At 65.5% G+C, this 53036-nt stretch carries 65 protein-coding genes and 5 pseudogenes (2 of these 70 running past the window's edge); 37 read left to right on the top strand and 33 right to left on the bottom strand.

The genetic code is table 11. The features are described 5' to 3' along the window. The 10 genes from PARN5_RS0103950 to PARN5_RS0103905 all read right to left on the bottom strand — a co-directional run. A protein-coding gene (locus PARN5_RS0103950) for a DUF3825 domain-containing protein (protein WP_081614926.1) crosses the window boundary here: on the bottom strand, window positions 1-80 show its 5' end (the start). The gene continues 1300 nt to the left of window position 1, outside the view; 80 of the gene's 1380 nt are visible here — the first part of the coding sequence; it begins with the start codon at window positions 78-80; its stop codon lies off the left edge, out of view. A 213-nt stretch (window positions 81-293) separates the two neighbouring features. Continuing rightward, complete coding sequence (locus PARN5_RS0103945; protein WP_017998478.1) at window positions 294-914, bottom strand: DUF6441 family protein; 621 nt, start codon at window positions 912-914, stop codon at window positions 294-296. A gap of 4 nt (window positions 915-918) precedes the next feature. Beyond that, the gene (locus PARN5_RS0103940; RefSeq protein ID WP_017998477.1) at window positions 919-1233 is read right to left on the bottom strand and encodes a hypothetical protein; all 315 of its coding nucleotides are present in this window, start codon (window positions 1231-1233) and stop codon (window positions 919-921) included. Window positions 1234-1244: 11 nt separating this feature from the next. Further along, on the bottom strand, window positions 1245-2270 hold the full coding sequence (locus tag PARN5_RS0103935) for a major capsid protein (RefSeq protein WP_017998476.1): 1026 nt from the start codon (window positions 2268-2270) through the stop codon (window positions 1245-1247). Between the two features lie 48 nt (window positions 2271-2318). Beyond that, complete coding sequence (locus tag PARN5_RS0103930; protein WP_017998475.1) at window positions 2319-2699, bottom strand: head decoration protein; 381 nt, start codon at window positions 2697-2699, stop codon at window positions 2319-2321. A 53-nt stretch (window positions 2700-2752) separates the two neighbouring features. Further along, on the bottom strand, window positions 2753-4060 hold the full coding sequence (locus tag PARN5_RS0103925) for a S49 family peptidase (RefSeq protein ID WP_017998474.1): 1308 nt from the start codon (window positions 4058-4060) through the stop codon (window positions 2753-2755). Beyond that, window positions 4060-5571, bottom strand: a complete 1512-nt coding sequence (locus tag PARN5_RS0103920; protein ID WP_017998473.1) for a phage portal protein — start codon at window positions 5569-5571, stop codon at window positions 4060-4062. Before PARN5_RS0103920 ends, PARN5_RS0103925 begins: the two co-directional genes overlap by 1 nt. Before the next feature lie 2 nt (window positions 5572-5573). Next, window positions 5574-5789 carry a hypothetical protein gene (locus tag PARN5_RS0103915; RefSeq protein ID WP_017998472.1) on the bottom strand — a complete coding sequence of 72 codons (216 nt, stop codon included), beginning with the start codon at window positions 5787-5789 and terminating at the stop codon, window positions 5574-5576. Beyond that, window positions 5789-7840, bottom strand: a complete 2052-nt coding sequence (locus tag PARN5_RS0103910) for a phage terminase large subunit family protein (protein ID WP_026155158.1) — start codon at window positions 7838-7840, stop codon at window positions 5789-5791. Before PARN5_RS0103910 ends, PARN5_RS0103915 begins: the two co-directional genes overlap by 1 nt. Then, complete coding sequence (locus PARN5_RS0103905; protein ID WP_026155157.1) at window positions 7788-8324, bottom strand: hypothetical protein; 537 nt, start codon at window positions 8322-8324, stop codon at window positions 7788-7790. Before PARN5_RS0103905 ends, PARN5_RS0103910 begins: the two co-directional genes overlap by 53 nt. Before the next feature lie 134 nt (window positions 8325-8458). Between PARN5_RS0103905 and PARN5_RS0103900 the strand changes: the two genes are divergently transcribed. The 3 genes from PARN5_RS0103900 (at window position 8459) to PARN5_RS0103890 (ending at window position 9663) form a co-directional block, all read left to right on the top strand. Then, the gene (locus tag PARN5_RS0103900; protein WP_017998469.1) at window positions 8459-8674 is read left to right on the top strand and encodes a hypothetical protein; all 216 of its coding nucleotides are present in this window, start codon (window positions 8459-8461) and stop codon (window positions 8672-8674) included. 112 nt (window positions 8675-8786) lie between these two features. Further along, window positions 8787-9014, top strand: a complete 228-nt coding sequence (locus PARN5_RS0103895) for a hypothetical protein (RefSeq protein ID WP_017998468.1) — start codon at window positions 8787-8789, stop codon at window positions 9012-9014. A gap of 94 nt (window positions 9015-9108) precedes the next feature. Then, window positions 9109-9663, top strand: coding sequence for a DUF3489 domain-containing protein (locus PARN5_RS0103890; protein WP_017998467.1), 555 nt, complete (start codon window positions 9109-9111; stop codon window positions 9661-9663). Between the two features lie 622 nt (window positions 9664-10285). Here PARN5_RS0103890 and PARN5_RS0103885 read toward each other — a convergent pair. From PARN5_RS0103885 to PARN5_RS0103855, 7 genes and pseudogenes are all read right to left on the bottom strand, one after another. Next, complete coding sequence (locus tag PARN5_RS0103885) at window positions 10286-10495, bottom strand: hypothetical protein (protein ID WP_017998466.1); 210 nt, start codon at window positions 10493-10495, stop codon at window positions 10286-10288. Next, window positions 10492-11865, bottom strand: a complete 1374-nt coding sequence (locus PARN5_RS0103880) for a site-specific DNA-methyltransferase (protein WP_017998465.1) — start codon at window positions 11863-11865, stop codon at window positions 10492-10494. Before PARN5_RS0103880 ends, PARN5_RS0103885 begins: the two co-directional genes overlap by 4 nt. Next, window positions 11862-13124 (bottom strand): DNA methyltransferase, encoded by a 1263-nt coding sequence (locus PARN5_RS0103875; protein WP_017998464.1) that lies wholly within the window; start codon window positions 13122-13124, stop codon window positions 11862-11864. The genes PARN5_RS0103880 and PARN5_RS0103875 overlap by 4 nt, the downstream gene beginning before the upstream one ends. A gap of 396 nt (window positions 13125-13520) precedes the next feature. Further along, a complete protein-coding gene (locus PARN5_RS0103870; RefSeq protein ID WP_026155156.1) occupies window positions 13521-14528 on the bottom strand; it encodes an exonuclease domain-containing protein in 1008 nt (335 codons plus the stop codon). A gap of 92 nt (window positions 14529-14620) precedes the next feature. Then, window positions 14621-15013, bottom strand: coding sequence for a hypothetical protein (locus PARN5_RS23275; RefSeq protein WP_232419302.1), 393 nt, complete (start codon window positions 15011-15013; stop codon window positions 14621-14623). 99 nt (window positions 15014-15112) lie between these two features. Then, window positions 15113-16257 (bottom strand): annotated as a pseudogene (locus PARN5_RS0103865) (IS3 family transposase). A 78-nt stretch (window positions 16258-16335) separates the two neighbouring features. Further along, entirely contained in the window at window positions 16336-17511 is a 1176-nt protein-coding gene (locus tag PARN5_RS0103855) for a type I restriction enzyme endonuclease domain-containing protein (RefSeq protein WP_017998461.1), read from the bottom strand. Window positions 17512-17583: 72 nt separating this feature from the next. On the opposite strand from PARN5_RS0103855, the pseudogene PARN5_RS24780 reads away from it, so the two are divergent. Then, window positions 17584-17871, top strand: a pseudogene (locus tag PARN5_RS24780) (transposase); the annotation flags it as partial. Beyond that, complete coding sequence (locus PARN5_RS23270) at window positions 17769-18371, top strand: IS5 family transposase (RefSeq protein ID WP_232419300.1); 603 nt, start codon at window positions 17769-17771, stop codon at window positions 18369-18371. The pseudogene PARN5_RS24780 and the gene PARN5_RS23270, both read left to right, overlap by 103 nt. Here the strand turns inward: PARN5_RS23270 and PARN5_RS0103840 are convergent. The 8 genes and pseudogenes from PARN5_RS0103840 to PARN5_RS0103800 form a co-directional block, all read right to left on the bottom strand. Further along, window positions 18290-20023, bottom strand: a complete 1734-nt coding sequence (locus PARN5_RS0103840; RefSeq protein WP_198289565.1) for an ATP-binding protein — start codon at window positions 20021-20023, stop codon at window positions 18290-18292. The two genes, PARN5_RS23270 and PARN5_RS0103840, sit on opposite strands and share 82 nt — an antisense overlap. 785 nt (window positions 20024-20808) lie before the next feature. Then, on the bottom strand, window positions 20809-22173 hold the full coding sequence (gene chrA, locus PARN5_RS0103830; protein WP_017998458.1) for a chromate efflux transporter: 1365 nt from the start codon (window positions 22171-22173) through the stop codon (window positions 20809-20811). Beyond that, the gene (locus PARN5_RS0103825) at window positions 22170-23015 is read right to left on the bottom strand and encodes a sulfurtransferase/chromate resistance protein (protein WP_026155155.1); all 846 of its coding nucleotides are present in this window, start codon (window positions 23013-23015) and stop codon (window positions 22170-22172) included. Before PARN5_RS0103825 ends, chrA begins: the two co-directional genes overlap by 4 nt. A gap of 210 nt (window positions 23016-23225) precedes the next feature. After that, entirely contained in the window at window positions 23226-23933 is a 708-nt protein-coding gene (gene arsH, locus PARN5_RS0103820) for an arsenical resistance protein ArsH (protein ID WP_017998456.1), read from the bottom strand. Beyond that, on the bottom strand, window positions 23930-25003 hold the full coding sequence (arsB, locus tag PARN5_RS0103815; RefSeq protein WP_026155154.1) for an ACR3 family arsenite efflux transporter: 1074 nt from the start codon (window positions 25001-25003) through the stop codon (window positions 23930-23932). Before arsB ends, arsH begins: the two co-directional genes overlap by 4 nt. A gap of 12 nt (window positions 25004-25015) precedes the next feature. Next, entirely contained in the window at window positions 25016-25441 is a 426-nt protein-coding gene (gene arsC, locus PARN5_RS24775) for an arsenate reductase (glutaredoxin) (RefSeq protein WP_026155446.1), read from the bottom strand. Window positions 25442-25474: 33 nt separating this feature from the next. Continuing rightward, window positions 25475-25969, bottom strand: a pseudogene (locus PARN5_RS24770) (arsenate reductase ArsC); the annotation flags it as partial. Continuing rightward, the gene (locus PARN5_RS0103800) at window positions 25962-26324 is read right to left on the bottom strand and encodes a metalloregulator ArsR/SmtB family transcription factor (RefSeq protein WP_010400452.1); all 363 of its coding nucleotides are present in this window, start codon (window positions 26322-26324) and stop codon (window positions 25962-25964) included. The pseudogene PARN5_RS24770 and the gene PARN5_RS0103800, both read right to left, overlap by 8 nt. 714 nt (window positions 26325-27038) lie before the next feature. Here PARN5_RS0103800 and PARN5_RS0103790 point away from each other — a divergent pair. Both PARN5_RS0103790 and PARN5_RS0103785 read left to right on the top strand, forming a co-directional pair. Continuing rightward, window positions 27039-27236 carry a hypothetical protein gene (locus PARN5_RS0103790; protein WP_010400443.1) on the top strand — a complete coding sequence of 66 codons (198 nt, stop codon included), beginning with the start codon at window positions 27039-27041 and terminating at the stop codon, window positions 27234-27236. A 121-nt stretch (window positions 27237-27357) separates the two neighbouring features. Beyond that, a complete protein-coding gene (locus tag PARN5_RS0103785; RefSeq protein ID WP_017998452.1) occupies window positions 27358-27606 on the top strand; it encodes a hypothetical protein in 249 nt (82 codons plus the stop codon). 561 nt (window positions 27607-28167) lie between these two features. On the opposite strand, the gene PARN5_RS0103775 is transcribed toward PARN5_RS0103785, so the two are convergent. Continuing rightward, window positions 28168-29367: an IS256 family transposase gene (locus tag PARN5_RS0103775; protein WP_017998081.1), complete on the bottom strand. Its 1200-nt coding sequence runs from the start codon at window positions 29365-29367 to the stop codon at window positions 28168-28170. Window positions 29368-29426: 59 nt separating this feature from the next. On the opposite strand from PARN5_RS0103775, the gene PARN5_RS0103770 reads away from it, so the two are divergent. From PARN5_RS0103770 to PARN5_RS0103730, 9 genes are all read left to right on the top strand, one after another. Beyond that, window positions 29427-29780: a hypothetical protein gene (locus PARN5_RS0103770; RefSeq protein WP_017998451.1), complete on the top strand. Its 354-nt coding sequence runs from the start codon at window positions 29427-29429 to the stop codon at window positions 29778-29780. Window positions 29781-30036: 256 nt separating this feature from the next. Continuing rightward, window positions 30037-30243 carry a cold-shock protein gene (locus tag PARN5_RS0103765; protein WP_017998450.1) on the top strand — a complete coding sequence of 69 codons (207 nt, stop codon included), beginning with the start codon at window positions 30037-30039 and terminating at the stop codon, window positions 30241-30243. A gap of 117 nt (window positions 30244-30360) precedes the next feature. After that, entirely contained in the window at window positions 30361-30651 is a 291-nt protein-coding gene (locus PARN5_RS0103760) for a DUF982 domain-containing protein (protein WP_010400435.1), read from the top strand. A gap of 557 nt (window positions 30652-31208) precedes the next feature. Beyond that, window positions 31209-31415, top strand: a complete 207-nt coding sequence (locus tag PARN5_RS0103755; RefSeq protein WP_011749411.1) for a cold-shock protein — start codon at window positions 31209-31211, stop codon at window positions 31413-31415. A gap of 54 nt (window positions 31416-31469) precedes the next feature. After that, complete coding sequence (locus PARN5_RS0103750; RefSeq protein WP_011749412.1) at window positions 31470-31670, top strand: hypothetical protein; 201 nt, start codon at window positions 31470-31472, stop codon at window positions 31668-31670. Window positions 31671-32057: 387 nt separating this feature from the next. Beyond that, a complete protein-coding gene (locus tag PARN5_RS0103745; RefSeq protein WP_017998449.1) occupies window positions 32058-32534 on the top strand; it encodes an Hsp20 family protein in 477 nt (158 codons plus the stop codon). A gap of 83 nt (window positions 32535-32617) precedes the next feature. Next, entirely contained in the window at window positions 32618-33121 is a 504-nt protein-coding gene (locus tag PARN5_RS0103740; protein ID WP_017998448.1) for an Hsp20/alpha crystallin family protein, read from the top strand. Between the two features lie 102 nt (window positions 33122-33223). Beyond that, window positions 33224-33589, top strand: a complete 366-nt coding sequence (locus PARN5_RS0103735) for an SPW repeat protein (RefSeq protein WP_017998447.1) — start codon at window positions 33224-33226, stop codon at window positions 33587-33589. A 98-nt stretch (window positions 33590-33687) separates the two neighbouring features. Next, a complete protein-coding gene (locus PARN5_RS0103730) occupies window positions 33688-35064 on the top strand; it encodes a DegQ family serine endoprotease (RefSeq protein WP_017998446.1) in 1377 nt (458 codons plus the stop codon). 97 nt (window positions 35065-35161) lie between these two features. Here the strand turns inward: PARN5_RS0103730 and PARN5_RS0103725 are convergent, their stop codons facing one another. The 3 genes from PARN5_RS0103725 to PARN5_RS0103715 form a co-directional block, all read right to left on the bottom strand. After that, on the bottom strand, window positions 35162-35950 hold the full coding sequence (locus PARN5_RS0103725; RefSeq protein WP_017998445.1) for a phytanoyl-CoA dioxygenase family protein: 789 nt from the start codon (window positions 35948-35950) through the stop codon (window positions 35162-35164). A 313-nt stretch (window positions 35951-36263) separates the two neighbouring features. Continuing rightward, complete coding sequence (locus PARN5_RS0103720; RefSeq protein ID WP_017998444.1) at window positions 36264-36950, bottom strand: thioredoxin family protein; 687 nt, start codon at window positions 36948-36950, stop codon at window positions 36264-36266. Beyond that, the gene (locus PARN5_RS0103715) at window positions 36947-37186 is read right to left on the bottom strand and encodes a hypothetical protein (protein ID WP_017998443.1); all 240 of its coding nucleotides are present in this window, start codon (window positions 37184-37186) and stop codon (window positions 36947-36949) included. Before PARN5_RS0103715 ends, PARN5_RS0103720 begins: the two co-directional genes overlap by 4 nt. Before the next feature lie 64 nt (window positions 37187-37250). Between PARN5_RS0103715 and PARN5_RS0103710 the strand changes: the two genes are divergently transcribed. The 13 genes and pseudogenes from PARN5_RS0103710 to PARN5_RS0103650 all read left to right on the top strand — a co-directional run bounded on the left by PARN5_RS0103710 (window position 37251) and on the right by PARN5_RS0103650 (window position 46059). Continuing rightward, window positions 37251-38477: a hypothetical protein gene (locus PARN5_RS0103710; protein ID WP_017998442.1), complete on the top strand. Its 1227-nt coding sequence runs from the start codon at window positions 37251-37253 to the stop codon at window positions 38475-38477. A gap of 9 nt (window positions 38478-38486) precedes the next feature. Next, window positions 38487-39128, top strand: coding sequence for a PQQ-binding-like beta-propeller repeat protein (locus tag PARN5_RS0103705; RefSeq protein WP_017998441.1), 642 nt, complete (start codon window positions 38487-38489; stop codon window positions 39126-39128). 109 nt (window positions 39129-39237) lie between these two features. Then, window positions 39238-39645 (top strand): cupin domain-containing protein, encoded by a 408-nt coding sequence (locus PARN5_RS0103700; protein WP_017998440.1) that lies wholly within the window; start codon window positions 39238-39240, stop codon window positions 39643-39645. A 4-nt stretch (window positions 39646-39649) separates the two neighbouring features. Further along, a pseudogene (gene aac(3) / locus PARN5_RS21620) lies at window positions 39650-40489 on the top strand (aminoglycoside 3-N-acetyltransferase). Between the two features lie 5 nt (window positions 40490-40494). Continuing rightward, window positions 40495-40929, top strand: coding sequence for a class I SAM-dependent methyltransferase (locus PARN5_RS0103690; RefSeq protein ID WP_017998437.1), 435 nt, complete (start codon window positions 40495-40497; stop codon window positions 40927-40929). A 95-nt stretch (window positions 40930-41024) separates the two neighbouring features. Further along, window positions 41025-41342 (top strand): H-NS histone family protein, encoded by a 318-nt coding sequence (locus PARN5_RS0103685; protein WP_017998436.1) that lies wholly within the window; start codon window positions 41025-41027, stop codon window positions 41340-41342. A gap of 15 nt (window positions 41343-41357) precedes the next feature. Further along, entirely contained in the window at window positions 41358-41975 is a 618-nt protein-coding gene (locus PARN5_RS0103680) for a plasmid pRiA4b ORF-3 family protein (protein ID WP_017998435.1), read from the top strand. A gap of 75 nt (window positions 41976-42050) precedes the next feature. Next, window positions 42051-42407 (top strand): hypothetical protein, encoded by a 357-nt coding sequence (locus tag PARN5_RS0103675; RefSeq protein ID WP_017998434.1) that lies wholly within the window; start codon window positions 42051-42053, stop codon window positions 42405-42407. Between the two features lie 35 nt (window positions 42408-42442). After that, window positions 42443-42796, top strand: a complete 354-nt coding sequence (locus tag PARN5_RS0103670) for a DUF2200 domain-containing protein (protein WP_017998433.1) — start codon at window positions 42443-42445, stop codon at window positions 42794-42796. A 241-nt stretch (window positions 42797-43037) separates the two neighbouring features. Next, entirely contained in the window at window positions 43038-43454 is a 417-nt protein-coding gene (locus tag PARN5_RS0103665) for a hypothetical protein (protein ID WP_017998432.1), read from the top strand. 482 nt (window positions 43455-43936) lie between these two features. Further along, window positions 43937-44614, top strand: coding sequence for a DNA methyltransferase (locus tag PARN5_RS0103660; protein WP_017998431.1), 678 nt, complete (start codon window positions 43937-43939; stop codon window positions 44612-44614). Window positions 44615-44686: 72 nt separating this feature from the next. Further along, window positions 44687-44977: a hypothetical protein gene (locus PARN5_RS0103655; protein WP_017998430.1), complete on the top strand. Its 291-nt coding sequence runs from the start codon at window positions 44687-44689 to the stop codon at window positions 44975-44977. A 338-nt stretch (window positions 44978-45315) separates the two neighbouring features. Then, window positions 45316-46059 carry a sulfite exporter TauE/SafE family protein gene (locus PARN5_RS0103650; protein ID WP_026155153.1) on the top strand — a complete coding sequence of 248 codons (744 nt, stop codon included), beginning with the start codon at window positions 45316-45318 and terminating at the stop codon, window positions 46057-46059. A gap of 330 nt (window positions 46060-46389) precedes the next feature. Here the strand turns inward: PARN5_RS0103650 and PARN5_RS23260 are convergent. Next, a pseudogene (locus tag PARN5_RS23260) lies at window positions 46390-47150 on the bottom strand (IS5 family transposase). Window positions 47151-47692: 542 nt separating this feature from the next. Between PARN5_RS23260 and PARN5_RS0103635 the strand changes: the two are divergent. From PARN5_RS0103635 to PARN5_RS0103620, 4 genes are all read left to right on the top strand, one after another. Beyond that, on the top strand, window positions 47693-48103 hold the full coding sequence (locus PARN5_RS0103635; protein ID WP_017998428.1) for a single-stranded DNA-binding protein: 411 nt from the start codon (window positions 47693-47695) through the stop codon (window positions 48101-48103). Window positions 48104-48653: 550 nt separating this feature from the next. Next, window positions 48654-48857, top strand: coding sequence for a hypothetical protein (locus PARN5_RS0103630; RefSeq protein WP_017998427.1), 204 nt, complete (start codon window positions 48654-48656; stop codon window positions 48855-48857). 99 nt (window positions 48858-48956) lie between these two features. Further along, on the top strand, window positions 48957-49169 hold the full coding sequence (locus tag PARN5_RS0103625; RefSeq protein WP_017998426.1) for a hypothetical protein: 213 nt from the start codon (window positions 48957-48959) through the stop codon (window positions 49167-49169). Between the two features lie 79 nt (window positions 49170-49248). Beyond that, a complete protein-coding gene (locus tag PARN5_RS0103620) occupies window positions 49249-49515 on the top strand; it encodes a hypothetical protein (protein WP_017998425.1) in 267 nt (88 codons plus the stop codon). Between the two features lie 110 nt (window positions 49516-49625). Here the strand turns inward: PARN5_RS0103620 and PARN5_RS0103615 are convergent, their stop codons facing one another. Next, window positions 49626-49883: a helix-turn-helix transcriptional regulator gene (locus tag PARN5_RS0103615; protein WP_017998424.1), complete on the bottom strand. Its 258-nt coding sequence runs from the start codon at window positions 49881-49883 to the stop codon at window positions 49626-49628. A 318-nt stretch (window positions 49884-50201) separates the two neighbouring features. On the opposite strand from PARN5_RS0103615, the gene PARN5_RS0103610 reads away from it, so the two are divergent. The 4 genes from PARN5_RS0103610 (at window position 50202) to PARN5_RS0103600 (ending at window position 52289) form a co-directional block, all read left to right on the top strand. After that, the gene (locus PARN5_RS0103610; RefSeq protein WP_232419368.1) at window positions 50202-50381 is read left to right on the top strand and encodes a hypothetical protein; all 180 of its coding nucleotides are present in this window, start codon (window positions 50202-50204) and stop codon (window positions 50379-50381) included. A 124-nt stretch (window positions 50382-50505) separates the two neighbouring features. After that, entirely contained in the window at window positions 50506-50814 is a 309-nt protein-coding gene (locus PARN5_RS25050; RefSeq protein ID WP_346420406.1) for a DUF6499 domain-containing protein, read from the top strand. After that, window positions 50732-51286: a DUF2285 domain-containing protein gene (locus tag PARN5_RS0103605; protein WP_232419298.1), complete on the top strand. Its 555-nt coding sequence runs from the start codon at window positions 50732-50734 to the stop codon at window positions 51284-51286. The genes PARN5_RS25050 and PARN5_RS0103605 overlap by 83 nt, the downstream gene beginning before the upstream one ends. 103 nt (window positions 51287-51389) lie before the next feature. Continuing rightward, window positions 51390-52289, top strand: coding sequence for a DMT family transporter (locus PARN5_RS0103600; protein WP_017998421.1), 900 nt, complete (start codon window positions 51390-51392; stop codon window positions 52287-52289). Between the two features lie 179 nt (window positions 52290-52468). Here the strand turns inward: PARN5_RS0103600 and PARN5_RS0103595 are convergent, their stop codons facing one another. Both PARN5_RS0103595 and PARN5_RS0103590 read right to left on the bottom strand, forming a co-directional pair. Further along, window positions 52469-52867 (bottom strand): PIN domain-containing protein, encoded by a 399-nt coding sequence (locus PARN5_RS0103595; protein WP_017998420.1) that lies wholly within the window; start codon window positions 52865-52867, stop codon window positions 52469-52471. Continuing rightward, on the bottom strand, window positions 52864-53036 hold the 3' portion of the coding sequence (locus PARN5_RS0103590) for an AbrB/MazE/SpoVT family DNA-binding domain-containing protein (RefSeq protein ID WP_017998419.1). Its footprint extends 67 nt past the window's final position; the window shows 173 of its 240 coding nt (coding positions 68-240); its start codon lies off the right edge, out of view; the stop codon is at window positions 52864-52866. Before PARN5_RS0103590 ends, PARN5_RS0103595 begins: the two co-directional genes overlap by 4 nt.

Here is a 53036-nt window from a genome sequence, read left to right as displayed (position 1 = left end):
CTCGTACTTGCTTCCGCTGCTCTTGGAGGAGTTTCCGCCGCTTTTCCCAAAGATGCCCATTTGGTCCATTTTCCCAACATCTAACTTCCCTCGTGCATCCCGACCCAGGCGGAACTGCCTGCATACGGACACAGTTTCTCTCTGTCGTATGGCCGTTGCACTCTGTCGTCAGCGGCTAGGAGAAGAGGGTAGTAAGTGCTTTGGGAGTACGGAAGCAGTTCTTGCCTCGTAGCAGTTTGATCCCGAGGTGTCGAGAACCTTTATCGGGGGATGCGACCCGGATTGCCGCCGTATCAAGTGACCCACCCCGCGACGATCCGCCCCGGCACGCCGTCGATGGCCCGCTCGGCATCCCGCGCCAGATCGAGCCGCTTGCGCAGCTTGACCTGCGGCACAAGGAGGAAGATCGGCACAGTGGTCAGCCCGCGGCCGGTCTTCGATCTTGACGCCACCGCGCGGCCCTTGCTGTTCAACCGCCCCTCGGCCACCAGCAGGCTCGGGCCCCGGCGCCGGTAGATGAACCGCAGCCGCAGTCCCGTGCGGCGTTCCCATGCGCCCGGGGTGATGCGGCCTCCGCGGGTGGATTTGCCCGCGGCCGCGGTGGGGATGGCCAGCCAGAACCCGTTGCGCGACCGGATCAGTGGTCCGGCATCGTGCGCCCCGACGATCACCGGGGCATTCGACCAGACCAGCGCCGCGGCGTTCAGGCTCTCGCCACCCTTGGGATAGGTGGCCAGCCGGATCGAATTGCCCAGCCGGGTGCCGAGGCCAGCGCCGGTGATCTGGCCGCGCCAGGCGGATTTGAGGCCCGCGCCCGCCTCGCGCATGGCGGTGGTGACGGCCTTCTCGCCGGCGGCGATTTCCGCCTGCATCATCGCGACGATGTCAGGATCGATGGTGAGCTTCAGTTTCATCGGATCACGCCGGGCGCAGATCGAGGGTCCAGATCAGCCGTTCCCGGTCGCGCAGCGGTTCCCCCTGGATCACATGGCTGTCGGCACCGATGACGATCAGATCGCCCGGACGCGGGGCGGGCAGGTCAGCCACGCGCACGTCCACAACGGTCGTGTCGCTGACGAAGCGGCCTGCGCCGAAGTCGGTCACGCGATCCGGGGCGCGGCGGATGATGCGGATCGGGCGTTCCTCGGAGGTGGTGGCCGAGATCCAGAGGGCGGGTGCCGCCATGGAGGCATGGGTGAAGATGCGGTCCATGGCGGCGGCAAAGACGAACATGGGTGCGTCCGTCAGTTCGACGTGTGCAGGCGGATCGCCAGCCGCGGCCGCTTGTTCACCGGCAAGATCGAGGCCTCGGTCATCACGTCGATCCAGCGGCCCTTCTCGTCGAGATGCTGGCGGGCATAGAGCGGCAGCCCGATGGTGTTGGCGGTTTCCAGCAGGTTCGCCGGGCCGCCATAGGTGGTGAAGGTGTCCATCGTGCCCAAGGGGAAAGCGATGCCCTCGCTCGCCGGGACCAGCCGTTCGGTGGCCTTCGTCGAGAGGGTGACGGTGCCCGAGTATTCCTCGAAGAGGATTCCGCCGAAGGGGAAGTTGCGCCGCACGTCCTCGCGCAGGGGCTGGGCGCCGGTCGAGGCGTAGAACTTGTAGGCTTCCTCGGTCTTGGGATGCGCGATCAGCTTGTCGAAGAACTCGCGGCTGACCAGCGCATGGACAGAGGTCATGGCCTCGCCGAGGAGGTTGTCCTCGATGGCCCGCAGCACCTCTCGGACCTTGCCCTGGACGTTCGTTCCGGCCGTGCCCAGCACGAAGTCGACCGAGATTTGCGCCAGGCCGAATTCGGTGAAGTAGTTGTAGAGGGTGGTCCCGGCCCCGTCCTTCACGATGCCGCGCAGCGCGTTCATCTCCATGTACTCGCGGGTCTGGGCATGCTTGCGCCGCATCAGCAGCAGCTTGCGGTTCATCACTTCGACGAGGGGATCGGCAGCGTCGAACGCGCCGCCCAGCGCGGGTTGCCCCTGGATGTCGGCAGGCAAGACCACATCATCATGCGGGATCCACGGCAGGGCGAAGGACCGCATGGACCGGCCCTCGCGGGTGCCGACGGTAGCCGGGCCACCGAGGGGGACGGAGGGCAGGAGGCTCAGGACGCCTTCGTATTGCTCGATGATGACCGAGCGCTGGCTGACCCCCTCGAAGCGGAAGAGGCCGATCTGGGCGAGGCGGGTGTAGAGGTTGGGCAGGATGTTGATGGCCTGCGTCATCTCGGCCAGCGAATAGCCGCCAGCGTCGAAGGGATTGCGGACGAGGGTCATGGTGGGGCTCCGGGGGATGAGAGGATTGGTGCGGCCGGGAGGGCTGCGTCAGACGCCGTCGCGGGCGATGATGCCGACCGCGGCCAGCTGGGTGATCTTGGCGGCGATCTTGGCCGCGTCGTTGACGGTGGCCTCGTAGGCAAGGGCGGCGCGCGAGACGATGGCGGGACCACGGGTGACCACGATGCCCACCGCGTCGGCGAGCGTGGCGTTCACTGGATAGAGGAGCACGGCGACTGCGGTCTGTGAACCGTCGGCCCCGGTTGCGGGCGAGAGGGTGTACTTGCCGCTGGCCGTGATGCGCCCCAGGACCGACCCTGCCGGATAGGACAGGCCAAGCTGCAGGGTGATCACCTCGCGGGTGAAGTTCGGGTTGACCTCATACTTGAGGACATCGCCCATGCTGGGCGGTTCCGTCAGGACGGGCATGGTTCAGTCTCCAGGATGTTGGGGGATGGGGGCGCCCAGCGTGGGCGGAACTGTCAGCGCGAGGCGGCCGATTTCTTGGCGGCCGCGACGATGGGGCTTTCCTTGGCCCCGGGTGCGGGGGCCGTGGCGATGATGCCCGCGGCATCGCTGCGCGCCGCAAGGTCCGCCAGCACCTTGGCGCGCAGGGCTTCAGGCTTTACGCCCTTGGCGACCGCATCCGCGGCGTCGATGTGGATGCCGAGGCGCGTGGCCTGCGAGCAGACCTGTGCGACCTCGGCCGCCTCGGCGCGGATCGCCTCGGGCGACATGGCGGCCGCCGTGGTTTGCGGCGGTGCGACTGCCGCGGGCGGGGCCGGTTCCGGCGTGGCGCTGGCAGCAGGCGTGGGCGCAGGCTGCGCATGATCTTCGGGGGCAGTGGTCATCATCGGGCCCTTTCCTCTGGGGGTGGATGTGCCGCGAGGTGCGGCGGCGAAAGCGCGGAAGGCGGTGACGGGATCGGCCACCTCGTCGGCGAGACCGGCGAAGACGGCCGCCTCTCCGCGGAAGACGGCGGCCTCGGTGCCCAGCGCCCGTAGGGTGTCGAGGCGACGGCCACGCCCCTCGGCGACGGTTTCGGCGAAGAGCTGGCGCAGGTCTTCCAGCTCGCCCGCGATCCGGGCGCGGACGGCCTCGGGCAGCGCCTGATACGGGTTCGCATCGACCTTGCGCGCGCCTGCATGGATCAGCGTGACGGCGATGCCCTTCTGGTCCAGCGCCCCGCTCATGTCGCTGTGCATGGCGACGACACCGATGCTGCCGACGGCCCCGGTCCGGGGCAGGATGATGCGGTCGGCCTGGGAGGCCAGCGCATAGGCGGCCGAGAGGGCGTGGTCGGCGACGAAGGCATGGACCGGTTTCTGTTCCCTTGCCGCCCGGATGCGGTCGGCCAGATCGAACGCGCCCGCGACCTCGCCACCGAAGCTGTCGATGTCGAGGGCGATGCCACGGATGGCGGGATCGGTGACGGCCGCCTGCAGCTGGGCGGCGATACCCTCGTAGGAGGTCAGGCCGGAAGATTGACCGATCCACGCCCCGCGATGCACCAACGTGCCAGCAATTTCGATGACCGCGATCCCGTCCACGACGGCGAAGGGCTGGCTTCCGTCCCGCGCCCGGCGCTTGGTCAGGTCGTCACCGAAGAGCGACGCCCGGGCGGGCAGGGTGGCGGCCTCCTGCGCTTCGGCGGCGATTTCGACCCCCTCGACGCTGATCTCTCGCCCGGTGATCAGCGGCCCAAGCCCGGTGAGGATTGCCAGCGCCTTGGCGGGATCGACCATCAGGGCCGTGTTGAAGACGCGCTGGGCGATCTGGGTGTGGTGCATCATGCGTCCTCCGCGGGCCGGGGTTCCCGGTCCTCGCCGTCGTCTTCCTGATCGTTGGTGTCCTGCTGATCCCGCCGCTCGTCCTCTGCATCGCCCGGCCCAGCGCCGCCACCGGCCGCCTGCGCGGGGGACCCCGGCCGCCGGAAGTCGAGACCAAGCGCGGCCTCGCGCTTGCGTTCCGCAGCGATTTCGCGGTCCACCTGCTCTGCGTCGTATCCCCGTTCGGCGATGGCCTGCGTGCGGGATTTGAGGCCTGCCTCGATCTGCAGGATCTCGGCCGCAGCATCCTTGGCCGGGTCGATCCAGTCCCATTTCGTGGGAAGCCAGTCGCAGGCGAGGTATTGCCGCCGCTCTGTCGCATAGCCCGGCAGATCGATGGCGCCCGCCAGCACCGCCATGTCCATCCAGCGGGTCCAGACCGCCCGGCAGAGCTGGTAAACCATGACCGAATGCTGGAAGGCCGAGATGCGGCGGCGGAAATCGACGAGCGCGATCCGCGTATTCGAGAAGTTCCCCTTCGCGGTGTCGCCCGTCAGGTAGCCATAGGGCACGCCCAGCGCCGCGCCGATCTGCAGGAGCGTGCGGTACTGGAAGGGTTCATAGGTGGACCCGGAATCAGGCGTCGAGGGTGTGGTGACATCCTCGCCCGGATCAAGGCGCACCACCTGGCCCGGTTCCACCTCGAGGTCGTCCTCGGCCGGATCGAGGGCGGTTTCCGGGGCGGGGGAGGTGATGAACATGGCGAACATCGCTGCGGTCTTCTTCCGCTCGAGTTCCGCATCGTCGTAGAGATCGAGGGTGAAGAGCTTCACCACCGCCGCGGCGAAGCGCGACACCCCGCGCAGCTGGCCCGCCTCGACCGGGTCCAGAATGTGGATCACCTCGGAGGCGGGCACGCGAACCGTCTCACCCACCAGCCCCGGGTCGGTCATGTCCCCCGGATGGCGGCGCAGGAAGTGATAGGCCACGCGGCGGCCGATGCCGTCGAACTCGATACCCTGACGGATCGACCCTGCGCCGGGCAGGACGCGGGTCATGTCCTGGGGCAGCATTTCCGAGGGCAGCATCTGCAGCTGCATCGGTACGGTCAGGCCGTCCTCCGGCCGCCTTGTGCGGATACGCAGGAAGACCTCGCCTGCCAGAAACACCTCGCGCGCGGCCCGCCGCTGCAACCCGAAAAAGTCGGTCAGCCCCTCGGCATCGGCCTCGTCGGTCCAGGCCAGCCACAGCTTCTGCAACTCCTCCTTCTTCGCGGCGTCCGCGATCTTTGACGAGGGTTTGATCCCGTCGCCGACGACATGGTTTGCGAAGGCGTCGACCGCATTCGCGGCATAGCCGTTATTCCGGACCAACCAGCGCGCCCGGGCGGTGATCGTCTCGCCCGAGGCTGCGATCAGCGTGTTCACATGCGCCCGGGTGGCGCGGAAGCCGCGCATGCGACGGTGGGACTGCGCGGCGTCAAAACCGCCGATGATGCTTCCGAGGCGCGCGCGGAAGGCGTCGAGGACCATGGTCACAGACCCTTCGTGGCGACGGTGCCCCAGCGGCGGCGACGGGCAGATGTGCCGCTGGCCGCTGCGATCCGCCCCTCAAGATCCCTGATCGCCGCCGCCAGTTCGGCATCCGAGCCGTAGGTCACGGTCTTGCCGTCGTAGCTGACGCTGCGCAGCCCGGCGAAGCGGGCTTCCTGCAGCGCGGTCAGCAGGGCCTGCATGCGTTCCAGGTCCATCAGTCCCTCATGAAGTTCGGGGTGTAGGCCCGCCGTTTCCGGCGCGGCGTGGTCAGGGTTCCGGCCTTGGGCTGGGCCGTATCGGTTGGTGTGGCGTCCATCGCGACGGCCGCTGGCATGCGCGTTTCGACGCCCGCCTGAGCTTCCAGCCGCCGCCATGTCGCTTCGTCCCAGCGGTCGGCGCCAAGGATCCACGCCGCCGCGCGGGCGTAGACCCGGCAGTCTAGCGCCTCGTTCCGCTCGCGCATCTTCTGCCATTCCTGATGGGCATAGCCGCGCTTGTTCCGGATGGTGACCAGCTGCTCGGCCACCAGCTGCTTCAGCCATTCGGTGTCGGCCCAGCTTGGGATGTGCACGGTCCCCGGCGCATCGAGGGCGCCCAGCGCCCGGTCTTCGTCCGAGGGTCGTTCGATCCGCAGGAACCGGTAGTTCTCTGCCTTGAACGTCGCCGTTGCCACCGACCAGAGCCGCGCGCCGCGGCGCAGGCGTTTGCCGCCGATGGTCGCATCGACGAAGGTCGGGCCCGAGACCGGTGCCGACCGGTTGAAGCCCTCTAGGCCCTTCAGGGGTGCCACTTGCTCGAACCCAACCTTGCGTGACCAGGCATAGACCGCCGCGGCCTCGTAACCGGTGTCGATGCCGAGTCGTGCCACCGTCATGAAGGCACCGTTGGCATGCTGCCACGACCGGCTGAGAAGGGCGGTCAGCTTGTCCCAGGCGGCGGGATCGTCTGGGCCGCCCGGAATGACGATGTGATCGACCAGCCAGGACTCGAGACCCCGGCCCCAGGCCCAGATATCGACCTCGATCCGGTCCCTCTGCACGTCTGCCCCGGCCGTCAGGAACAGCCCGGCCATGGGGACCGTGCCCGGCTTCCACGCCTCGCGCCGATCCGCCAGCCGCTGCCATTCCGGCGCGTCGCCGCTTTCGATCCACGTTTCCCCCAGAAGCGTGTTCCGCGCGACGCGCAGCGTCTCGTCCGACCCCTGGGCCGCCAGCCATTCCCGCGCGATGTCGGACCAGCTTTTCCAGCCCAAGGGCGAGTAGAGCGCCGACAGGTGGAAGCCGATGGCCTTCGGATCCCTGGAGACCGCTGTCGCCCGCCATTCGCCGCGGGCCAGCATCTCGGTCTTGTGGTGCTCGGCAATCGGACGCTCGCAGCCCTCGCAGTGATAGGCGGCGGTTTCGGGCTTCCCTTTCGCCCAGCGCAGTCGGTCGAACTGCAGCCACTGCATCGCCCCGCAATGGGGACAGGGCACGAAGTAGCGCCGCTGGTCGGACGCCTCGAATTCCCGCTCGATCCGGGACAGCCCCCGGATCGTCGGAGTCGAGACCATGAACACCTTGCGCCGGTGCGAGAAGGTGGTGGTGCGGGCTTCGGCCAGCGTGACAGGATCGCCCTCCTCGTCGGCTGAGGCGGGATAGGCGTCGACCTCGTCGAGGAACACATAGCGCGCGGGCATCGAACGCAGGCCGGTGGCGGAATTCGCCCCGGTCAGCACCAGAATGCCGCCGGGGAATTCCTTCGACAGCATCGAATTGCCCGCATCCCGCGACCGGGCCGGATTCACCCGCTCGCGGAGCGCCGGGCTGTCCGCGATCAGCGGGTCCAAACGCCCCCGTGAGGTGCGCTTCGCCAATTCCAGGCTCGGCAGCACCGCCAGCATCGGCCCAGGGGCGTGATGGATGACAAAGCCGATCCAGTTGTTGCCCGCCTCGGTCGCGCCCACCTGCGCGGCCTTCATGAAGGTGATGCGCTGGGCGGGATGGCCGGGCGAGAGCGCATCCATGATCTCGCGCAGGTAAGGCGCCCGGGCGGTGCGATACCGCCCCGGTTCGGCCGCGCCGCGCGATGACAGCCAGCGATGCTGGTCCGCCCATTCCGACACCGTCAGGTTCGGATCAGGCCGCAGGCCCTGCCGCCAGACCCGCAGCAGATCCTCGGCGCCGTCGAAGCCGAGGTCGAGACCCGCGGTCAGGTCGTCGTCATCGTCCTCATCATGCAAGCGAGACCCTGAGGTCGGCGAGGGTGTCGAGCTGTTCGCGGACATGGGCTTCCAGCACCCTCTGCATGATCGCGGTCTCGATCGTCACCGATGCCCCGGATTGCCGTTCCACCTCCGCCATGATCTGCGCCGCCATCAGCGCGGCCACCCGTCCGGGCCAGGTGACCCAGACATCCCGTTCCTGCCGCGCCAGGCGAAACACCAGCGTTTCCGCCCGCGCTCGGTCGACCAGCGTGCCCTTCTTCTTCTGGACGGCCAGCTGACGTTCCTGCGCTGCGTAAACCGTGAGCGCCGTGCGCGCCTTGATATACGATGTCGTGTCGCCGGGGCCGCTGGCCAGCCCATCCCCACCCAAGCTGCGCCGCTGCTGGTCGGGGTCCGTCATCTCGGCCCGCCGCACATCCGAGGCCGCGGCATTGATCGACCCGTCGTCATGGACCACCAGCCGACCGTTCTTGCGCGCCTTCTGGACCCCGCCGCGGGACAGCCCGGAATGGGTGGCATACTCGCGCTCGCTCATGCCTTTCATGGCGCTGTGAAGCCTATCAACATATTGAAAATAAACAGGAAAAGACAATCATTCCCGTTGATTGTCTCCCCCTCCGGAGCGATTCTGTTGTCCATCAACAGGCTGCATCGCGCCAATCCCAGGAGGGCTTCATCATGACCACGACCACCATCCGCATCGACTATTCCGCCCTTCCCGAGGGCTTTGATCTGAGCCGCCCGGACGCCATCGCCGAGGTTATCGAGCAGGCGCTGCGCGAGAGCGGGATCCCGGCCGAGGCCACCGACGTCCTGTCGCACATCAAGATCGAACTGCCGACCGCCCAGCTTGGCGCTGCCAGCCGCACGCTGGCGGAGATGCGGCTGATCTGAGCGGAATGATCAGACAAGCACTGATATTGCTCCGATTTGCCTACGATCATCCGCCCGACAGAGCGATGGTGTTCGCACCAGAACGATGCAACTCACCGAAGGATGCCCCGCCATGACCACCCGCCGCGCCGCCTCGAACGACAAGGCCCTCGACGCCTTCATCGCCGCCAAGGCCGAGATCGACATGATGCTGGAGCGCCTGAAGGCCCTCAGCGACGACCATTTCGAGACCCACCCCGACGAGATCCATTGGGGGCACGTCGGCACGCTGAAGCACTACGCGGGCCTGCTGCGCCAGATCACCGACAGCGCCTTCAAGGAAGGCGAACACGCCGCCTGACGCACCGCGCGGCGCCAAGGCCGCCCCGTTCGACGACGGGGCTTGCCTCCGTAGAAGGCGCGCACAGCGCGCGCCACAGCGCCCGGAGGCTCCGATGACCACCCCGTCCGACACTCAATCCCTGATCCTCTCCCGCGCCGCGACCCGGCCGGGGAACCTCGCCCTGCCGCTGCCCGAGGGGCTGGTCGGCGCCGCGGCCAAGATGGTCGTCGGCAAGCTGATCGCCCGCGGCTGGCTCGAGGAGGTCGAGGCCAACCTGCGTCGCGGCGAGCCGATTTGGCGCGAGACCGGCGATGGCCACGGCACCACGCTGATCGCGACCGCGGCCGGGCTGGAGGCCATCGGGATCGAGCCGGTGGTGGCCAGCGCTGTCGCTAGCGTGCGGAAGGCGAAGGCAAAGGCGGAACCCGCGCCTGACGACACTGGCACCGCGAAACCCGTCGCCATCCGCGCTGGCACCAAGCAGGCGCAGATCATCGCCATGCTCCAGCGCCCCGAGGGCGCGACGGTCGCCGAGATGGTCGATGCCTCCGGATGGTTGGCACATACCGTCCGCGGCTGCATCTCGGGGGCGCTGAAGAAGAAGCTGGGTCTGCCCATCGCCGCCGAGAAGGTCGAGGGTAGGGGGACGGTCTACAAGCTGCCTTGATCAGGTTTTCAGGATCAGATCCTTCGGGTGCTCACACCCAAGCAGACAGCGCTCCTGATGTCTTTCAGGTGCGCTGCCAGCCATTTCCCATTTGCCATCCTCTCTCGGACGCGTGCGCGATGTGCGTCCGGGGAGGGGGGCTCCTTTCTGTGATGCCGCCTTGTGTTGCAGTACCAGCAGGCAGCGACGATGTTTGTGGGCGCGTCGGCACCGCCGTCGGAGCGGGGGTGCAGGTGCTCTGCGGTACAGCGAAGATACTTCCGCAAGGGTGGTGCCTGGCAGATTTCCGGCACGGCAGGATCCATCTCCGGATCCCACATCGGCAGGTCGCAGTAGTAGCACCGGCCGCCCTGCGCCAGCATTTTGGTTCGGCGAATATTCGACAGCTTTCCCATCCAAGGGGCCTCCATTCAACTTCGTGAGAAGCGAATGCGCGGCGCCTTGGAGGGGCGCTCCCCGGCGGGAAGCTCATGCTCGCGCGAGACCCGATCATTCGTGGTTCCGCAGTCCGTACAACGATGCCGTCAGGGTTTTTCTGCCGACCTGAGGGGGCTCATGCCCTCCTCAAAGCTCGCTTCTGAGCCTTCGTTTGGCCGAACGGTAGAGAACTGCGGATTTCCCGTCAACGGAATCTCTCGAACAGCCTGCGCAGCACATACCCGCGCACCAGCGATACGCCGGTGAACGCGAGGCCGATGGCCAGCTGATCGCCCAGCGCGATGTGGATGCCGAAGACCGGAAACACCACGATCTGCCTTCCGACCGCGAGGGCATAGCCGACGATCACGTAGGTTGCGGCCTCGATCAGGGACATGCGGCGCGACTGGGTCATGCGCGCTTCCTAGACCGGCGCGCCGGTTTCCCGGCTTCTTCCTGGTCCGCGATCCGGCTTGCTATCCGCCCCGTCGCCATCTCCCACCGCCGCACGGCGACGTCGCAATAGACCGGGTCCAGTTCCACCGCGCAGCAGCGCCGCCCGGTGCGTTCCGCCGCGATCAGCTGTGTGCCGGAGCCGCAGAAGGGTTCGAACACCAGGTCGCCGGGATCGCTGAAGGCCTCCAGCACCGCCTCGACCAGCGCGACGGGGAAGACGGCCGGGTGCGATCCGGCAGCGCCCAGCCCGCCCTTGTGGCGCATGATGCGGAAGACGCTGTCCGGGATGCGGTGGCTCTGGATCGCGTTGCCATAGCCGGTCTTGCGGTGGACTGTGCCGTCGGCCCCGCGCAACCCGCCGCCGCCGAGGGTTTCGCCTGCGTGCTTGCTCTCTACTGTCTTGTTCGGCTTCCGGGGCTGGCGGTTGAAATGGAAGATGAACTCGTGCGACGGCGCAAGGCGGCCGTTCCAGTCGCCGTGCAGGCCCGGCCCCTGGTCCCAGACATACCAGCCGAACCGCCGCCAGCCTTGCTCGCGCATCCAGTCGACCCAGCCCTCCCAATACGGGATCCATTCGCCATCGCGATGGACGAGGCCGAGGTTCACCAGCAGTTGGGCATCCGCGGTGACGGGCGCCGCAGAAAAGACGCCCTGCATCAGCGCGTCCCAATCGCCGACCTTTTCCTTCGCAGCGCCATAGTCGCGCTGCTGGGCGTAGGGCGGGGAGGTGAACAGCAGCGACGCCTGCGCCCCGTCCATTAGCCTCGTCACCACGGACGTGGCGGTGGCATCGCCGCAGATCAGCCGGTGATGCCCGAGCCGCCAGATGTCGCCTGGCTTGGTGATTGGTTCGCCCGGGGCCTCGGGGATCGTATCCGCGGTGTCATCGTCGATGGGCGCGCGGTCGTCGGCATCGTGCAGCAGCGCGTCCAGCTCGTCCTCGGGAATTCCGATCAGCCCGAGATCGAAGTCCTCGGCCATCAGCCCGCGCAGTTCCTCGAGCAGCAGCGTCTCGTCCCACCCGCCCAGTTCGGTCAGCTTGTTGTCGGCGATCCGGTAAGCCCGGCGCTGCGCCTCGGTCAGATGGCCCAGCACGATCACCGGCGCCTCTGCCAGTCCGAGCTGTGTTGCGGCCAGGACGCGGCCATGGCCAGCTATCAACTCGCCATCAGCGGCGACGAGGCAGGGGACGGTCCAGCCGAACTCGGCCATGCTGGCGGCGATCTTCGCCACCTGGTCGGCGTCATGGGTCTTGGCATTCCGGGCGTAGGGCCGGAGACGGGCCAGGGGCCAATGCTCTATCCGGCCCGGCAGGAGGGGCGCGTTCATGCCGCGAGCCGCTTTGCCTTCAGGTTGGCGAAGGTCTCGCCGGTTTCCGCCAGCACCGCCTCCTGACCCGTGAAGGATTGCCAGCGCTCTATGGCGACATCGACATAGGCCGGGTTCAACTCGACCCCGAAACAGACCCGGCCCGTGGTCTCGGCCGCGATCAGCGTGGTGCCGGATCCCATGAAGGGTTCATAGACCGCCTGGCCGGGGCTGGAATTGTTCAGGATCGGGCGCCGCATGCATTCGACCGGTTTCTGCGTGCCGTGGACCGTGTCGGCGTCCTGATCCCGGTTGGCGATCTGCCACAGCGTCGTCTGCTTGCGGTCCCCGGCCCAATGACCCTTGCCCTTGGCGCGCACCGCATACCAGCAGGGTTCGTGCTGCCAGTGGTAATCGCCCCGGCTGAGGACCAGCCGGTCCTTCGCCCAGATGATCTGCGACCGGATGGCGAAGCCCGCCGCCGCCAGGCTGTCCGCCACGGTCGCGGCATGCAGCGCGCCGTGCCAGACATAGGCGACGTCGCCGGGAAACAGCGCCCAAGCCTCGCGCCAGTCGGCCCGGTCGTCGTTCAGCACCTTACCTGTGCGTTTCGTCTTGGCCGCGCCAGCCTGATTGCGCCAGGAGGGATCGTAATCGACTCCATAGGGCGGGTCGGTGATCATCAGCAGGGGGCGTACGTCACCGAGCAGCCGCCCAACGACATCGGCCGCAGTGCTGTCGCCGCAGATCAAACGATGCGCGCCCAGCTGCCAGAGGTCGCCCGGCACCGACACTGGCGTGACCGGAAGTTCGGGCACATCGTCCTCGCCCTCGACCGGACCATCGTCGCCCAGCGCGTCGGGATCCCGCAGCAGCGCGTCAAGCTCATCGTCGCTGATGCCAAGCAGCGTCAGGTCGAAATCCTCGGCCAGCAGCCCCGCGATCTCGTCGCGGAGCAGGGCCTCGTCCCATTCGCCTAGTTCCGTCAGCTTGTTGTCGGCGATCCGGTACGCCCGGCGTTCCGCCTCGTCGAGGTGGCTGAGCCGGATCACCGGCACCTCGGTCAGGCCGAGCATGGTCGCGGCCAGCACCCGTCCATGGCCCGCGATCAGTTCACCATCGTCGGCCACCATGCAGGGGACGGTCCAGCCGAACTTGGCCATGCTGGCGGCGATCTTCGCCACCTGGTCGTCGCCGTGCATCTTGGCATTGCGGGCATAGGGGCGCAGCCGGGCAATCGGCCAGGATTCTACCTGGCTCGGCGCGAAGACGAGGTCCATGGGATGGGGCTCGGGATGTGGGGAGGAAAATGAAAAGCGCCCGCGAGGGGGTTCCTCCGGGCGCAATTCTTCGATGATCAAGGGGTAGGTCAATGGGGGCAGGTCTGTCAACCCGAAAAGTGAAGCGGATTCAACGGCTTCTAATGAATTGACTTTTCGGGGTGGCTTCTGCCCACCTGGCTTCCCCGAAGGTGGCTTCCCTGGCTTCCCGCCGGGAACCCACCCCCGCCAGATCGTGATTGCGCAAGCCGCTGATCTGACTCACGAATTCCGGCTCCGGGTTGCAAGGTGGCTTCCGCCTGGCTTCCCCGGTGAAAATGCCTCACGCTAGCGAACCACCGCGCTGCGCCCCCCCCGCATACGTTCAGCGCCGAGGAGGAACCCGAGGAGGGGGGATCAGCTTGCTTTCGATTTAGCCACGAGGGATTTGAAGGCGCTCTCGCCAATAATGCGAATGGGATGCCCCGCCCTCTGCATGTCTTCGGCCTTCCGGTGCTTGCTGCTCTTAGTGTGCCCGGCAAGCACGCTCAAATCTTGGTCACCTACAACCAAATGGGTCGTCTCCCTGGTCACGCCAGCCTTCACGGACATACCTGCGCGGGCAGCAAGCTCGGCTGCTTCGCTTCTGGACATGCCCAATGCGCCGGTGAAGACCACCACCGACCCGGCCAGTACGCCTGTCGGGTCGCCGTCCATGGTGATCGCGGCTGAGTAGCTCTTTCTGGCGGCCGGTTTGATCAGTTCTTCAAACGGAAGGCGAAGATGAAGCTCGGCGTGCAGCACGACCAATGCGGCTGCGCGGGCATCTTCGCCTGCATCATGGTGGTGGAACTGAAGGTTCAGCGTTCGCTTGAGGTTCGCCAATCCGTGCCCGCCGTTACCCTTCAACTCGGGCCACGCCCGTCGCGCGATCTGGACGCTGTCGGCCCAGCGCAGGTCAGGGGCGTCGATGCCGCAGAAACTGCAGGCGGCATTCATTGCCTGCTTGTCGAAGTTGCTATGCTGGATGAGATGGTGGCGCGACAGCAAAGGGAGCAAAGCATCCAAGGCGTCAGGGAACCGCGGTGCATCCGCCACATGGTCCGGGCCAATGCCATGGAGCTGGATGTTGAAGGCGTCGAACCTGGTGCCGGGATTGACCAGCATGGAGAAGGTCTGGATCTGGTTGTCGGGTTGAACGCAGGCCAGGCCGATCTGGCAGATGCTGGCGGCATCACTGCAAGCGGTTTCGACATCCAGCGCGACGAAGCGGAAGCTGCCCTCCGGCACCCTGACCGCGTGCGATAATGCTGGTCTGGCGGGAGCACGGATGATCGGAGATGGCCGAAATTCCTCCAAGGGTGCGGGCTGGTTCTGTTGGATCGGTTTTGGGGTGCGGCCGAACAGCCAGTTAAAAGGCGCCATGCAGAAACTGCTCCCCAAAATACCGCAACCGACCAATTGTTTCTGCTAGGGGCACGGTTTTCATTGTATGATCATGATCTTCAGCTTCGGGTTCATGGCGCACATCGCTTCGCAGCCTCGAGGGTACTAGCATAGATCAGGCAGCTTTCGATGTCGTCCAAGCGCGCTGCCATTCTCTTGGCAATCTCAAGGTTCTCATTGAAATCGTCGACCAGCTCATTGTGTTTTCGCAGCAGGGAGTCATGTGCTTCGACGCATTCGGTGACGTTTGATTTGCAGGTGAAACCCTCGTAGTTGCACTGATACTGATCGAAGCAGGCTGCGTTACGGTCGACGCACATGCCGCTGCTCGAGCAGACCTTGTCACCGTAGTCCAGGCATGCGGGCTGCGTGCCAATTCGACAGGAGAAGCTCTGTCCCAGCGCAGGGGAAGCAGCCGCAAGGACCAGAAGTGATAGAAGAACTCGCGTCAGCTTGATAGCCACGATTTATGACCCCGACATTTCAGACAGCATAGCCTCCGCCTGCGCCAGGACACCGCGCACTGAGCTACTCCCCATCTCTTGGACAGTTTCCGGGATGATTTAAGCTACTCTCTGCCCCTGCTGATCGGTTTCGATCTGGTTGAAGTAGACCACGGCGGGCGGCTGTCCGCCATGGGCGGCGTGGGGCCGCTGGTGGTTGTAGAAGGTGATCCATCGGCCAACGCCCGCCTTCGCCTGCGAGCCGGTCTCCCAGGCGTGCAGATAGACGCACTCATACTTCAGGGACCGCCAAAGGCGCTCGATGAAGATGTTGTCGAGACACCGGCCCTTGCCGTCCATCGAGATCCGGGTGCCGATCCGTTTCAGCCGGTCGGTCCAGGCGAAGGACGTGAACTGCGAGCCCTGATCGGTGTTCATGATCTCGGGCGGGCCGAAGCGGTGGACCGCCTCGTTCAGCGCCTCGACGCAGAAGTCGGCTTCGAGCGTGTTCGAGATGCGCCAGGCCAGCACCTTGCGGGTGAACCAGTCCATGATGGCGACCAGGTAGAGGAAGCCTCGTCGCATCGGCAGATAGGTGATGTCGGCACACCAGGCATGGTTGTGCCGATCGACCCGCAGGCCACCCAGCAGATAGGGGTAGGTCTTGTGCCCCTTCGCAGGCTTGCTGGTGTTGGGCTTCTGGTAGATCGGCATCAGACGCATGAGCCGCATCAGCCGCCGGATGCGCTTCANGTTCACTGGGTGCCCTTCGTTCTGCAGGTGCCAGGTCATCTGCTGGACGCCGTAGAAGGGGGTTTCCAGGAACTGACGGTCGATCAGCCGCATGAGCGCCAGGTTCATCTCGGTCTCGCCCTGCGGTGCGTAGTAGAACGACGACCGCGAGATCGACAGCAGACGGCATTGCGCCCCGACCGACAGCGTGGGGTGAGAGCGTTCGATCATCCCGCGCCTCACCTGCCGGTCCAGGGCTTGAGCTTTCGTGACAAAAAATCGTTGGCGACGGCCAGCTCTCCGATCTTGGCGTGCAGCGATCGCACCGTCTCCTCGTCGACCTCGGCCTTCTTCTTCCTGCCGCGTTCGAAGATGTCCGATGCCCCCTCGAGCAGCGCCTTCTTCCACTGGTGGATCATCGTCGGATGCACGCCGTATTCCGCGGCCAGCTCCGACACGGTGCGCTCGCCCTTCACGGCTTCCAGCGCCACGCGAGCCTTGAAGCCCGCGTCATGGTTCCTGCGTTTCGACATCGTCTGTTCTCCTCGTTCTTGGAGACCAGCAGACGGAAGATCAGAGCTTACGTCACTGTCCGATTTTCGGGGAGGTGCTCACACTGCGGCATCCTCGAGGTCCGGCGGATAACCATACTTTCTCAAGATACGCTTCACGAGCACTCGCAATCTTGCCCTGGCGCTGTCGCGATGGGCCCAATCTATGCTGACATTGGCCTTGAGCCCTTTGAGCAATTCATGGGCGATGATCTTCAGCTGATCGTTGCCGAGCACGTCAACCGCACTCTGATTGTCGGCCAGCGCATCGTAAAATGCGACCTCTTCTGGTGTCAGCCCGGTCTCTTCGCCGCGGCTTCGTGCGTCGCGAACGTCCTTGGCCAGCGCAATCAGTTCCTGAAGAACCTCGACCGTGCTGATGGCATTGGTGTGGTAGCGCGCGATGGCCTCTTCGAGCCGCTCCGAGAACTTCCGTGTCTCGATCACATTGCTCTTGCTGCGTGATCGGATTTCGTCGTTCAGCAGTTTCCTCAAGGCCTCCAGGGCGAGGTTCTTCTTCTGCATCTGGCCAACTTCGGCAAGGAACTCATCCGACAAGATGGAGATGTCCGGCGATGACAGCCCTGCCGCCGACAGAATGTCGACGATCTCGGTTGAGGCTACGGCAGCATTGACGATCTGGCGGATTGCGAGGTCGCGGTCGGCTGCCGACGTACCTGAACTGTCGGCCGCCTTGACCATCGCGGCTCGCACGGTCTGGAAGAAGCCCACCTCGTCGCGGACATCGCGGGCCGTATCGCTGGCGGAGCAAAGGGCGAAGGCCTTGGAGAGCGCCAGCACTGCGTCCTGGTATCGGCGGTGCGAAGCCTTCTTCGCCTCCTTGTCAGTTTCGCGCTGGGCGGCTTCGTCCTGCCTGGCGAGGATCCAGTTCAACGCCTCTGCCAGTGCGACGAGCCGTTGGTGCGGGGTGCCGGTCAATCCAGCCGAGTAGTCGAACCCGTGGAACATGGAGCGCACGACATCCAGCCGCTCCAGCAGCGCGGCGACGGCCTCGGCTTCGTCGATCCCCGCCTGTTCCTGGTCCGCCTTGGAATACTGGCCCAGCGCGGACTTCAGGTTTTGGGCGATGCCGATGTAATCGACGATCAGCCCTGCAGGCTTGTCGCGGAACACGCGGTTGACGCGGGCAATCGCCTGCATCAGCCCGTGGCCCCGCATCGGCTTGTCGATGTACATCGTGTGCGTCGAGGGGCTGTCGAAGCCGGTCAGCCACATGTCGCGCACTAGGGCGTGTTGACAAAAGGGATTCACCGGGCGCGGTGATCGTGATTCAAGCTGGTATCTGCAATGGAGACCAGCGTGGCACGAAACCTGATGTCGAACGACGAGTGGGCGTTCTTTGAACGCTTCATCCTGGCTGTCCGTTCTCCGAACGGCCGCAAGCCCACGAACCATCGGCTTGTTCTGGATGGGATTTTCTGGATCGCCCGAACGGGGTCGCCCTGGCGCGACCTGCCGGAAGAGTTCGGCAAATGGTCGTCTGTCTATCGGCAGTTCCGGCGCTGGACGTTGGCGGGGCTGTGGGAACAGATCCTGGAGGCGCTGAACGAGAGCCGGATCGTGCCGGATGCGCTGCAGATGATCGACAGCACCGTGGTTCGCGCTCATCATCAGGCAGCGGGCGCAAAAGGGGGACTCCGCGCCAAGGTTTCGGCCGCTCGCGAGGTGGCTTCACGACCAAGATCCATCTGCGGGTCAATGCGGCAGGCCTGCCCATGAGAACCGAGATCACGGCCGGGCAGACATCGGACTACCTCGGCTTCGATCTGGTCATGGCTGACAACCTGCCCGAGCCAAGCGTTCTGCTCGCAGACCGCGGCTACGACTCCGACAACATCCGCAAGACCATGGAGGTGCGCGACGTGGTGCCGGTCATCCCCATGCGCAAAACCCGGAAGCTACGGGTCGCCGTTGACCGCAGGCTCTACCGCCTGCGCAATCTCGTTGAGCGGTGCTTCAACAAGCTCAACAATGCCCGTCGCGTCGCCACCCGCTACGACAAGACCGCCGAAAGCTTCCTGGGCTTCATCGACATCACGTCGATCCGCCTCTGGCTCCGCCATTTGTCAACATGACCTAGTAAGACCTTCGAGGGCTCTTCGACTTGGCGCAAGCCGTGGACATGATCGAAGATCAGGACATCGGGCCGCTCGTCACTTTCAATCGCGTCCGACAAGACCGAGAACTCCTCGTCGGAGCTGAAGTACTGCGCGAACGTCAGTCGCTCATCGACGATCCAGAGGTCGTGCGATGCGGCGGCCTCGACCTTGCGGCTGCCATCCTCCAGGGTGTTGACGCGCAACGGGCAGATGAAGGAGTGCAGGACATCTTCGCGCTGGTAGGCACTGTCGCGCGTATCGTCGCGAACCTTCTCCAAAAGGATTTCGATGAAATCCAGCACCACCTTGCGACGCACGACATACTCAGCAAGACTGCGCTGTTCGGAATCCTCCAGCGCCTTGCCCGCTTCGGCGATCGCCCCCGAGAACGATGACACGTCGGCCGCGCCGTCCTTGAGTCGGGTCAAGACCGTACGGATCTTTTCGGCTTGGCGCTGATCGCGACGGAAACGCTCGCGCGAGAGATGGCCGTAGATCGCGTCGCCATTTAGTTCGCCAGAAGGCAGCTTAGATTGTAGTTCGGCGGTGTTACCGAACGCCACCGAAGGGTAGGTCTCGGTGATCTCCTCGATCTTGATGCGCTGCTCACCACTTAGCTTGGACAACGGCTCGGCGAGGAACGCCTCGATATGATCGGTGCAGACGTCGTTGATGATTCGCTCAAGCACGGCGTCTTCGAACATGAACGCTGTCCGCTCCTGGTTGACGTTTTGATCCAGAAATTCACCGGTCAGGATGGCATGGAAAACACGATCGTTGTTCTCGCCAAAATACTTAAGCCCCAGCTTGCCATCGATGCTCTGGGAGTGGACCGTGCGGTCGTGAGCGATGAAGTGCACGAAGTGCGAGCCCTTCAGGTCGGCGCTGGCGACCTTGTCGCATTCCATCAGGGTAAGGAAGAGCGTACCGTATGCTTCGGTCTCAAGCCTCAGAGCCGTCTGCTTGCGATGGACGATTTTGTCGATGTCAGCGGGAAAGTGACGGGTTTCGTCGCCGACCAGCACCGTGACCTGGGGACACCGGCCGCTGATGAAGGTCGGCAGAAAATGAGAGGTCAGGTGCTGGAAGACGAAACTGTCGCGACCGGGGAACTTGTTGAAATAAGCGTTGTCGCGTAGCCCGGTAAACTTGACGTGGAACGAAGTTTCGCGGCCGGGGGCCGCGGCCTCGATGACGTGGTTCTGGATCTGGTCCTCGTTGGCCAACACGAACGCGAAGCGCCGCTCTTTGCGCACGCCGTCTTCGTCATCGAAGACGCTCATAGCCTGGGTTTGCCGAAAGCAATCGAGCCAAAGTAGCCGTCCAACACCCTTGCCGCCGATCAGAATCTTGTTGTCGCTGTCGGTAGTGGTAAACGACTCCCAATTCCGCTCATCGAGGCCGACGCCGTTGTCCTCGACCGTAGCCCAAACGTTCTCCTTCTTGCGATCAGTGCTGACCGTGACGACGATGCGCCCCTTGGACGTTACGTTATGGCCGAACTTGGCCTGCACTGAGTGGATCGAGTTGCTGATCGCCTCGAAAAGGGGCTGCATGGCCGCCGCGACATTCGATGGCTTGGGCAGGCGATCTATGCGTTTGACCAGATTGGGACGCAGCGAAGTCATTGCGCGACAACCCCATAGCGCCGGACGCGCATACACTTAGCCCTCATATCCGCGATCAAGGTAGATGTCTCCGAGTCTCTTTTGATGCGCCGATCATACCTGCGACGAAAATGATTTCGATGGAAAAAGCCGAACCGGCATTTCGCTGCGCCGACAAACCAGATCAGCTTCGTGGGCTTTGCTCCGCCTCACGCCCTTCGCGTACAAAAACCTTAACCCCATGCTTATCAGAAGTGAACCAGCCTGAAGGGCGCCCGGCAACAGGGTTTCTCAACAGTATCAGTCCAAAGCAGACACTAGCCTCTACCGCGGCGATCAGCAGAAAGTTCCGTATCACTACCATGATGACCGGGAACTTGCTGCGGAACCTGTTGAGTGTCCGCTTCCGGGAATGCCGCCGCGCAGCAAGGACAGCACTTGACCGACCGCTATGGGCCGCACCTTGCCTGTCCGGGGGCAGATCGCCCGGCTCAGCCAAACCTGCCACTTGCTGTCCCGCAGCATGTTGCTCGAGAGTCCATTGCTGCCGTTGGAACTGATCCGGCGCAAGTGATCGGCCCCGGATGTTCCGTTCACTATTCCCAGGTGTGGTCAACCGGCTGTACTCGCCACCGAGCTGCAAGGTGAGCGTCACGTTGCCCGTTACCATGCCGCCCGACCATCCCCATGTGATGCGGGCCAGGGCAGGCACCACCATCAACTGATCGTGGGCGACCCGCATCCGCCCTGGCATCGCGGATAGCCGGGTTTCTTCGGGGTTCGGGCAGCGGCCTCGCCATCCGCCGTCAGATCGCCCCGGCCAGGTGCAGGCCGAGGCCCGCCAGTGCCGCACCACCAAGCACGAGGCCGATGCCGAGCTTCAGACGGAACACCGCGAGGATCGCCAGCGCCGAAAGGGCCATCGCCCACCCATCCAGTGTTTCCAGCACCGGAACGCTGGTCGAGACCGGCCCCCAATTGAAAGGCTCGACTTCGCGCCAGGCCACATGGATCGCGAACCATATCGCGAGATTGAGGATCACCCCCACGACCGCCGCGGTGACCGAAGCCAGCGCCGCCGCGAGCGCCCGGTTTTCCCGCAGCCCTTCCATGAACGGTGCCCCGAGCAGAATCCACGCGAAGCAGGGCGCGAAGGTCACCCATGTCGTCAGGATGCCCCCGAGCGTTGCCGCCAGCAGCGGCATGGCCCATCCGGCCTCGCGCATTGCCCCCATGAAACCAACGAATTGCAGCACCTTGATCAGCGGCCCCGGCATGGTTTCGGCCATGCCGAGACCGTCGAGCATCTCACCCGGCTGCAGCCAGCCATAGCTGCCGACCGCCTCCTGCGCGACCCAGGCCAGCACGGCATAGGCCCCGCCGAAGGTCAGCACCGCGAGTTTCGAGAAATAGAGCGCGATGTCGGTGAAGACGCTGCCCGGTACCAGGGCGACCAGCAGCGCCACCGGCAACAGCCAGAGCGCGACCGCCACCCATCCCGCGCGAAAGGCGTTTCTGCGCGCCGAGGGCGGAAGGTCAAGTTCTTCGCCAAGGATTGTGTCGGCGTCGCTGACATATGCGCCACCTGTCGAGCCATGTCCGCCGCCGCCCCGGAAGGCCGCAATCCCGGCCTTTGCCCCGATCCAGCCGATGGCCGCCGCCAGCGCCACGATCACCGGGAAGGGTGCATCGAACAGGAAGATGGCCAGGAAGGACGCGGCGGCCAGGCCGAGCATGACATTGTTCTTCAGCGCGCGTTTGCCGATGCGGAACACCGCTTGCAGCACGATCGCCAGCACCGCGGCCTTCAGCCCGAAGAACAGCGCGGTCACAACCGGCACATCGCCATAGAGCGCGTAGACCCAGCTCAGCACCATCATGGCGATGAAACCCGGCAGGATGAACAGCATCCCCGCGATCAGCGCGCCGCGCACGCCGTGCATCAGCCAGCCGATATAGGTCGCCATCTGCTGCGCCTCGGGACCGGGCAACAGCATGCAGAAGTTCAGGGCATGGAGGAATCGCGCATCCCCGAGCCATTTCCGCTCATCGACCAGTATCCGGTGCATCACCGCGATCTGGCCGGCCGGCCCGCCGAAACTCAGCGCGGCGATCCTGGCCCAGACCCCGGTGGCCTGGCCCAGCGTGGGAAATCCATCACGCCGCTTCATGTCGCGCCCCGGCCCGTACCCCTGGCGTTGGTGGGCCAGTTGTGGATCTCGTCCGTGGCATCGCGCGCCCAACGGTAGAAAGCGTCATAGAGCTGCAATCCGGCATCGAGTTGTTCCAGATCGTCGGAATACATCCGCGACAGGCCCAGGGACGCCGCAAGCAAACCTGCCGCTTCGGGGGCGAGGTCCAGGCGGGCGGTATCCGCGCCGCGCACGATCAAAGCCAGCCGGTCGAGCGCCGGGATGCTCAACCGGGTTTCCTTCAGCAGCGCGTCGAAGGTGCAGTCCTCGCCGCGATGGCTCCAGAACACGCCTTCGACATCGAAGGGCATGGCGCCGAACCGCTCGGCCACTGCGGGCACCTCGGCCGGGGCGACGAACAGAAACACCGCCCGTGGATCGATGAAGCGCCGGATCAGCCAGGGGCAGGCGATGCGATCGATCTTGGGCCGCGCCCGTGTGACCCACAGGCTGCGGCCCTGCGGATCATGGCCGGTGATCCTTGTGGTCGTGACGAGTGGCAGGCCGGCGGCGAGCCATGCCGCCATGCCTCCCTCCAGATACTCGGCTGCGACCCCTTCATGGCGCAGCCAGGCGGCGACGCCCTGACTGCGCCCGTGTCCCTCGGCGCATAGGACCACCACCGGACGATCCAGGCTGCGGGCCAGTTCCGAAAGCGCCGCAGGGGTGATTTCATCCTCAGCCAGCCATCGGGCGGAGGGGATGAGACGGGGTTCGGCGTCTCTCGCATCCGCCCGGCGCACGTCGACGACGACGGGGCATCGTGCGGTGCCGATCAGCTTGGCGAGCTTGTCGCAGGTTATGGCGTCAGGCGCAGGCATCTGCGTTCCCTCCATTGAGTGAGTTGTCGGAATGGAACGCGAACTTCGGCTGGCGCCTCGTGGGGCGTCGCAAGACCCCATGCCGGAAAATTCCGACGGCGACGATGGAATGTCAAGACGGTTGCCCGGTTCAGACCCGGTTCGGTCGCCCTTTACGGCGCGATCCGGGTGCATCTCGCGATCGCTCCCCGATATCGCGCCTCTCCAGCCTCATGTCGCGGCCTTGAGGTTCAGCCGTTCCTCAAGCTTTGCGGCCGTCTCCTTGCGCTCGCTGTAGCGGTCGGTCAGGAAGGCCGACAGGTCGCGGGTCAGCAGGGTGAACTTCACCAGTTCCTCCATCACGTCGACGATGCGGTCGTAATAGCTCGACGGCCGCATCCGCCCGGCCTCGTCGAACTCCTGATACGCCCTGGCGACCGAGGACTGGTTCGGGATCGTCAGCATCCGCATCCAGCGGCCCAGCACCCGCATCTGGTTCACCGCGTTGAAGCTTTGCGAGCCGCCCGAGACCTGCATCACCGCCAGCGTGCGGCCCTGCGTTGGCCGGATCGCGCCCATCGACAGCGGGATCCAGTCGATCTGCGCCTTCATCACCCCGGTCATCGCCCCATGGCGTTCCGGGCTGGTCCAGACCTGGCCTTCGGACCACAGGCACAGGTCGCGCAACTCCTGCACCTTCGGATGCGACGGGTCGGCATCCTCGGGCAGCGGCAGGCCGTTGGCGTGGAACACCCGCGTCTCGCAACCGAAATGCCGCAGCAGGCGCTCGGCCTCCAGCGTGGCGAAGCGGCTGTAGGAGCGTTCGCGCAGCGAGCCGTAGAGCAGCAGGATGCGCGGCGGATGGGTTGCTCGCGGCAGGTCGGGAATCGCGGGCGCGCGCAGGCAGTCGGGCGACAGGTTCGGCAGGTCGGGGATCATGCGCGGGCCTCTTGCGGGGTTGCTTCGGGGAACCAGCGGCGGCCCAGCCACAGGGCGGCGTTGACCAGAAGGATCAGCACCGGCACCTCGACCAGCGGGCCGATGACCGCGGCGAAGGCCACGGGCGAGGCCAGCCCATAGGCGGCGATGGCGACGGCGATGGCCAGCTCGAAGTTGTTGCCGGCGGCGGTGAAGGCGATGGCGGTGCTGCGCGGATAGTCCCGGGCGATCAGGCGGCCCATGGCGAAGCTGACGACGAACTGGATGGCGAAATACAGCACCAGCGGCACGGCGATCCTGACAGTGTCGAGCGGCAGGCGCACGACATCGCCACCCTTCAGGCTGAACATCGCGACGATGGTGAAAAGCAGCGCGGCCAGCGTGATCGGGCTGATCCTCGGCAGGAATGCCTCGCGATACCATTCCTCTCCCCTGCGCCGGATCAGCACATGCCGGGTCAGGAACCCGGCGGCGAAGGGGATGCCCAGGTAGATCAGCACCGCCTCGGTCACCGTCCGGAAACCCACGTCGATCACGCTGCCCTCCAGCCCGAACAGCGGCGGCAGCACGGTCAGGAACAACCAGGCATAGGTCGAGAAGAACAGGATCTGGAAGATCGAGTTGAAGGCCACCAGCCCGGCGACATATTGCCCGTCGCCGCGCGCCAGCTGGTTCCAGACCAGCACCATGGCAATGCAGCGCGCCAGGCCGATCAGGATCAGCCCGGTCATGTATTCCGGCTGGTCGCGCAGGAAGATCACCGCTAAGGCGAACATCAGCACCGGCCCGATCAGCCAGTTCTGCACCAGCGACAGCACCAGCACGCGCCGGTCGGCAAAGACCCGGGGCAGGTCCTCGTAGCGGACCTTCGCCAGCGGCGGATACATCATCAGGATCAGCCCGATGGCGATGGGGATATTGGTCGAGCCGACCGCCATGGCGTTCAGCGCATCCGGCAGACCGGTGAACAGCGTGCCCAGCAGGATGCCGAGCGCCATGGCCGCGAAGATCCAGAGCGTCAGGTAGCGGTCGAGAAAGGAAAGCCGGCGGGCCGGGCTGTCGGGGGGCATCATCTGTTCCTTTCAGGCCGGGCGAATGCGGTTGCCTTGGGCATCCACGACTGGCTCGCCATCCTCCTTGCTGAAGGCGGCGCGCTGCGGCGGCAGCAGGTCCAGCACCTGCTCCGAGGGCCGGCAGAGCCGCACGCCCCTGGGGCTGACCACGATGGGCCGGTTGATCAGCACCGGATGCGCCAGCATCGCCTCGATCAGCGCGGCGTCGGTCAGCGCCGGGTCGTCCAGGCCAAGCTCGGCATAAGGCGTACCCTGCTGGCGCAGCAGATCGCGCGGCGCGATGCCCATGCGGGCGATAAGCTGCTCCAACATCGCGCGCGAGGGCGGCGTCTTGAGGTATTCCACCACATGCGGCTCGATCCCGGCATTGCGGATCAGCGCCAGCACGTTGCGCGAAGTGCCGCAGTCCGGGTTGTGATAGATCACGACGTCCATGCTGTCTCCTGCCTCGCTTGTGCCTTCGGAGCATCCGATCTCGTGCAGCCTGGAGACGAGGCTGGCGCGGTCCAGGGTGCCGATCGGCAGGGCGGCAAAGGCCTGGATGCGCGCCTTCATGTAGCGCAGCGTCTCGATGAAGGCCATGTCGCGCTGCAACTCGCTGCCGGTCGCGGCTGCCGGGTCTGGAAGGCCCCAATGCGCCGTCATCGGCTGGCCCGGCCAATAGGGACAGGCCTCGCCCGCCGCGTCGTCGCAAACGGTGAAGACGAAATCCATCACCGGCGCATCGGGCGCGGCGAATTCGTCCCAGCTTTTCGAGCGCAGCCCTTCGGTCGGGTAATGGTAGTTCTGCAGGATCTTCAGGGTCCGCGGATGCACCTCTCCCTTCGGCTGGCTGCCGGCCGAGAAGGCGCGGAACCGCGCGCCGCCCTCCTTGCGCAGCACGCTTTCGGCGATGAGCGAGCGGGCAGAGTTGCCGGTGCAGAGAAACAGCACGTTGAAGACACGAGGCGAGGCGTCAGCCATGCAGGGCATCCTTGCTGGGTTCACAGGAACAGGACAGCGCGGCCGCGACCGGCGCGCAGATCTCGGGGTGGCCGTCGCAGCAATCGCGCATCAGGAATGCGATCAGTCCGGCCAATGTCGCAAAGACGGCGCTGTAGATGATGAAGCGCCCCTCGCGCCGGGACCGGATCAGCCCGGCATGTTCGAGATGGGTCAGGTGAAACGACAGTCGCGAGGTGCTGGCACCGCCCAGGGCCTCGCCGATGGCCCCGGCCGCCATGCCCTCCGGCCCGGCCTTGACCAGCAGCCGGACGATGCGCAGCCGGGTCTCCTGCGACAGCGCCGCGAAGCCGGCAAGGGCGCGTTGCTCTTCCATCGAATCAACCACTCAAGATATGTTGAGACAATGAAGGTGAGACCTGATGTTGTCAAGCCAGCAGGTGCGTCTCGACGACGGCTGCTCGGGGAATCCGCGGAAGGTCAACCTTGAAGCGGACGCAGTTCAGCATCTGTAAAGTCTCGTTACCCATGTCCTGGACGCGCGGAGGAAATAGCTGACGTGACATCATCGTATCTCGAGGGCGCGGACCCCGACGGTCGGTAACGACGCTGGCGGCGCTTTAGGTGCCACCAGACCGGCGCAACATTCTTTCCAGCCATATGACCAGCTTGCACGATAGTTTCGATCCGGAGGGCGCAATTCCACCCCTTCGACCCCATGTCTTGTTCATCCGAGCGGGATCTCCGGGCGGTGCCATGGAGGACCCCATTGTGGGCACCGGCCCAAAGAACGACACTCTGGACCCGAGGGACACCCGTCAGGGCCAGCAGGGCGAGCTGCCGGAAGCCCCGCAGCAGGGCGACAACGATCCGAAAGACGACCCCATGCGGAAGCCTGCTGACCACAGATGACGGCCGGCTGCCATTCGAAAGGCGAAGCGGGCGGAAACCTGCGGACCCCCGATCTTCCGGTAAATTGCCGCACCAAGGCGTGGTCCAAATCTGCGCTGGTATGCGGCATTCAAAAGCTGGAAGGTGAAGCGGCGGATCCAGGTCCGCCGTTTTCGCTCGTCCAGATAGCGAGGTTTCCATGACCAAACGTGTTGCCCTGACCGACGCGCTCACCGGAGCTACCGAAATCTTTGCTCAGCCGCCGTGGCATCTTGAGGGGATCCGCCATTTCCAGAATGGGGATCTGGTGAAGCTCGTCCATGACGACGGAACAACCCGGCTCATTCCGATCAGATCCTGCACGTCCGGGCTGTTCGAGCGGTTCCGGGACTGGTGACGCGACACGCGCCAGCCATGCTGACGGTCAAGCCGGCCGATACCGCTGCAAAACGGGTATCCGGTCTTCGTCCTTTGGGGCAACCAGCAATCGCCTGACACGAGTCGCCAGGCAGCAACCGATGGAAGGCAGGAAGGTGGCAATCGAAAGCCCGGATCAATACGAAGCCGCCATAGAGCACCTGCTGCAAATGCTCTTTCTGGCCACCGAGCGGCCCGGCCTGCTCATGACGACGGATCTGCGGGAACATCTCGCTCTCGCCGCCCAGAAGCGCGACAGGCACGGAGATTTCGGCGCAGCGCGATTGCTGATCGAATGGGCCGACCGGATCGACGCGGCAGCGGAAAGAACCGATCCCGCGCCTGAATAGGAATCGCAAAAGCCGACCGACGCAAAACTCGTCGTAACGGCCATCGACTGCGCTGACCTCATCCTGCCGTTGCAGAACCGCCTCGTCGTCACCGAGATTTCTTTCTCGGGCTTTCCGGAGGTTGGTCGATAGGCGCATGTCTCCTATGGCCTGCAGCCCCCTGACACCCCATATCAGCCGTGCCTGTTCGAATTTTTTCGTCCGGCAACAGGGAGACCCAGACCGTGGATTCCGCAGACATCGCCAGCACCCCCGAGAAACGACCCGAGCCGCAGCATGATGCAGGAGTGCGCCGGCGTCGGAAAAGGGACGGGAACGAGCGCGGCATGCCGGTTCGTGCTGCGAGCGGCATGGACGATCCGACGACCGATCAGGCGTGATCGATGGGCCGGCAGGCCCAAGAGGAGCGACCGCATAAAGGGAGGGGGCGAAAATGGTCTCATTGGTCGAGAACAGCGACAGAGATATCAAGGAACGGCTGAGCGATATCGAGATGCTGTCCCACGGAGTGGTGTAGCTGGCGCTGATCGTCACCGTTAGGTTCGGCGCTGGCCTGCTTGATCAGGATGCCGCTGCGGGCAGGCTGATGACGGGATCATCGCCCATTGACGCGATGGTTTCCAGCGTCATGTAGCGGGTGCGCTGAACGGTCCATTCATCGTTCTGTTCGAGGAGCAGAGCCCCGACGAGGCGGACGATGGCGTCGTCATTCGGGAATATTCCGACGACGTCGGTGCGGCGCTTGATCTCGCCGTTCAGCCTTTCGATCGGGTTGGTCGAGTGCAGCTTGGCCCGGTGTTCCTTGGGGAAGGACATGTAGGCCAGGACGTCATGCTCCGCGTCATCCATGAGGGTGGCCAGCTTCGGCACCTTGGGCCTGATCTGGTCGGCCACGGCGCGCCACTGGGTGCTGGCGGCCTTGGCGGTGTCTTGGGCGAAGGCGGTGGCGATGAAGGCCGAGACGACGCGCCGCCCGCTCTTCCCGGCATGCGCCAGGGCATTGCGCTGGAAGTGGACGCGACAGCGCTGCCAGGTGGCGCTGAGCACCTTCGAGACCGCGGCCTTGATGCCTTCGTGGGCATCGCTGATGACGAGCTTCACCCCGCGCAGTCCGCGGCGGGTCAGCTTGCGAAGGAACTCCGTCCAGATCGGCTCGGCCTCGGATGTGCCGATCTCGAGACCAAGAACCTCGCGCCGCCCATCGGTGTTGACGCCGATGGCGATGATGACGGCGACCGAGACGATCCGCCCGCCTCGACGGACCTTGAGGTAGGTGGCGTCGATCCAGAGATAGGGCCAGTCACCTTCGAGGGGGCGGTTCAGAAACGCCTTCACCTTGCCGTCGATCTCTTCGCAGAGCCGCGAGACTTGGCTCTTGCTGATCCCCGACATGCCCATGGCCTTGACCAGATCGTCCACGGACCGCGTCGAGATACCCTGAACGTAGGCCTCCTGGATGACCGCCGTTAGCGCCTTCTCGGCCATCCGCCGGGGCTCGAGAAAGCCCGGAAAGTAGCTGCCCTTCCGAAGCTTCGGAATACGCAGTTCGACCGTCCCGGCGCGCGTCTCCCAGTCCCTGTCGCGGTAGCCGTTGCGCTGCGCCCGCCGTGCAGGGTCCTTCTCGCCATAGGCCGCGCCCGTCACAGCGCCGACCTCCAGCTCCATCAGCCGTTCGGCCGCAAAGCCGATCATCTCGCGCAGCAGGTCCGCATCAGGGGCCTTCTCCACAAGGTCGCGGAAGTTCATCATGTCGGTGGTCATCGGTGGTCCTCTCGGTTCTGGGTTGGCGTAAGCAACCAGACCTTAACCGAACATCGCCGGTGACCACCTCACCCAGAACCTACACCACGCTCAGGGACAGCATCGATATCGAGCTCCGCTTGAGCGAGCTGGAACTGCAGGGCCTCCAGGGCGGGGTCTATTCCAACCCCGGCGGCAAGGAGCAGAGCCTGAGGGATGTCCTGGCCTGGCTGGAGCGGATGACCCCGGTGGTGCGCCGGCTCTACTGGGCGATCAAGGAGGCGGCTCCCCAATTCGATGGGCCGGACAGAAAGGCGCTCGACCAGGCCGTGGGCGCGCTCGATGCATGGCAATCCGCCCATTCGCGGCTACATGAGACGATAGCGGAAACGAACGCCCGGGAACTGGACGGCAAGGAACAGGGCGAAAGCTGAGGTTTGGAGTCTGCGGTAAAAACGGCCTTTTCGGAATTTTCCGCCGATGCGGGTCGCAAATTCTTTCCTTGCCGAACAACGGGTAATGGGCCGAGATCGCATGATCCCCGGAATTTCCTCGTAAACTCAGCCGGCATGACCTATATAGGATCTGCATCTCTTGTTTTCGGACCCTGTTCCTTGCGGCTCAGCTTCGATCTTCAGCTTTGCCGAGCCGCTGCGCTGTGTGAGCGGTATTTTTGAAAGGAACAGCACGATGGCCAATGGCACCGTGAAATGGTTCAACTCCAATAAAGGCTTCGGCTTCATTGCCCCGAAAACGGGCTCGAAGGATGTCTTCATCCATATTTCCGCGCTCGAGCGCGCCGGCATCCATCATTTGAACGATGGCCAGGCGATCGCCTATGATATCGAGCGTGACCGCAATGGCCGGGAATCGGCAACGAATCTCGTTCTCTCCTGAGAGCAGCGCCGAAGGGTAATACAGGCGGGGTCGGCTTCATGCCGTCTCCGCTTTTCCTTGAGGAGGGTGGGCATGCGTTGCCCGCCATTCCGACCGTTCCGACAGAAAAGTTTCATTATGGAAATTCACTGGGGTACGCCCCTTTCATTCGTCATTTCGTCTGCCGGCGAAGTGCAGAAGTTCAGCACGATCGAGCAGGCGAGATACTGGCTCCGCAGGAGGTGGCCGGTTTCCAATACGGCCCAGCACCATGCGCTGGAGCAGCTGGATGCCGCCCTGCACTGCCTTGTATCGGTGGGATCGGCGCGACGGGCTTTCATCGCTGCTGCAAAAGCTGCCGGTTTCGTGCCCGAAACCTCGATCGCACAATCCGCACGTCCCTTGTCCGCTTGCATGGCGACGATCTGAGACCGGGGTTGGTCCTGCTATGGCGGTGCCTGTGCGGGAATGGAAATGCTCCGCAGAGTGACCAGCCGAAAGCCAGCTGGTCGATCCTGAACAGGCTGTGGGGCCTCGGCCAAGAGCTATCGCAAGAAAGATAAGCTACCGGGACTTTCGAGTGCCTCGGATATTCCGATGCCCTTGGCGTACAAGCGCAACCCTGCGCTTAGTAGGTATACGCTATAGGTGCGTCCGAAGATGGGGGCAGAAGATAATGTCCCACCATTCTCATGGTCGGGTTCCAGTCGAAAATTCTCAGATCAATCGGTTTTCGAGCGATTCCGGGAATTTTTGTCTGGCCAAGTGGAAAATAGCCAGGTTTGGCTCCATTGATTCAGGCATCGGACAAATGCGATGCAAGAATGTTTTGCTTTATCCGGCGCGAAGGCGCATACAGGGGGCGCTACGTTGATTCTCTCTGCATCCTGTCTCCTTTCGGCTTCGGTCTGCTTTTGAACTGAACTGAACTGACTGGGCCGGGTTGCTGCATTCCGCGAGCGACAAATCCACAAGGAGATATCACGATGGCCAATGGCACCGTGAAATGGTTCAACGCCGCCAAGGGCTTCGGCTTCATCGCGCCCGAGCATGGCGGCAAGGACGTGTTTCTGCACATCTCGGCCCTCGAGCGGGCCGGGCTTAACAGCGTTGCGGATGGTCAGGCCGTGACCTTCGAAATCGAGTCGGGCCGCGATGGTCGCGAATCGGCCAGCAGGCTGGCGCTCGCCTGATCCTGTCGAACAGCCTGGCCATCTGGCCGGGCTGAACCCCTTCGGGAGACCCGTATGTTGGCCAAGGCGAGAAACCTTTTCCGCGACCCTGCGCCCCTGACGGCGATGGATCGCACCACTTCCGAGGCGAAGCTCATCGTCGATGAACAGGCCCGCAAGAGGAGCGAGCTGACGGCATCCCTCAAGGCTGCACGGTTGGCGAAAGAGGCGGCAGACGCCGCCACCGGCGTGCCTGCGAAAAAACGCAAGAAATAGCGGATGCGCGGGGGCACCTGCTTTCTTCGCTGTAACGCCGACTCTCACTACGGCCGAAACGTTGCGCGAAGATGTCTCGATCCATTTCCCATGATTCCGATTGGACGGGATGCAGGGGATATTCATCTTTTTTTAGGCCAGCGCTAGCCGGCTTGACGGCGGACAGTCTCCCGCGCTTTTCCTGTGCCTTTTATCAGCCAGACAGGGGCTTTCCGGGCGCACGAAAGAGGCCGCATTCGCGGCGCTTTCATCCCCTTGAACCGCCATTTCCTCGCCCTAAATCGTGGATCGCCGGAAGCCTCGAACGGGGCCGGCATGCCGGGGCGGATGCAACGGCACCGCACGGCGAAAGACTTGTATCCATGTTGCTCAACGGAGGATGTGGCTATGAGAACCACTTTCGATTTTTCCCCTCTCTACCGGTCGAGCATCGGTTTCGACCGGATGCTGAACGCGCTGGAAGCGGCAAGCCGGGTCGAGACGGTCGACAACTGGCCGCCCTATGACATCGCCAGGACCGGCGGGGACGACTATCGCATCACCATGGCGGTGGCGGGCTTCTCGCCCGACGAACTGGCCATCACGCAGGAACGGACCGTTCTGACGGTGACCGGCCGCAAGGCTGGCGAGGACAAGGGCGAGTATCTGCATCGCGGCATTGCCGAGCGCAGCTTCCGCCGGCGCTTCCAACTCGCCGATCATGTCAGGGTGACCGGCGCCGAACTGCTGAACGGGCTGCTGACGATCGACCTGCGGCGCGAGATCCCCCAAGAGATGAAGCCGCGCCGGATCGAGATCGCCCCGGCCAAGGCCCTGCCCAAATCCCAGCCGCAGCAGGTCGAGACCGGCAAGCAGGCCGCCTGAGGCCCTGTCACCGCACGATCCCCGCCGGCCGCCGGGCAGCGCCCGGCGTTTCCGGCAACCTGTTGCCATGAAGGAGGAAAATCATGAATGTCCGTGATCTGATCCCCTGGAACCGCAATGGCGGCAACCAGCTTCCCACCGCCTTCCGCGACGGCGACCGCGATCCCTTCCTGTCGCTGCATCGCGAGGTGAACCGGCTGTTCGACGACGTCTTCCGCGGCTTCAGCCTGCCCGCGGTCGGCACGGTCCCTGCCTTTGGCGGCGGCTGGCCGAGCGTCGAGATCTCCGACAACGAGAAGGAGATCAGGGTGACGGCCGAGGTGCCGGGCCTTGACGAGAAGGACATCGAAGTCCTGCTGGATGACGGCGTGCTGACGCTGAAGGGCGAGAAACGCTCGGAGGTCGAGGATAAGGACCGGCAATTCTCGGAACGCTTTTACGGCCGTTTCGAGCGCCGTATCCCGCTGGGCGCCGAGATCCGCGAGGACGAGGTCGATGCGCATTTCAGGAACGGCGTGCTGACCGTGACCCTGCCCAAGACGGAAAAGGCGCAGTCGCAGGTCAAGCGCATCGCCATCAAGGGCTGAGCCATCGCGGCGGCGACAACCGCCGCCGCCGCATCCAGCCTTCCCCCGCAGGGGAAGGTCCATTGACGGGATCACCAAGCAACCGACAAGGAGGAGTGAACGATGCTGAAATCCCTGTCTCTCGATCGCCGGACGGCATTCGACATCGCCAATGTCGTTGCCGGTCTCGGTCTTCTGCTGTCGCCCTGGTATCTCGGCTTCGCGGCCGAGACCGCCGCGGCGTGGAACGCCTGGCTCGTCGGGGCCGCGATGACGCTGATCGCGCTGGCCGCGCTCTTCGCGTTCCACAGGCTTGAGGAATGGGCCAATGTCGCCCTTGGCCTCTGGGCGGTGATCGCGCCCTGGGTCCTGGGCTTCGCGACCCTCGCGGCGGCGATGTGGGTGCATGTGATCGCCGGTCTGGTCGTCGCGATCCTGGCGGGCGTCAGCCTGTGGTCGGGCGACGACCGGCCCTATTCGACAGCGTGACCTCCCGAACGGCCCGGCAACCCGCCGGGCCGTTTTCTTGTTCTCCGTCTGGTCTCGGGCGAGAAAGGAAATCACCACCGATCAAACGGAGATTGCCGATGTCGATGAAAATCCCCCGACTGCGCGCGGCCGTCATCACGCTGTGCACGATCCTGGCGCTGGTCGCGCCGCCCCAAGCGGCTGTCGGGCAGCCCATGCCCGAGGCTGGGGGCGGTATTCCCACCATCGCCCCGATGCTGTCGCGCGTGACCCCGGCGGTGGTCAATATCGCGGTGGTCTCGGAAACGCCGGCGGTATCGAACCCGCTTTACAACGATCCCTATTTCCGCCGCTTCTTCGATCTTCGCGACCCGCCGGTGCGGCGGCAGATGAGCGCCGGCTCCGGCGTGATCGTCGACGCCCAGAACGGCTATGTGCTGACCAACCATCACGTCGTCGCCGAGGCCAGCGCGATCAGCGTCACCCTGAAGGACGGGCGCCAGTTCCGGGCCGAGCTCGTCGGCGCCGACCAGGCCACGGAAATCGCCCTGCTGCGGATCGAGGCCGAGGATCTGGTCGCGCTGGAGATCGGCGATTCCGACCGCCTTCAGGTCGGCGACTTCGTCGCCGCCATCGGCAACCCCTTCGGCCTGGGCCAGACGGTGACCTCGGGCATCGTCAGCGCGCTGGGGCGCAGCGGCATCAGCCGCGAGGGCTATGAGGATTTCATCCAGACCGACGCCTCGATCAATCCGGGCAATTCGGGCGGCGCGCTGGTGACGCTGGACGGCCGGCTGGTCGGCATCAACACCGCCATCCTGACCCCGGCAGGGGGCAATATCGGCATCGGCTTCGCGGTGCCCAGCAACATGGCCGTCGCCGTGATGCGGCAGCTGATCGAGCACGGCGAGGTGCGGCGCGGCAGGCTGGGCATCGGCATGCACGACATGACGCCCGACCTGGCCGAGGCGCTGGAGCTGGGCGGCATCCACGGCGCGGTGATCGCGAATGTCGAGCCCGGCTCGCCCGCCGAGAAGGCGGGGCTGAAGGCGGGGGACGTGGTGACCGCTGTCGACGGCGCCCCGGTGCAGGGCGCCACGCATCTGCGCAACCGGCTGGGCCTGACGCCCGTCGGCAGCACCATCCGCCTGACGGTCAGGCGCGACGGGGATGCGCGGGAGGTCGCCCTGACCATCACCGCCGATGCGACCTCCTCCGGTGATTTCGCCGGCACGCCGCTGGATGGCGCCCGGCTGCGCAACGCCTCGGCGGAGGAGGCGCGCCGGGCGGGCAGTGCCGGGATCATGGTCGACAGCGTCGAGCCGGACAGCCTTGCGGCCTGGATCGGCCTGCGCCGCGGCGACATGATCGTCGCCGTCAACCGGACGCCGGTTTCCTCGGTCGCGGATTTGCGTGGCATGCTTGCCGGCCGCCGAGCCGTCGCGGCGCTGGAACTGATCCGCGACGGCAGCCGTCTTTTCATCGTCGCAAGGTGAACGACGGCGGCGGCATGGAGAGGGCCAGGAAGACGCAGGGTGTTGTCACCGATGCCTGGGCGTCGCTCATCTGACGCAGCCCCGGACCCTGCCGGTTTCAGAATGCCAGCCCGCAGGCCCTGCGGATGGCGATCTGGACGGGCGAGGGCGGCAAGGCCGGGTCGAACTCGCCCTTGGGCAGCAAGGGCGGCTGGGCCATGAAGCGGGGTCTTGTCCCCCGGTGCGGCTGTGCGGCATGGACCAGGAACGGATGGCACAGATAGACCGTGCCCGCCGCGCCGGTCGCCAGCACCTCGGGGCAGGTCTCGGTCGAGGCATAGCCGTTCGCCGACAATTGCCGTAGCGTCGCGCCTGCCGCCCCATGGGGCAGCAACTCGCGGGCAATGGCCATATGCGAGCCCTGCCTGATCCGGGTCGGTGCATCGCCGGGCCCGACATCCGAGAACAGGAACAGCATCAGCAACGCGCGGCCACTGCTTTTGACATTGACCCGCCACTCCATGAAATCCGGGCTGTTGCCGAAGCTCATGTCCACATGCCAGCCATCGTCGCCGGGGGCGATGGGCGAGGGGAAGCGGATCGGGAAACTGCCCAGCCCTTGCGGCGCAAGCCAGCGCGCCGGCCCGGCAAGCTGGTCATAGGCCCGATGCAGCAGCGGGGTGTTGGCGGCCTGGACGAAGGCGGGCGTGGACATCGATGCGATCCGGATGACGGGTCGCGTCCAACCCTCGGGCCGGTCGGGCGAGAGGCCCGTCGCCGCCCACAACTCGTCCCGGCATTGCTGGGCGAGGTCGGTGGGGAAGGCGCCGTCGATCCTGACGAAGCCGTCCTCGATGAAGCTTTGAACCTGATGCTTGGTCAGGCCGGTGGGTTCGGGATTGGTCATCACGCATTCTCCGCTTGGCGCCCTAATCGCGGGCCGCCGTGTCGATCTGATGGCGCGAAAGCGCCGGCGGCAGGGCCGGTCAGATCAGCGGGAAGAATGTGGACACGAACATCATGGTCGGAATTTAGGGCGGGCAGCCGGGGGCTGCAAGCCGTGTCCCCTGGCCGCTTGCGACCTGTTTCCCCTGCTCGCGGTTATCGAGGGGCATTCATTGCCCGGCCAGCAGGCACCCCAGCCCATCGTCAGGACAGATGCCCTGATATCGTCCTAAGCGCCGGATGCTCAGCGCCCGCCCTGATCCTCTGCGCCCGGCTCAGTATTCGTCATGCAGCCTGAGCCAGCTCATGGCGCCGTTCTCGTTGCGGCCCTTGGGGGTGAGGTCCAGCCAGTTGAACGCGCCCATCAGCAGTTCCACGCCGCGGTGATAGGTGGAATAGCTGTGGAAGATGGCGTCGTCCTGCCGCACGAAGATGCTGACCCCGAACATGTCCGGGCTGTTCCTGATCACCGTGCCGTAATTGTAGATCGCCCGGCCGGCGGCGCGATCCTCCTCGGTGAAGGAAACGCCGAAGTCGTGGTTGAAATCGCCGTCTCCCGAGGACAGCCAGGGAAGGCGCCAGCCCATCCGCCGCCGGACCTCCTCGATCTGCGGGACCGGCGCGCGCGAGACGGCGGCGAAGGCCAGGTCGGCCTGCTCAAAATGCTGGCGGGCGGCATCCACATGATCGGCGACGAAGGCGCAGCCCGAGCAGATATGCTCCGATCCCGGCGCCAGCATGAAGTGATAGACGGCGAGCTGGCTGCGGGTCCCGAACAGGTCGCCCAGCGTCACCTCGCCGTCGAGCCCCATGAAGCGATAGGGCTTGTCGATGCGGACCCAGGGCATCCTCCGCCGCTCGGCGCGCAGCGCGTCGAGCTGGTGGGTCATGTCGCGTTCGCGGGCCAGCAGCGCCTTGCGGGCCTCCAGCCATGCCTCGCGGGAAACGATGGCTTGGGTCATGGTCGGTCTCCTTTCGGGATGGGATGTCGGCCGGCCATCAGCCGCAACCAGGGCGGCAGGTGGAACAGGGCCATCAGCAGATACATCGTGGCCATGCCGTCCAGCGGCAGCGGGCCGGGGTCGGACAGGCAGAGCGCGGGCGAGGCCGCCGTGATTCCGGCCATGGCGGCGAAGCAGGGCGCCGCCGCAAGGGCCAGCCAGCCTGCCGCGCCGGGCTTTTGCGTGGGCGTTGTCATTGCGGGCCTCCCGTCCGATGCTTTGCGGGACATGAAGCAGTCTAGGACGGGGCGGCATCCGGGCGTGAGTAACAAGCATGACGGGATTGCGGCAGCGGCGCAGGCGCTGGCGGCGGGGGATGCGCTGACGGCGCTGAAGCGGGTCGCCCTGCGCGACGACCCGCCGGCGCTGGCACTGCGCGGCATCGCCATGGCGCAACTTGGCGATCTGGACCGGGCGCGGGACCTGCTGCGCCGCGCCGCGCGGGGACTCAGAGCCGATCCCCTGGCCCGCGCCCGCTGCCGGCTGGCCGCGGCGGAAATCGCGCTGGTCACGCGCGACCTGGGCGGACTGGAGCGGGCGCTTGGCACGGCGCGAGGCGCGCTTGCGGCGCAGGACGACTGGGCGAACGCCGCCCATGCCGGCTACCTGCAGGCCCGGCTGCTGCTGCTGACCGGGCGTCTCTATCAGGCCGAGGCGGTGCTGGAGGCGCTGGATACCGCCGCGCTGCCCCCGGCGTCGCGCCCCGGCTGCTGGTTGGTCGCCGCGGGCATTGCCATGCGCCGCATCCGGGCCGGGGATGCGCGGGTCGCACTGGACCGGGCCGCCCGTGCCGCGCAGGAGACGGGCATCGCCGCGCTGGCCGCCGAGGTCGCACAGGCGCGCGCCGCCTTCGACGCCCCGGCCGCGCGGCTGATCGAAAGCGGGCGCGAGACGCTGCTGGACCTGGCTGGGGTCGAGGCGCTGATCGGCTCGGATATGCTGCTGGTCGATGCCTGCCGCAATTTTCTGCGGTGTGGTGCGACGGTTGTGCCGCTGGCCGGGCGGCCGGTGCTGATGGCGCTATTGCGCGCCCTGGCCGAGGCGTGGCCGGGCGACGTGTCGCGCGAAACCCTGCTCGCGCGTGCCTTTCGCGCCCGCCATGCCGACGAATCGCATCGCGCGAGGCTGCGGGTCGAGATCGGGCGGCTGCGCGGGCACCTCGCCCCGCTCGCCGAGATCAGGGCGACCGGCCAGGGCTTCGTGCTGGAGCCTCGCGGCGGGCGCAGGATCGCCGTGCTGGCCCCGCCGGTCGAGGGCGATCACGCGGGCCTGCTGGCCCTGCTGGCTGATGGCGAGGCCTGGTCGAGCTCGGCGCTGGCCCTGGCGCTGGATGTCAGCCCGCGCAGCGTGCAGCGCGCGCTGGCGGAACTGCGGCGGGCGGGCAGGGTGGAATGGTTCGGCCATGGCCGCGCCCGGCGCTGGATCGCGCGGAGCATACCGGGTTTCCCGACAAGCTTGTTACTCCCGGCGCCGCTGCCGATGCGCTAGGATGGAGCCATGAAACGCATGGCTGAAATCATCCGCGAATATGGCCCCTTTCCGGGAATCGAAGAGGTGCATGGCGTCAGTTTCGACGGAAGGCAGGTCTGGTTCGCCAGCGGCGAGCGGCTGAACGCGCTGGACCCCGACAGCGGCGCGCTGCTGGGCGCGCTAAAGATCCCCGCCGATGCCGGCACGGCTTTCGACGGCACGCATCTGTTCCAGATCGCCGGGGCGGTCATCCGCAAGATCGACCCGGAAAGCGGCGAGGTTCTGGCGACCATTCCCGCGCCCGAGGGCGGCAATTCCGGGCTTGCCTGGGCCGAGGGTTCGCTTTGGGTCGGCCAGCATCGCGGGCGCCGCATCCACCAGGTCGATCCCGAGACCGGCGAGGTGCTGCGCAGCATCGACTGCGACCGCTTCGTCACTGGCGTCACCTGGGCCGACGGCGCGCTCTGGCACGGCACCTGGCAGGGCGAGGAAAGCGACATCCGCCGCATCGACCCCGCCACCGGCGCGGTGCTGGAGCGGCTGGAGATGCCGCCGGGCACCGGGGTCTCGGGGCTGGAATCCGACGGCGGCGCGCGGTTCTTCTGCGGCGGTGGCAGCAGCGGCACGCTGAGGGTGGTTCTGCGCAAGGCGGATCAGGACGCGACTTAGGGCCTCCGGGCATTGCCGCGCGAGCCGGGCTCCTGGCGCCGGACCTGACAGCGCGGCCCAGGCAGGCTATGCTGTCGGGGTCCTTTCCATCAGCCACCGGGAGGCAGCGATGGGCGACGAACACGCGGGCAAGGGCGTTATCCATCTTCCGCCCGGCGAGGGACGGCGCTACGCCCTCGGCCGGATGACGGCGGTGTTCAAGGCCGACGAGGACGAGACGGCTGCGCGTTACAGCGTCTCGGAATGGTGGCTGGAGCCCGGTGCCGACGGGCCGGGCGCGCATGCGCATGAAGTGAATGACGAGATCTTCTACGTCATCGCCGGCACGGTCAGCTTCCTGGCCGGGGCGGACTGGCTGGACGCGCCGCAAGGGACCTTCCTGCGCATCCCGGCCGGGGTGACCCATGACTTCAGGAACCGCACCGCCGAGCGCGTCGGTGTCCTGAACGTCTTCATCCCCGGCGGGTTCGAGCGCGACATGCCCGCCATCGTGGATTGGTTCAGGGACAATCCCTAGGCCCATGCGCAGCAAGGCCTCGATCACGGCGGATCTTCGGCGGCTTGGCCTGCGGCCGGGCGATCTGGTGATGGTCCACGCCTCGCTGAAGGCGCTCGGCCCGGTCGAGGGTGGAGCGGCCGGGGTCGTCTAGGCGCTCATGGATGCCGTGGGGCCGGGCGGCACGGTGATGGGATATGCGTCCTGGGACCGCTCGCCCTATGAGGAGACGCTGAACGGCGCCCGCATGGACGAGGCCCTGCGCCGCGACTGGCCCGCCTTCGATCCCCGGACTGCCGGGACATATCGCGGCTTCGGCCTGCTGAACCGGTTCCTTGCCGAGTTGCCGGATGCGCGGCGCAGCGCCCACCCGGATGCCTCGATGGTCGCGGTCGGCCCCTTGGCCGGGACCTTGGTCGAACCGCATAGGCTGGGGCAGGCCCTGGGCGAGGGCTCGCCGCTGGAACGTTTCGTGCGCCTTGGCGGCAAGACCCTGCTGCTGGGTGCGCCGCTCGATGCCGTGACCGTGCTGCATTACGCCGAGGCCGTCGCCGACATCCCCGGCAAGCGCCGCGTCAGCTACGAGATGCCGGTGCTGGGCCCGGATGGCCGGACGGTCTGGGAAGCGGCGACGGATTTCGACTCGAACGGCATCCTCGATTGCTTCGCGGTCGAGGGCCAGCCGGATGCGGTCGAGATCATCGCCCGCGCCTATGTCGCGACGGGCCGGCACTGCGAGGGCATGGTCGGCGCCGCGCGCTGCCATCTGTTCGACGCGCAGGATATCGTCGCCTTCGGAGTCGGATGGCTCGAGCGGCAGTTCGGATCGGCGCCTGGTGGCCGAAGGCAATCCGACAAGGGCTGACCATCATGGCCCCGCGGATATCGAACCGGATCGTATCCTTCGTCGACGCGCTGCCGCTGGCGCCGGGCCAGAGGGTGCTGGAGATCGGTTGCGGTCCGGGCGTGGCGGCCCGAGAGGTTTCCCGTCGCGTCGGGAGCGGCTTCGTTCTGGCCATCGACCGCTCGGCCAAGGCGATCGAAAGCGCGATGGCCGGATCGAGCACGGAAATCGCCACCGGCCGCCTGCGGTTCCTGCAAGCGGCGATCGAGGATTTCGAATTACCGCCCGATGAAGCGCCCTTCGATCTCGCCTTTGCGATGCGTGTCGGGGCGCTGGATGGACGCCACCCGGATATCGAGCAACGCGCCCTTGAGCGATTGCGGGCCGCATTGAAACCGACGGGACGGCTGTTCATCGACACGGGGCACCCGCTCAGGGAGATAAAGCTGATCGGGCGATGATTTGTCCGAGGCTTGGGCGGATCCCCGATTGAGCGTGGGAATTGCCGTTTGACCGCTATTGGATTAAACCGGCGCCATAACAACAGGGGACGTTTATGACCGATATCGACCTGAATGCCTTGTCGCTGGCCGAATTGAAGCAGCTGGAAAAGAGCGTGGCCAAGGCCATCGCCTCTTTCGAGGACCGCCGCAAGGCCGAGGCGCGGGCTGCGGCGGAAGCGGTGGCAAAGGAGCACGGTTTCTCGCTGGGCGAACTGGCGGAAATTACCCCGGCGCAAAAGCGCGCCACCGTGGCGCCGAAATACCGCCATCCGGAAAACCCCGAGATCACCTGGAGCGGTCGCGGCCGCAAGCCCGCCTGGATCGTCGAGGGCCTGGAGGCCGGCAAATCCCTCGAAGACTTCGCCATCTGACCGGGGAGGGCAGGGGTGTTCCAGCCTCCGAATGCGGTGCGGCTGCATGTCACCCTAGCCGAGATAGAGCCGGAGATCTGGCGGCGGCTGGTGGTTCCCTGCGACTGGACGCTGGACCGGCTGCATCCGGTCCTGCAGGCGGCCTTCGGCTGGACCGACAGCCATCTGCACGAATTCCGCATCGGCGGGCTGCGTTACGGCGATCCGGCCCTGCTGGATGACGGTTCCGGCAGCCCCCGCGTTTTCGACTATGCCGAGGTCCGGCTGCAGGATTTCGTCGGGCGTGACGGCAGTTTCACCTATGCCTATGATTTCGGAGACGGTTGGGCGCACCTGATCCGGATCGAGGATTGGCTGGCGCTCGACCCGGCGCCACGTCATGCCCTCTGCCTGGAGGGCGCGCGGGCAAGGCCGCCCGAGGACGTCGGCGGGCCGTGGGGCTACGAGGATTTCCTCGGGATCATCCGCGACCCGACGCACGATGACCATCGCTCCACGCTGCGATGGGCGGGCGGGCATTTCGATCCGGAATGGTTCGATCTCGACTTGATCAACAAGGATCTGCGCAATGCCTTTCGTGCGAACGCGCGGCGGCGGTTGCATCAGCCGAGGCCGAAGGCGCCGAAGGATTAGCAACGTCTCCCGTTGCGACCCTTCCCCGGCCTGCGCGAAGCTGACCATCCGCCCGACTCTTGCCACGACGCCCCCATGACCGAGATCGCACCGCACCCCCGGATCAAGTTGTCGAAGCTGCGCGATATCGGCTGGTCGCTCTGGGATCCCATCGGATTGCTGGACCCGGAAGGCCGGCCGGGCAGATGGGACGACGAAGCCAACCTGTCCTTTGCGGACGAATATGACGGCTATCTGATCTCGGCGGCCTCGCAACTGCGCCGGGGAACGTCCCCCGATGAGGTCGTCGTGTTTCTGGTCGAGATCGAGATCCGGCATATGGCGATGGGCGACAAGCAGAGCGCCCGGTCGAGGGCGGAAGCGGTCGTGGATGCGATCCTCGCCGACGAGACCATTTGGACATGGCCCGACGCGCAGGGGCGGTTCGGTTAGGGTATGATGCGCATCGCCAGAACCTGGGAGGCAACATGACCAGGCACAGGATCTTCACCACCAGCTTTGCCAGCGTATATCCGCATTACGTGGGCAAGGCGGAGAAGAAGGGCCGGACCGGGGCCGAGGTCGACGAGATCATCCTCTGGCTGACCGGCTACAGTCCGGAGGACCTGACGGCCCGGCTGGAAGACCGGACGGATTTCGAGAGTTTCTTCACCGAGGCCCCGCACATGAACCCGGCGCGCTTCCTGATCAAGGGCGTGGTCTGCGGCGTCCGGGTCGAGGAGATCGAGGATCCGCTCATGCGGGAGATCCGCTATCTGGACAAGCTGATCGACGAACTGGCCAAGGGAAAGCCGATGGAGAAGATCCTGCGGAGGGGGTGAGGGGTCCGAGCCTCCACGACAAGCACGCGAGTTGGCGGCTTGTCGCTGATCGGTGACCGTCTTGGGCGCCTATCCGCATCATCTCCTTAGCCTTCCGCCTGTCGGCTTGACCCGTCGCAGGGTCTTGGGAATGCTGCTATCCGCAGCAACGGCGTAGTGAACCCTGGTCGCAGGCGCGAGCGCATTATCTTCTGGCCGCCTGTCGTGCACGATTCCCGATCCCCTTGGTCCGGAGGCTTCCATGACGCTGATCCTGCTGGCCGTCATGCTCACCGCGCTCACCTGCGTCATCGCCTGGTATCTGGCCATCTATGCACTGCCGGTGATGGTCGCGGTCGAGACATTCCGTCTCATTCATGCGACGGAGGCCGGATTCCTGCTCTCGGCCTTGGTCGCAGCCACCGTAGCGTTGCTGTCGGTGGGGCTGGTGCTCGCGGTGCTGTTCAAGGCGAGGAATCCGATTCTCTGCCTGCTGGCGCGGGCCGTGTTCGTGATCCCGGCGATGATCGCCGGCTATGCCGTCGTGCATGGTGTCACCCACGATGCCATCGAATCCGCCATCGCGCTGAAACTGCTCTGCGGCACCGCCGGGCTGATCACCGGCATTGCTGCGCTGATGAACCTGAACGGCTTCGGAGAACTGGCGCCGCAGGTCTGATACCGACGGCCACGAAGCGTTCACCGGATCTGCGTCGAACGACAGCGCCTCCTCGCAGCCCCGTTCAGCCGACACCGGCTATGTCACTTTGATCCGATGTGATCCGCGCGCCGGGCGCGGATCGTGTTTGCGCAGAAGCCGGGCAGGGGGTTCGACCGGGCCTTGCCCGGCTCACCCCCGGCCCGACGGCTTTCCTGTCTCAAGGATTTGTCCGCCACGCATCCGCCTGTCTGGCCGTCAAAGGGCAGGCGCCGCCCGAGGGCGTCGTCGGGGCGCAGGGCCGTGTCCTCGCCTGCGGCTGCGGGCCGCCCCACCCCCTGCGCCCCGACCCAGGACCGCCAGCCATGCGGCCGCGGGTCGGGCTGCGCCCTCGCCGCTCTGCCTCCGGGGAAACATGCGTTTCCCGAAGTCAGACCGGCGAGGCGCGGCCCATCGGCGGATCAGGGCAAGGGCCCTCCGCCCCAACCCGAAAGGACAGAGACATGACCGGCAAGACCAGCACCCCCCGTAACCTCGTCATCAACGCCGATTGCATCGAGGCGATGCAGGCTTTTGACAGCGGAACGGTGGATTTCATCCTGACCGATCCGCCCTATGTGACCCGGTTCCGCGACCGGCAGGGCCGCACCGTCGCCAATGACGACAACGCCCGCTGGCTGCGCCCGGCCTTCGCCCAGATGCACCGGGTCCTGAAGGACGGCGGCTTCTGCGTCAGCTTCTACGGCTGGAACAAGGTCGATCTGTTCGTGGAGGCCTGGAAGGCGGCGGGCTTCCGCATCGTCGGGCATCTGGTGTTCCGCAAGCGTTACGCCTCCTCGGCGCGGTTCCTGCGCTACGAGCACGAACAGGCCTATCTGCTGGCCAAGGGCGATCCGGTTCTGCCCGCGCGTCCGGTGCCCGACGTGCTGGACTTCCCCTATACCGGGAACAAGCTGCACCCGACGCAAAAGCCGGTGGCGGCGCTGCGCCGGCTGATCGGGGCGTTCACGAAGCCCGGCGATCTGGTGCTGGACCCGTTCAGCGGCAGCGGTTCCACGCTGGCGGCGGCGCATCTGCTGGGCCGCGACTGGCTCGGCGTGGAACTGGACGTTGAGCATTATCAGACCATCGGCAAGCGGATGGCGGCCCTGCAAGAGCGGGACCGGAAGGCGGTCGCATAGCTCCCCGCAACCCAAGGGCGCCCGTCATCGGGCGGGCGCCACACCCCACAGCTTCACGGAAAGGATTACGACATGCGCTGGATTGTCACGAAGGACCATCATGGCGGCTGCATTGGACTGGGCGAGGACGCCGACGGAGTTCCCGCGCGAGGCAAGCCCGAAGACGGCGACGCGTTGCCGGTGGAGTTCCGGCTTTATACCGCGCGCGGCAGGCTGCTGTTCGAGGGCCGATGCGGCGACATCGCGGCCGACTGGTGGCACGGCATGGAGCCGCTGCTTTACGCCTGGGCCACGTTCCGCTGCCGCCGGTTGACCTGGCGCCCAGCCGGGACGGATGAATCTTGGCGCCCGCTGCGCCCGTAGGCTAGACGCCGGCCCAAAGCATCACGGCCGCCGATCCGATGGACCGGCGGCCGTCGCGCGTGCGATCCCAGCCGCACGTCCCGGAAAAATCGCGCTCGCCGGGCATGGCCCGGCTCGCAAGACAAGGCGAAGATATCGGCAGACGCGCCAATGGCTGATGCGAACGGCGCGAATGGCGCGGCGTGATCCGGACGGGGGGAGACCACCCATATCGGAGCCCGGCCGGATCACGCCGGAGGCGGGAAAGGCAGAACGGCGTTCAAACTCCGTCAGCTGTCCTTGGTTATGGCGCATTGGCGGGGCATAAGCTGGGCCTCAAACAGTTGGGGACCGGCATATTGAATATCGACACGGGTCCGCTTGCGGCTCCCTTCCTCGTCATCGCTCTGATCTATGCGGCGGTCGGTCAGGCCGGGGCATCGGGTTACATTGCCGTAATGGGTCTGGCAGGTTTTGCGCCCCTTGCCATGAAGACGACGGCGTTATCGCTGAATCTGATGGTTGCGGCCATCGGCACAGTTCTGTTCCTGAAGGCCGGGCGTCTTTCGTGGCGGAATGTCTGGCCTTTCGCCATTCTCGGCTTTCCCTCCTCGATGCTTGGCGGAGCGGTCCAGTTGCCGGAAAGCGTCTATTTCCCGGTCGTCGGGATCGTGTTGATCCTTTCCGCGCTTCAGATGATGCGCACGGCGTTTCACGGCAGGCCGTCGGCCTCCGGAACCGTAGTCACACCACCCTTCGGCGCGGCTTTGGCGACCGGGGCCGTCATCGGCTTCGTGTCCGGGACGACCGGAACAGGTGGCGGTGTGTTCCTGGCCCCGATCATCCTCAGCATGAACTGGGGCACGGCCCGGCAGACGGCCGCCACCACGGCGGTCTATAACCTGATGAACTCGGCTGCGGCGCTGGTCGGGGCCTATGCAGCATGGGATCATATCCCGGCCGCCCTGCCGATCTGGCTTGCCGCCGTTGCCATCGGTGGTTCGGTCGGCGCCTGGATCGGCAGCCGTTACCTGTCCGACCGCTGGCTGCGCGGAATCCTTGCGTTCCTGCTGCTGGTTTCAGGTATCAAGCTCATCTTGTAGCGGCCAATCCTTCCGCGTGACTGCCAGGTCGCCCGCCGCAGGCATGACATTCGTACCCTTGTCGGACGTGCCGTCCCGTGGAAACCCGGGCTGGAGCCTTTGCGCCTCAAACCACCCGCGCAAATGGGAATATCATCGCCAACAAATCGGCCATCGTCTTGGTCTTCCTCGATCTGCGGCCTCCAGACTACGGAAATCCTTCATCCCCCCAACTTTCGCAACCCCATGATCCCTGCCGACCGCATCCTGCAATTTCGTTCCATGAATGCCCGCCGCGATGCGACCAGCTTTCTGTCCGCACCGCAATATTGCCGGACGATCCAACCTAGGTCATGTTGACAAATGGCGGAGCCAGAGGCGGATCGACGTGATGTCGATGAAGCCCAGGAAGCTTTCGGCGGTCTTGTCGTAGCGGGTGGCGACGCGACGGGCATTGTTGAGCTTGTTGAAGCACCGCTCAACGAGATTGCGCAGGCGGTAGAGCCTGCGGTCAACGGCGACCCGTAGCTTCCGGGTTTTGCGCATGGGGATGACCGGCACCACGTCGCGCACCTCCATGGTCTTGCGGATGTTGTCGGAGTCGTAGCCGCGGTCTGCGAGCAGAACGCTTGGCTCGGGCAGGTTGTCAGCCATGACCAGATCGAAGCCGAGGTAGTCCGATGTCTGCCCGGCCGTGATCTCGGTTCTCATGGGCAGGCCTGCCGCATTGACCCGCAGATGGATCTTGGTCGTGAAGCCACCTCGCGAGCGGCCGAAACCTTGGCGCGGAGTCCCCCTTTTGCGCCCGCTGCCTGATGATGAGCGCGAACCACGGTGCTGTCGATCATCTGCAGCGCATCCGGCACGATCCGGCTCTCGTTCAGCGCCTCCAGGATCTGTTCCCACAGCCCCGCCAACGTCCAGCGCCGGAACTGCCGATAGACAGACGACCATTTGCCGAACTCTTCCGGCAGGTCGCGCCAGGGCGACCCCGTTCGGGCGATCCAGAAAATCCCATCCAGAACAAGCCGATGGTTCGTGGGCTTGCGGCCGTTCGGAGAACGGACAGCCAGGATGAAGCGTTCAAAGAACGCCCACTCGTCGTTCGACATCAGGTTTCGTGCCACGCTGGTCTCCATTGCAGATACCAGCTTGAATCACGATCACCGCGCCCGGTGAATCCCTTTTGTCAACACGCCCTAGGGCCGATGAAACGGCGGCCATGCCATACCGCGCCCCCGACCCGACAGCTCGATCCTTCCCGCCCCGAACGTCCCGGCCTTCCGGCGACAGACGCAAGGGCGACCAGCAAGGCGAAGCGAAGCGGCACCGCCACAGGTGGCGCGGAATCCGGGGGCCATGCGGACAGGACGGCACCGGCGAGAACGCCGCCGTTCTGCGATATGTCCCCGATCCGCTCCCGGTCGAACCAATCCCTCCGCCTGTCCGATCCCCTAACTCCGTGCGGTTTTCACCAACAACCCCCAAGGCTCCGGACCGTGTTGCCGCGCGGGGCGCGGCTGCCCGCCCCACTCCGAAGCCTTGCGGGCAGGCTGCCGCCCGAAGGGGGCGTCAGTTGCAGGTGCCTCCCGACGGATTTGGCCGGGTCTCGTCGGAGGGAATGGTCCCTCCGGGGAAGCAACGGAGACCTACAATGCAGAACATCGTCATCCTCGCCGGCACCATCCGCCAGGCCCCCGAAACCCGCACCACCCGCACCGGCACCGACGTCACCCGCTTCAAGCTGGTCACCTCGCGCCCGCGCTATTCGGAAGGCCGGGTCGTCCGCGACGAGAAGGGCTATCGGGTCGAGGACGCGGAATGGCACCGCATCGTCGCCTTCAACGGCCTGGGCCGGACCATCCGGCAATATTGCGAATCCGGCACGAAGGTGCTGGTGCGCGGCCGCATCCACTACACGAAATGGCAGGATGCGGACGGCAACGACCGCTACGGCTGCGAGATCGTCGCCGAGACGGTGGATTTCCTGAGCCGGGCGCCGCAGGCCGGGACCGACGACGAGGACGAAGGCCGGTTCATCGACGAAGACGACATTCCCTCCTGAACGGGAGGCCCAAGAGCCCGGCGGTTCCAGCCGCCGGGTTTTTCCATGTTTGCGGCGGATCGCGCCTTTGCCACGCCGGCAAGAGAAGGCTTCCCGACCGGATCGACCGGCCGGGAAGCCTCCGGCGGAGCCTGCTGCCTTCCCCCGACCCCATCCTTCTCCGCTGAAGAAGAAACAGGGGCTTGGGCAAAAAGGGGCTGGGGAGCGAGGCTGCTCCACAGCGCTACCGATGAGCTTTGCGTGATCGTCGGCGCGTGGTCGCGAAGGGCGTATTTAGCTTCGGAGCGGAAGGGAACGGGTGTCCACCGGCGAACGGGGTGGACACCCGTGGGCGTTTCGGCGGCTGCGGAAGAAAGTTGAAATGCCGATAACTGACTGAAAATAATGGAGAAAACGCCACAATCGGCTTGCGTTAGCGCCTTGTTTTTGCTAGACTATTCGTAAGGCACCAACATGGTCGCCAGCCACCGGTGCCATGCTCCCCGCAATGCGGGGCCGGGGTGGTGGAAGGGGCCGGATGGATCGGTCCCGGAAACCGGAGACAAGCCCGATGCATACCGCGACATTCGAGATCAACATCCCCGGCAACCCCCTGGCGAGCCGCATCCATCTCGAGGACATCGAGATGGGCATGGACGCCGATACCGGGGTCAAGGCCCGCGCCAGCCGCGACAGCATGACCCTGACGGTCATTGTCCGCGCAACCGACGCCCCTGACACCGCCAACTGGCTTCAGAAGGCAGGCTTGATCTGACCCCACCGACGGAAGCGCACAGCCCCAGGCGGAAACGCCCGAGGGGTCGGGGCAGCAGAAGCGCCCGGATCGGACCGGGGCACAGATCGGAGAGCGACCATGAACCACCCGACCACCGTGACCGAACTGATGGCCGAAGCCGCCAACGCCCTGATCCGCCGCGACCCGCACCGGCTCGAGGAACTGGAGCGGATCACCCGAGGATGGATGCAGACCTCCGACGAGGAACTGGCCCAGATCATCCTCCTGCAGGCGATGACCGAAGCCGCCGACCTCCTCCTCGATACCCCGAGCGAGATCGAAAGCGCCTGATGCCGCCGGCGCCGACAATCTGGCCCCGCCGTCGCGGGGCTTGCGGCAGCAGGAAACCACCCCACCGGGAGAAACGGACATGACCACAGCCGAACTGACCGCCCGCCGCCTCGCCAATGCCGCGACCCTCGCCACCGCCTTTGCCGAGGGCCGATTCCGCAAGGTAACGGTGCAGGAAGCATGGGGCCTCGGATGGGACGCCGAGGCCGACGAGCCGGAGATTTTCACCGAAGGCGGGTTGCACGCGATCCTGAGCGCCGATCGTACCGAGATCCAGATGATGGCCGACGATGAAGGCGAATGCTGGACCATCCAGATCGCGAGCGGAGAGTTTTGCCCCGCTTGACCCTCCACCGGGACCAGAGATCCCGCCGAGGCAAATTGACTTGCGGGCTCATGCGTCCGGCTTGTGCGGCAGGCAGGTGCCCGCTGGAAACGCAGCGGTGTCGCTCCGGGCTACTTGTCTGGCTTTGGCGGCTCCGCAGATGGCAGCCGTTTGCCTTCCGCAGGCCGCTTAAGCAGGTCGGATGCTTCCATTTCCAGGACCGAGGCCAGGCGATCCACGACATCGATGCTGGCGCCGTAAACGCGGCGCTCCAGTGAGCTGATATAGGTTCGATCGATATCCGCCCGATGCGCGAGCTCTTCCTGCGACAAGCCTCTGGCTTGCCGCGCCGCCCGCAGATTGTGCGCGAATATCTCCCGAATCTTCATCACCAACAGATCGGTGACTTGATGAGCATTCAACCACGGAGTATTCTCTACAAATCGGATGCCGAGGTGTTTGCTCCGATGTGCAGGCATTCGGAGTTGCGCCCGGTGACTGTGCCTGATTAACGATGCGGAGCAGGATCCGTCGCGTGGAACACGGTTTGTTGTGGAACGTGGCCCGGCATGGAATAGTGCTGCTGCGAGAAAACATCGCGATCACCGCCCGGACGGGAGAGGGATGTGACGGAAAAAGACTATCTGGAGGATGTGCCGACCGGACCAGAACTGACGGATTACGACCGTCGGCACCAGAAGCTCTACATGCGGCTGCACGATTCCGCCGACGACGGAGCCGACTGGCGCGAAGCCGTCCGGATCCTTTTCGGCCTCGATCCCGAGCGTCAGCCGGAACGGGCGCGCAGGATCTACGACAGCCATCTCGCCCGTGCGCGCTGGATGAAAAAAGACGGCTACAAGCTCCTGTTGCGCGACGGCCGCTGATCGCAAGTAGAAATCCGCCGATTTGCCTCTGCCGCACCCTCCCTTGCCCGGCAGGGGGTATTAGCGCAGACAAAAACTTCCAACCCTTGGCTGAACGCGCGAGCACTGGCTTCAACCTTGGGGTATGGACATGAAACCCGACCTGTCGAAGTGGCGATCCTCGCCGAGCTACGATTTCGTCGACGAAGTTGCAGCGCCCGATCTCGCCTGGGAATGGCTGCGGCGCAACGAGGACTATCAGCAGGACTATCGCGCCGTCGCGCGACGAGAGACGATGGATGCGCCGGGCATCCTTCGGTTCCGGATCCGCTGGGGGCTTACGTTTCCCGGTTCGGCCCGGACTGTCCTGCGTGGATACGCCGGTCTACTGGCTGCCGTCCTGCGAGACCGGCAGCCTCGTGCTGGATGCGCTACCCTCCGTTCTGCCTGCTGAGGGCAACCTGGTCGACCTTTTGAGAGCGGCTGATGCCCGGGTGAATTCCGATGGCACCTGGTTCCGCTGCGTCATCGGTGATGGCCGAAGCCTGCACCTGCTGCGGCTGGCGGGCGTCGAGGAACACGGGCCGCTGGCAATCGTCATCCCGCTTGATGCCGATGGGCTTGACCGGATCGAGGCCGCCACGCGCCTCCTCTGCTTTCTCATGCGGCGGAGCGTGCCGCCGGACCCCCGCTTGACCGAACGCCAGCGCCGGCGCGCGCGCCAGATGCTGCAAGCCATCGACGGGCGCATGAGCGGGGCGAGCTATCGCGAGATCGCCGGCGCGATTTACGGCGCCGACCGGGTCCGCACAGAGGCCTGGAAGACGTCCGCGCTGCGTGACGCAGTCATGGGCTTTGTCAGGGACGCCCGCGCCATGATCGGGGGCGGCTACCGCCGCCTGCTGCGACGGCGACGGCGGAAGTAGCTGTCGGGACTGTCGGGACGGTGGCCTTCCAATCCTTCGCGCAACGTCGCAAGGTCTGCCCCGAACCAGATGCCCGCCTCAATTCCGCTTCCCGAGAACGATCATGACCAATACGCCGGATTTGCTACGACTGATCGCGACAGTCTTCATCGCGGTGACCTGCGTGGTCATCGGCGATACGGCGGGCAAGCTGCTGACCGGCGGCGGCGTGGATCCCTTCATCGTGGCATGGTCGCGATTTTTCCTGGCCGCGCTGATGCTGCTTCCCTTCAGCGGCTTGACCCGGCGGGAACTGCCCGCCTTGCTGGACTGGCGCGTCCTGCTGAGGGCCGGGCTTATCGCCAGCGGCATATGCTGCATCCTGACGGCCCTGAAGACGGAACCGATCGCCAATGTCTTCGGAGCCTTCTTCGTCGGTCCCATCGTGTCCTATGTCCTGGCGATACTGTTTCTGGGCGAGAGGCCATCGTCACAAAGAAGCCTCTTGCTGGGACTTGGCTTCGCCGGCGTGATGCTTGTGGTGAAACCCGGTTTCGGCAGCTCCGCCGGCATGGCTTTCGCCCTGGCGGCGGGAACATTCTACGGCGCCTATCTGGTCATGACCCGCACCCTGGCGGGAAGATTCCGGCCGCGATTCCTGCTGATCTCGCAATTGCTGATCGGGGCCGTCGTCCTGACGCCCTTCGGGTTGCAAGCAGATTTTCCCGTGCCGGACGTGCCCTTGCTGGTGCTGCTTCTGATCAGCGCCGTCGGTTCGGCCGTGGGCAACTTCCTGCTGGTCATGGCCAGCAGGAAGGCCGAGGCCAGCCTGATCGCACCCCTGGTCTACAGCCAGTTGATTTCGGCCACGGCACTGGGGATCGTCGTCTTCGGCGATTGGCCCGATCTCGTTTCGCTGGCGGGTCTGGTGCTCATCGCGATCTCGGGGCTGGGGTCACTGCTGGTTCATCAGCGTGCTGGCAGGGGGCGCCTATCGACCCCGCCTTGCCCGCGCACGCCATGAGGCCATCGGATCTTTGGGGGCCGGCATGGAACTTCGTAATCTTGCGCCAGCTCGAGAAAGGCGGCGAGGTAATCAAGCTGCACTCCGGCCTTTATCGAGGCTGATCCGTCAGCCAGCCCGGCATCGGAATGCCGCCCGCCGCCGCAGTTTTGCGCTCCAATCCCGCTGGTGACTGCCTGTCACTCCCCGAGCAACCGCATGCCGGCATGGCTGGCGGCGCCGCGGTCGAAGGTCACGGTTTCGCTGCAGCCCGCCAGCCGCCCGCCATGCGCGATCAGCGCATCCGCGAAATCCGCCTTGGTGGCGCGATAGGTGGCCAGCGCCAGATAACCGGCCTCCGTGTGCTCCACGATCAACTCGCGCGACCGCAGCAGCACCTCCACGGCATCGGCGATGGCCTCGCGCGTCATCCGATAGGCACGCGTCAGCACCCAGACGGTTTCCACCAGCACCACCTGCGAAACGAAGCCGGGCTCTTCCGGCGTAAAGCCCTCGACGATCTCCGTGGCGATGGCCGCCTGTGCGGCGTCGTCCTGCGCCAGATAGCGCACCAGCACATTGGTATCGATGCCGATCATGCGCCGGTCGCTTCGCCCAGGATCGCCGCCTGCATGTCCTCGAGGCTCACCGGCTTGTCGGGCCGCGGCACGATGCCCTTCAGCGCGCGGATCGAATGCGAGGCGGGCACGACCGCGTAATGGCCGTCGTCCATGCGCACGAAATCCACCCGGTCGCCGGGCGTCAGGC

It is taken from the genome of Paracoccus sp. N5, from assembly GCF_000371965.1.
Lineage (GTDB): Bacteria > Pseudomonadota > Alphaproteobacteria > Rhodobacterales > Rhodobacteraceae > Paracoccus.
Note: the sequence above shows the minus strand (reverse complement) of the source record. Positions and strands in the feature narration are given on the sequence as shown.

Bases quoted from the DNA above. Each gene is read 5' to 3' on its own strand.
- PARN5_RS0103905 (WP_026155157.1), bottom strand. From the start codon at position 8,324: ATGAAAGGCATGAGCGAGCGCGAGTATGCCACCCATTCCGGGCTGTCC.
- PARN5_RS0103690 (WP_017998437.1), top strand. From the start codon at position 40,495: ATGGCCCCGCGGATATCGAACCGGATCGTATCCTTCGTCGACGCGCTG.
- PARN5_RS0103635 (WP_017998428.1), top strand. From the start codon at position 47,693: ATGCAGAACATCGTCATCCTCGCCGGCACCATCCGCCAGGCCCCCGAA.
- PARN5_RS0103675 (WP_017998434.1), top strand. From the start codon at position 42,051: ATGACCGAGATCGCACCGCACCCCCGGATCAAGTTGTCGAAGCTGCGC.
- PARN5_RS0103745 (WP_017998449.1), top strand. From the start codon at position 32,058: ATGAGAACCACTTTCGATTTTTCCCCTCTCTACCGGTCGAGCATCGGT.
- PARN5_RS0103785 (WP_017998452.1), top strand. From the start codon at position 27,358: ATGGAAGGCAGGAAGGTGGCAATCGAAAGCCCGGATCAATACGAAGCC.
- PARN5_RS0103595 (WP_017998420.1), bottom strand. From the start codon at position 52,867: ATGATCGGCATCGATACCAATGTGCTGGTGCGCTATCTGGCGCAGGAC.
- PARN5_RS0103875 (WP_017998464.1), bottom strand. From the start codon at position 13,124: ATGGACCTCGTCTTCGCGCCGAGCCAGGTAGAATCCTGGCCGATTGCC.
- PARN5_RS0103800 (WP_010400452.1), bottom strand. From the start codon at position 26,324: ATGGAAGAGCAACGCGCCCTTGCCGGCTTCGCGGCGCTGTCGCAGGAG.
- PARN5_RS0103620 (WP_017998425.1), top strand. From the start codon at position 49,249: ATGACCACAGCCGAACTGACCGCCCGCCGCCTCGCCAATGCCGCGACC.
- PARN5_RS0103705 (WP_017998441.1), top strand. From the start codon at position 38,487: ATGAAACGCATGGCTGAAATCATCCGCGAATATGGCCCCTTTCCGGGA.
- PARN5_RS0103700 (WP_017998440.1), top strand. From the start codon at position 39,238: ATGGGCGACGAACACGCGGGCAAGGGCGTTATCCATCTTCCGCCCGGC.
- PARN5_RS0103610 (WP_232419368.1), top strand. From the start codon at position 50,202: ATGCGGCTGCACGATTCCGCCGACGACGGAGCCGACTGGCGCGAAGCC.
- arsH (WP_017998456.1), bottom strand. From the start codon at position 23,933: ATGATCCCCGACCTGCCGAACCTGTCGCCCGACTGCCTGCGCGCGCCC.
- PARN5_RS0103945 (WP_017998478.1), bottom strand. From the start codon at position 914: ATGAAACTGAAGCTCACCATCGATCCTGACATCGTCGCGATGATGCAG.
- PARN5_RS0103765 (WP_017998450.1), top strand. From the start codon at position 30,037: ATGGCCAATGGCACCGTGAAATGGTTCAACTCCAATAAAGGCTTCGGC.
- chrA (WP_017998458.1), bottom strand. From the start codon at position 22,173: ATGAAGCGGCGTGATGGATTTCCCACGCTGGGCCAGGCCACCGGGGTC.
- PARN5_RS23270 (WP_232419300.1), top strand. From the start codon at position 17,769: ATGGTCGTCTGTCTATCGGCAGTTCCGGCGCTGGACGTTGGCGGGGCT.
- PARN5_RS0103885 (WP_017998466.1), bottom strand. From the start codon at position 10,495: ATGACCCAGTCGCGCCGCATGTCCCTGATCGAGGCCGCAACCTACGTG.
- PARN5_RS0103725 (WP_017998445.1), bottom strand. From the start codon at position 35,950: ATGACCAATCCCGAACCCACCGGCCTGACCAAGCATCAGGTTCAAAGC.
- PARN5_RS0103685 (WP_017998436.1), top strand. From the start codon at position 41,025: ATGACCGATATCGACCTGAATGCCTTGTCGCTGGCCGAATTGAAGCAG.
- PARN5_RS0103760 (WP_010400435.1), top strand. From the start codon at position 30,361: ATGGAAATTCACTGGGGTACGCCCCTTTCATTCGTCATTTCGTCTGCC.
- PARN5_RS0103910 (WP_026155158.1), bottom strand. From the start codon at position 7,840: ATGTCCGCGAACAGCTCGACACCCTCGCCGACCTCAGGGTCTCGCTTG.
- PARN5_RS0103920 (WP_017998473.1), bottom strand. From the start codon at position 5,571: ATGGTCCTCGACGCCTTCCGCGCGCGCCTCGGAAGCATCATCGGCGGT.
- PARN5_RS0103940 (WP_017998477.1), bottom strand. From the start codon at position 1,233: ATGTTCGTCTTTGCCGCCGCCATGGACCGCATCTTCACCCATGCCTCC.
- PARN5_RS0103720 (WP_017998444.1), bottom strand. From the start codon at position 36,950: ATGACCCAAGCCATCGTTTCCCGCGAGGCATGGCTGGAGGCCCGCAAG.
- PARN5_RS0103890 (WP_017998467.1), top strand. From the start codon at position 9,109: ATGACCACCCCGTCCGACACTCAATCCCTGATCCTCTCCCGCGCCGCG.
- PARN5_RS0103730 (WP_017998446.1), top strand. From the start codon at position 33,688: ATGTCGATGAAAATCCCCCGACTGCGCGCGGCCGTCATCACGCTGTGC.
- PARN5_RS0103840 (WP_198289565.1), bottom strand. From the start codon at position 20,023: ATGACTTCGCTGCGTCCCAATCTGGTCAAACGCATAGATCGCCTGCCC.
- PARN5_RS0103930 (WP_017998475.1), bottom strand. From the start codon at position 2,699: ATGCCCGTCCTGACGGAACCGCCCAGCATGGGCGATGTCCTCAAGTAT.
- arsC (WP_026155446.1), bottom strand. From the start codon at position 25,441: ATGGACGTCGTGATCTATCACAACCCGGACTGCGGCACTTCGCGCAAC.
- PARN5_RS25050 (WP_346420406.1), top strand. From the start codon at position 50,506: ATGGACATGAAACCCGACCTGTCGAAGTGGCGATCCTCGCCGAGCTAC.
- PARN5_RS0103935 (WP_017998476.1), bottom strand. From the start codon at position 2,270: ATGACCCTCGTCCGCAATCCCTTCGACGCTGGCGGCTATTCGCTGGCC.
- PARN5_RS0103900 (WP_017998469.1), top strand. From the start codon at position 8,459: ATGACCACGACCACCATCCGCATCGACTATTCCGCCCTTCCCGAGGGC.
- PARN5_RS0103895 (WP_017998468.1), top strand. From the start codon at position 8,787: ATGACCACCCGCCGCGCCGCCTCGAACGACAAGGCCCTCGACGCCTTC.
- PARN5_RS0103655 (WP_017998430.1), top strand. From the start codon at position 44,687: ATGCGCTGGATTGTCACGAAGGACCATCATGGCGGCTGCATTGGACTG.
- PARN5_RS0103625 (WP_017998426.1), top strand. From the start codon at position 48,957: ATGAACCACCCGACCACCGTGACCGAACTGATGGCCGAAGCCGCCAAC.
- PARN5_RS0103775 (WP_017998081.1), bottom strand. From the start codon at position 29,367: ATGACCACCGACATGATGAACTTCCGCGACCTTGTGGAGAAGGCCCCT.
- PARN5_RS0103755 (WP_011749411.1), top strand. From the start codon at position 31,209: ATGGCCAATGGCACCGTGAAATGGTTCAACGCCGCCAAGGGCTTCGGC.
- PARN5_RS0103790 (WP_010400443.1), top strand. From the start codon at position 27,039: ATGACCAAACGTGTTGCCCTGACCGACGCGCTCACCGGAGCTACCGAA.
- PARN5_RS0103825 (WP_026155155.1), bottom strand. From the start codon at position 23,015: ATGCCTGCGCCTGACGCCATAACCTGCGACAAGCTCGCCAAGCTGATC.
- PARN5_RS0103735 (WP_017998447.1), top strand. From the start codon at position 33,224: ATGCTGAAATCCCTGTCTCTCGATCGCCGGACGGCATTCGACATCGCC.
- PARN5_RS0103615 (WP_017998424.1), bottom strand. From the start codon at position 49,883: ATGAAGATTCGGGAGATATTCGCGCACAATCTGCGGGCGGCGCGGCAA.
- PARN5_RS0103715 (WP_017998443.1), bottom strand. From the start codon at position 37,186: ATGACAACGCCCACGCAAAAGCCCGGCGCGGCAGGCTGGCTGGCCCTT.
- PARN5_RS0103670 (WP_017998433.1), top strand. From the start codon at position 42,443: ATGACCAGGCACAGGATCTTCACCACCAGCTTTGCCAGCGTATATCCG.
- PARN5_RS0103870 (WP_026155156.1), bottom strand. From the start codon at position 14,528: ATGGCGCCTTTTAACTGGCTGTTCGGCCGCACCCCAAAACCGATCCAA.
- PARN5_RS0103915 (WP_017998472.1), bottom strand. From the start codon at position 5,789: ATGGACCTGGAACGCATGCAGGCCCTGCTGACCGCGCTGCAGGAAGCC.
- arsB (WP_026155154.1), bottom strand. From the start codon at position 25,003: ATGCCCCCCGACAGCCCGGCCCGCCGGCTTTCCTTTCTCGACCGCTAC.
- PARN5_RS0103600 (WP_017998421.1), top strand. From the start codon at position 51,390: ATGACCAATACGCCGGATTTGCTACGACTGATCGCGACAGTCTTCATC.
- PARN5_RS0103880 (WP_017998465.1), bottom strand. From the start codon at position 11,865: ATGAACGCGCCCCTCCTGCCGGGCCGGATAGAGCATTGGCCCCTGGCC.
- PARN5_RS0103665 (WP_017998432.1), top strand. From the start codon at position 43,038: ATGACGCTGATCCTGCTGGCCGTCATGCTCACCGCGCTCACCTGCGTC.
- PARN5_RS0103660 (WP_017998431.1), top strand. From the start codon at position 43,937: ATGACCGGCAAGACCAGCACCCCCCGTAACCTCGTCATCAACGCCGAT.
- PARN5_RS0103855 (WP_017998461.1), bottom strand. From the start codon at position 17,511: ATGTGGCTGACCGGCTTCGACAGCCCCTCGACGCACACGATGTACATC.
- PARN5_RS0103740 (WP_017998448.1), top strand. From the start codon at position 32,618: ATGAATGTCCGTGATCTGATCCCCTGGAACCGCAATGGCGGCAACCAG.
- PARN5_RS0103925 (WP_017998474.1), bottom strand. From the start codon at position 4,060: ATGCACCACACCCAGATCGCCCAGCGCGTCTTCAACACGGCCCTGATG.
- PARN5_RS0103630 (WP_017998427.1), top strand. From the start codon at position 48,654: ATGCATACCGCGACATTCGAGATCAACATCCCCGGCAACCCCCTGGCG.
- PARN5_RS0103750 (WP_011749412.1), top strand. From the start codon at position 31,470: ATGTTGGCCAAGGCGAGAAACCTTTTCCGCGACCCTGCGCCCCTGACG.